Here is a 56,613-nt window from a genome sequence, read left to right as displayed (position 1 = left end):
GTCCTTGATCAGCTTTGCATTGCTGATGCGCAGCGACAGCGTTTCGAAATCGGCGCGCCGGGTGTTGTCCGCAATGTGAAGCAGGAAGCCATAGGCGGGCAGAAAACCGAAAGACATCATCATGAAGACCGGCTCTTCCGATGCGGCGCCGGCGATGAGAGCTGCCATCATGGCGGGCGCGGATGCGCCGAACAGCGTCTTGCGTGTGGCGTTGCCGGTAAAGACGGACAGGATCACCACGATCAGCAGGGCGACGATCAGCGTGATGCACTGAAGCGGCGCTTCGGGAACCCAGAAGAGATATATGCCGGGAAGCCAGGTGACGTCCGTGGCCATCAGGCAGAGCAGCATGGGGGTGGACCAGTCGCGGGAATAAAGTCCCTGCCTGAACATGCGGTCCGTCAGCAGCGCATAGGCGAGCGACGCCGCGGCAATGCCCAGCCACCAGATCATGAGGGTGCCGAAGCTGAAACGGCTTTCCAGCGCGAGAATGAACCCTGCGCTGACCGTGGGAAACAGGAAGGGAAAGTGCCGATAGGCACGGATCATCGATGCAATCTGCTCTCGCCGGATTGCATTTCTTTCTCCGTCGCCGATATCGGCATTTTCCGCCCTGGCGCCGGGCAGCATGACAGGGAAACGCGGCAATGCGTTTTCCTTCTGCCTTTTTCGCGCCTTTTCCTCCATCGGGACGGGCCCTTCCGATCCAGATTGCCCAGCCCTCAAGTGGTAATTACAAGACGTAAAGTTTCCCTGAACGGGGCCCGCCCGTGTGGTCTTGCCTTAATACGGATTGGGGACGGTTCTGAGCTCGTCCAGATCCGGGCGCGCCCGGGGCCGGCTTTCGACCTGACAGGATGCGCGGACCCTTTGATCCGGCAGGCTGGTGGCCGTCCAGTACTCCGGATACCAGGCGTTAAGGCGGTCCAGAACGGTGGTGGCCTGGGCGGTGGTCAGTTTTCCCCGATATTTGTCCGTGACATCGGGGTCCGGCGTGACGCCGAGGGAAAGAAGGGATGCGTTGCGGCTGTACAGGCGTGCCCAGAACGCGCCTTTTACCATGGCGGACGGGGCGTCGGCGCCGTCGCTTGCGTAGTGCAGGGCAAGGGTCTTTTGCGCGTCCGCCCAGCCGGCATTGGCGGCGCGTTGGATCCACTGGATGCCGGAGGCCTCGTCGCCCTTGCGGATCAGGCACTGGCCGAGCGCGGTCTGGGCGCCTTCATAGCCATGGCCGCGATAGGCGAAGCAGGTCAGCACATCCATGGTTTCCTGGTTGCAATCGCCTCTTTCGGCTTTCTGGACCGAGCTGGCATAGAGCGTGCCCAACGGGTCCTGGCCGGCGAGCGTGGGGACGAGTTTGCCGTCCTTGGTCCGGCGCATGGAGCCGGGAGAGTCGCTGCAGGCGGTCACGCCCAGCGACGCGGCCACAAGCACGATCAGGGTCAAGGCCAGCCGATTGCCCTTATTAAGCATTCCGATTTCTCCCACCTTTCAATTCGAGCGAGACCATACAGGCTGTGGGGCGGTTTTCGAAGGGTGATATGGTGACGATATTTTCAGGAATATCCTCAGGCTGCGATGCGCTGACGCTGCGGCGCGTTGCTTTTGAGGGCGGGGTAAGGCGGCGGTTTGACCGGCTGGGCCCGATTGTCGATACTCCGCGCCAAATTTCAGGATGATACCTGTGGCTCCACCGGCCGCAGCGGCGTTCGCACGGGACAGTAACCATGGCCGATAAAAAGACGTTGAAAGACTGGGAAGAGGCGGTTGGCAAGCAGACCAAGGGAGCCGGTTCGGAAAGCCTTGTCTGGCATACGCCCGAAGGGATCGACGTCAAGGCGCTCTACACGGCCGAGGATCTGGAAAAGCTCGCCGCCCAGGGTTTCGATGCCGATACGCTGCCCGGCTTTGCGCCCTACACGCGAGGGCCGCAGGCGACCATGTATGCGGGGCGCCCCTGGACCATCCGTCAGTATGCGGGTTTTTCCACGGCCGAAGAATCCAATGCCTTTTATCGCCGCAATCTCGCCGCCGGGCAGAAGGGCCTGTCGGTCGCTTTCGACCTTGCGACCCACCGCGGCTATGACAGCGACCATCCGCGCGTGGTCGGCGATGTCGGCAAGGCGGGCGTGGCGATCGACAGCGTGGAGGACATGAAGATCCTCTTCGACGGTATCCCGCTCGACGAGATGTCGGTGTCGATGACGATGAACGGCGCTGTGATCCCGGTCATGGCGAACTATATCGTCGCCGCGGAAGAGCAGGGCGTTTCCCAGGACAAGCTGTCGGGCACCATTCAGAACGACATTCTGAAGGAGTTCATGGTCCGCAACACCTATATCTATCCGCCGGAACCTTCCATGCGGATCATCGCGGACATTATCGGCTATTGCTCGAAGAACATGCCGCGTTTCAACACCATCTCGATTTCCGGCTATCACATGCAGGAAGCCGGTGCGACGCAGGTGCAGGAGCTGGCCTTTACCATTGCCGACGGCCGGGAATATGTGCGCGCCGCGCTTTCCGCCGGGCTGGGCGTGGACGATTTTGCGCCGCGCCTGTCCTTCTTCTTCGCCATCGGCATGAATTTCTTCATGGAAGTGGCCAAGCTGCGCGCCGCGCGTCTTCTCTGGGCGCGGGTGATGTCGGAGTTCAAGCCGCAGAACCCGAAATCCTCCATGCTGCGCACGCATTGTCAGACTTCCGGCGTGTCGCTGACCGAGCAGGATCCCTACAACAACGTCATCCGCACAACCATCGAGGCCATGGCCGCGGTGCTGGGCGGTACGCAGAGCCTCCATACCAATGCGCTCGATGAGGCGATTGCGCTGCCGACGGATTTCTCGGCCCGTATTGCGCGCAACACGCAGCTCGTCATCCAGCACGAAACCGGCATCACCAATGTCATCGATCCGCTGGGCGGCTCCTACTACATCGAGACGCTGACCCATTCGCTGGCCGAGGAAGCCTGGAAGCTCATTGGCGAGGTCGAGGAACTGGGCGGTATGACCAAGGCGGTCGAGAGCGGTATGCCCAAGCTCAAGATCGAAGAGGCGGCTGCCCGCCGGCAGGCGCGTATCGACCGTGGCGAAGAAGTGATCGTCGGTGTGAACAAGTATCGCCCCGCCGAGCCGGATCCGATCGACATTCTCGACATCGACAATACGAAGGTGCTGACCTCGCAGGTGGCACGTCTCAAAAAGCTGCGCGAGGAACGTGACGAAGCGAAATGCAAGGCGGCGCTCGAGGCGCTGACGGCGGGCGCGAAATCGGGCGGCAATCTGCTCGAGCTTGCCATCGAGGCGGCGCGCGCCCGCGCCACGGTCGGCGAAATCTCCGATGCGATGGAGGCCGTGTTCGGCCGTCACCGCGCCGAGATCAAATCCATCTCGGGCGTCTACGGTTCCGCCTATGAAGGAGACGATCGCTTCATGAACATTCAGAACGATATCGAAGCCTTTGCCGAGGCCGAGGGCCGGCGTCCCCGCATGCTGGTGGTGAAGATGGGGCAGGACGGCCATGACCGGGGCGCCAAGGTGATCGCGACGGCCTTTGCCGATCTCGGTTTCGACGTCGATGTGGGGCCGCTCTTCCAGACGCCGGAAGAGGCGGCCCGCGAGGCCATCGAGAACGACGTGCATGTCATCGGCATTTCGAGCCTTGCCGCGGGGCACAAGGTGCTTGTGCCCGCCCTTTCCAAGGCGTTGAAGGAACAGGGCGCGGACGACATCGTCATCATTTGCGGCGGTGTCATTCCGCAGCAGGATTACGAATTCCTGCGCAAGGCGGGCGCATCGGCCATTTTCGGGCCCGGCACGAATATTCCCGAATGCGCGGCGGAAGTCCTGTCGATCATCCGCGAGAAGCGCTCGCAGGCAGCCTGAGTATCCGGATTTCATCCGGGAGACTGTGAAATGTGAAAAGCCGGGGAACACACCCCGGCTTTTTTGTTGAGGATTATTCGGCGCCGTCTGTTGCCTTGTCCGCCTGGCTGAACTTCTTCGGTACGGGCGGCAGGCGATCCCAGCCATGGGGCTCAAGGCTTACCAGCTCCAATACCGCACCGCCGATGGGCGTGCGCATCTTCAGCTTGATCGGCAGGTAGAGGCGGCCCTTCTCGAGCGGGGCGAGCCAGACTTCCGTCGCCCGGTCGCGGCGGAGCATCTGGGTGAACTTCTTTCGCTCCGTCCCCGTCTTGGGCGTGAAGGCGGCCTTGCAGACGATGGCATGCCCCGAATAGCCGCGGTCGCGGGTCGTGATCTCGGTTTCGCGGTCCTTGCTCAGCTTGATGTCGTAGCGCCGCTTGCCGTCGAAAATCCGGATCGTGCGGTCGCAGGGGTTCCGGGTTCCGGCGACGGGTACGAGAAGCGCGCTCACCGGATCGCGGGTATTGCGCCGTTCGCCCGGCAGGACGGAGATCTTGCCCTCGGGGGGATCGTTGCGGGTTTCCGGCATGCCGGATGCGTCCCACGACATGAGGCGGGTCTTGGTCTTGTCGTTTTCGCGGGAGACGAAGACATAGCGCTGCGGCTTGACCTGCAAGCCGTCGACCGCGCCTTCCGCACCGATGTCCCAATGCCCGTCCCAGAAGGCGGCGGGCAGCCCCGCCGCGCCAAGCTGCGCGCGCATCTTGTAGTTGTCGCCGCCGATCCAGGTGTCGAGCGTGCCCCTGGCGACGAGGAAGCCGCCGACATAGACCGTATATCCGGCCCGGAGCGAACGACCGCTCTTTCGATCCGGTTGGGTTTGCGGACGCGAAAGAGGGGTGGCCGTCATGTCCACCGAGGCCATTTTCGTTTCGGCCGTATTCGGCTCGGCATGGGCAAGCCCGGCGCTTCCCAGAAGGAGCCCCGTGAGTGCCAGCGCCGATACGCTGTTTCCGGTCAAAACTCGCCACATGACGTTGCGGCCCTTTCGTATTTTCCGGCCCGAAGGTCCGGCAATCATCCTATTTCAGCTTTCAAGAATGGCGAAATGAAGCTGAACCGCCGCTGAACGGCGCGATTTCCCCGTTTCCGGCCGCTTCCGGGGACTGGACGGCGGCGCGGGGCACGGTTATGCAACGAGGATGACGAGAGATTCCGGCGCCATGAAGGCCGACACGCAGCCTTTCGACCGACGCAGCACCGATCCGGGCGAGATCGCCGAGGCGATCAGGGCGGGCAGCCGCTCCGCGCTGGCGCGCGGCATCACGCTGGTGGAATCGGCAAGGGCCGATCATCAGGAAAAGGCGCAGGCGCTTCTGGCCCTGCTTTTGCCGGATACGGGCAAAGCCATACGCATGGGGCTTTCAGGCGCGCCGGGCGTCGGCAAATCCACCTTCACCGAAGCCTTCGGGACCATGCTGACGGCCAAGGGGCATCGCGTGGCGGTGCTTGCCATCGATCCGTCCTCGTCGCGCACAGGCGGGTCCATCTTGGGCGACAAGACGCGGATGGAGCTTCTGGCGCGCGATCCTAATGCCTTTATCCGGCCCTCGCCTTCGGGCGGTACGCTGGGCGGCGTGGCGCGGCGGACGCGAGAGGCCATGCTGCTGGCGGAAGCAGCGGGCTTCGACGTCATCCTGATCGAGACGGTGGGCGTGGGGCAGTCGGAGACGGCGGTTTCCGACATGGTGGACATGTTCCTGCTGCTCTTGTCGCCGGGCGGCGGGGACGAGCTTCAGGGCATTAAGCGCGGCATCATGGAGCTTGCCGATCTTATCGTGGTCAACAAGGCCGACGGCGACATGCTGCCCGCCGCCAAGCGTGCCAGCATGGAATACAAGACCGCGCTTCACCTGATGCGGCCCAAATACGCTGCCTGGACGCCCGAGGTGCAGCTTTGCTCCGCCCTCAGGAATGAGGGGCTGGAAGGCGTCTGGGACGCGATCAAGCGCCACCGGGAGGCGCTTCAGGCGGAAGGCGAGCTCGATGCGCTGCGGGCCGCCCAGGCGAGGGCCTGGATGTGGACGGAGGTCCGGGAAGGCCTGTTCTCGGCGCTGAAAGCCCATCCGGAAGCCTCCCGGCTGGTGCCGGAGCTGGAAGCGGCCGTTTCGGAGGGCCGGGAGACCCCGACCGCCGCCGCGCGGCGGCTTTTGTCCATTGTCCTGGGCGTTGAGGTGCCGTTGGCGGATTGATGACGCGGATTCCGGGGATTGGCCGGTTTTCGGCGTTCTCCGGCCTTGACGGGGCCTGAAGCGCCTTTTATACGTCCCCGCTCAGGTGGCGCGCGGATATCCGCGGCGCCCCGACATATTTGACCGAAACCCAGTATCAACCAGGGGCGTTAAAGCAGGTCGCCGGTTTCAAAGGTGATCGCCGTCCCGATGTTCGAGGAATAACCCTATGTCCCGCCGCTGCGAACTGACCGGCAAAGGTGTGATGTCCGGCAACAATGTGAGCCACGCGAACAACCGGACGCGTCGTCGCTTTCTGCCGAATCTGTGTCAGGTGTCGTTGTTGAGCGATGCGCTGGGCCAGCAGGTGTCCCTGCGCGTCTCCGCGCATGCGCTGCGCTCGGTGGAGCATAAGGGCGGTCTGGACCTGTTCCTGCTCAACGCCTCGGACGACCAGCTTTCGCAGCGTGCGCTGAAGCTGAAGCGTGCCATCGCCAAGAAGCAGGCGACCGCCGCCGCCTGACGGGCCGCCGAAACGACATTCGGTAAAAAGGCCGCCCTTTCGGGGCGGCCTTTTTCGTTCGGGCGGTCAGTCCGGAACGGGCTGCGCCTGTGCGTCCGGTGTCGGCGCGGGCGTGTCGGCCGATTGAGCCCCTCTGAGGGGCGGCTCCGCGGCCTCTCCCGATTGCGGAGCGCCACTGAGCCGGTTCATCCTGTCCGCCGGCAGGTGGAACATGAGCAGCAGGGTGCGCTGGATCGGATTGAAATTGTCGTCCGAGATCAGATAGATCCAGGCGCCGCCCTTGCCGTCGCCGCGCGCGGAAATGCCTTCCATATTGTCGATGGAATAGCTCTGGCCGACATCGATGAGGACCGGGCCGTCGACGAGAGCGCCCGGCGTGAGACGGTCGTTCTTCAGATAGCGTATCTCCATGCCGACGCCGCCGATGATGGAGAAGCGCCGCTCCAGCAACAGGTAGTCGCCATTGGGCAACCGGGTGAGGTCCGTGGGCTTGTAGGGTGCGCGCGGTTTCACCTCGAAACGCTGGAAATCGCGGCCCTCGGCCAGAAAGGCGCGGATATTGCCGCGCGGGTCCAGCGTGTCCTCGGTGATGGCGACGAGACCGGCATCGTCCTTTCCCGGCCGCGCCGGATGCCAGGCGAGCGCCTCGATGCCGCCATTGAAGGAGAGGCGGCCGAGACGGCGCTGGGTAAGGAGCTGCAGGGGTTTTGCCGCCAGCGCGTGATTGGCAATGTCGTATTTCCAGATGCGGTGGGCGCGCTCGAAGCTCACATAGGCCTGCGAGGCGAGCGGGTCGTCGCCATCCACGGTGAGGCCTTCCGCGTCGCCGAGCTGCTTTATGTCGGAAACAGGCTTGCCGTCGAGGCCCAGCATGGGCGCCAGACGCGCATCGGCGATGCCGTAGATCCGGCCTCTTTCGTCATAAAGAATCCGGCCGCTCAGCCAGCGGCCCGTGTCGGAAATGGCGAGAAGGCGGCTTCCGTCCGCGCTGACCGAGAGCCCCGACCATCCGCCGAAATCCCCGTCGGACGAGGTCAGCTCCACGCCGCCGGCCCATTCGAGGTCGCCGGTTCTGGTCTCCTGTCGGTTGTCCGGGTTCCAGGCGAGGGGATGGGCTTCCACATCGATTTCACCATCCGCAAATGCGGAGCCGCTGACGCCGCTTGCCATGCAAAGGACAATCGCGACGCAGCGAGTGACCCTCCAGCAGAGTTCACGCAATTTTTCTCACCATCATGTTGAGGCTGTCCGCTTTGCGCGCGGACGATTGGACTGTGTCGGTCATCATATCGGCGAGCGCGTATGCTGCAATGTCCGTCACGCCGGATTTCGTGCCCAGGGCGGCAAGGTGAGGCGCAGGCGGTCGCGTCTTATCCAGCGCGCGATCAGCAGGGCCGACACGATGGCCAGTCCGCTGGCCAGACCGATCCAGACACCGAGACCGGCCATGCCGAGGGGAAAGGCGAGGAGCGCGCCCACGCCGAGGCCGCCGATCCAGTAGCCGAGCGCGGCATAGATCATCGGGACGCGCGTATCCTGAAGGCCGCGCAGCATGCCGGCGCCGATGACCTGCGCTCCGTCGAAGACCTGAAAGAGCGCGGCGATGAAGAGGAAGCTGACGGCGAGAGGGATCACGCGCGCGTTTGCGGGATCGGCAAAATCCAGAAAGGCGCCGATCAGCAGGTGCGGCGCCGAAATCATGAAGACCGCCGTCACGCCCATAAAGGCAATGCCCATGATGAAGGGGGTCCAGCCCGCGCGCGACATGGCGGCCTCGTCGTTCGCGCCATAGGCCCGCCCCACGCGCACGGTCGCGGCCTGGGCAAAGCCGAGCGGCACCATGAAGCTCACCGCGCAGAGTTGCAGGGCGATGGTATGGGCGGCCAGCGACACGGTGTCTATCAACCCCATCAGGAACGCGGCGGCGCTGAATACGGTCACCTCGAACGTCACGGTGAGAGCGATCGGCAGGCCGACCGTCCAGATCGCGCGAAAGCGTACCCAGTCGGCGCGCCAGAACCGTCCGAACAGGTGGTAGCGGCGGAACTGCCGGTCGCTCAGCACCACGAGCGTCAGCGCGCCGAGGGTGAAGAGCGAGGTGATGAAGCTGGCGATGCCCGCGCCGACAAGGCCGAGAGCTGGCGCCCCGAAATTGCCGAACATCAGGCACCAGTTGGCAAAGGCGTTGACCGCAATGGCGCTCGTGCCGACTGCGAGCGCCCAGCGCGGCCGCTGCAGCACGGACAGGAAGGAGCGCAGCGTCAGATAGGCCAGCGAGGGCAGATAGGCCCATTGCAGCGCGTGCATATAGGCGGTCGCCTGGGCGGCGACCTTCGGGTTTTGACCCAGGGCGAGCAGGATCGCTTCCGTGTTCCAGAGCGCGACCCAGACCGGCAGCGTTATGGCGATGCAGGTCCACAAGGTCTGGCGCACCGTCCGGCGGACTTCGCGGACCGCGTGATTGCGTCTGCCGAGTTCGGAAGCCATCAGCGGCGCGCTCGCATTGACGAGGCCGATGCCGAACATGAGGAAGGCGAAATAGACGTTGAAGGCCAGCGCACCGGCGGCCAGCTCCTCCGGTCCCAGCCATCCCATCATCAGCACATCCGTCGAGTTGACGAGAATCTGGGCAAGATTGGTGAGGATCAGCGGCCAGGCCAGGACGATCGTCGCCTTCGCCTCGACCCGCCAGGGACGAAGTGCCGGATTCGATATGGCAGAAGCGAAAGACATGGACCCGTCCGTTGCGCGGAAAAAAGCCGGGCAGATTACTCGGTTGAAAGCCGCTGGCAAGGCGCAATCGGACGGGTCACGTTTTTTTGAGCGGTCTTCGCGCTGACCCCCTCAGCCATGCGACGAGCGGGAAGGGCAGGTAGATCAGATAGATAAGGCATACGGCCAGCACCAGCCCGTGCGGATCCCAGAGCTGCATCAGCCAGCCGGAAAAGGGGGCGCCGCAGAGAGCGCCCGTGCCCCACATGGCAGTGGTGAAGGCCGAAGCGCCGGCCAGCTCCCGGCCGGAGAAAGTCTGTCCCACCACCACCATGCCGAGGGTGAAAAGGCCGTTGGCAAAGCCGACCACCACGAAGACGGCGATGGCGGTGGCGATGAAACCCGGCAGGAAGAAGGGTAACGCCGCGTAGCCGGCGATGGAGAGAATGACGAGAAGCGTCATGAAGGCATAGGCGTTCACCTTGTCTGCGATCATGCCGACCAGCGGCTGCACGAAGATGGCGCCGATGGCCGAGATGGTGAGGAGCGAGACGGCCGCATCCTCGCCCATGCCCAGTTTCATCGAATAGAGCGGGAAGAAGGTGACGAGCGCTTCTTCGGAGGCGGCGAAGAAGAAGTTCACGAGGAGCGCGGCGGGCGCGATGAGGAGGAGGCGCCACATGGCGCTGCCCGTCGCCTCGCCTGCGAAAAGATTGGTCTTGCGGTCGGCGGTCGCAGTCAGGAAAGCCGCCAGCACCAGCATGGCGCTGGCGAAGAAAAGCGGCGTTACGTCGGTTCCCATCACGGCGAGCGTTGCCGGCCCCAATGCGAAGCCGGTCGCGGCGGCGGCGCCATAGATGCCCACGATTCGTCCGCGCCTCTCGTCGGGGGCGAGTGCGTTGATCCAGGCCTCGCTCGAGCCCCAGAGGATCGTGCCGCCCACGCCCAGCAGGAAGCGCAGGGGAAACCAGGCGTGGAGGTTGGGATAGAGCGCCATCAGCAGCAGGGCGAGAGCGGCCGTCAGAATGGCGACGATCATGAGGTTCGCCGGGCCGAGCCGGGCGATGGCCCGGGGCACGAGCGGGGTGACGAAGAAGACCGGCAGCGCCTGGGCGGCGGTATTGAGGCCGATCATGGCCGGCGAGACGCCTTGCCGGGCGAGGATGATGGCGGTGAGCGGAAAGGTGATCCCCATGGTGAGGTTGACGAAGCCCATGGAGGCAATGGCGGCCACGAGGCTCCGCCGGTGGGCGGGAGGCATGGAGGAGGGCGGGTGCAGGGGTGTGGCTGTCATCGGGGGATACTCGCGAAATGGGAATTGATAAATAAACTAAATAGTTTATAAAATAAAGCGCGTTTCCGAGATGCCGCGTAAGGGAGCCTTGCCGAACCATGAGTCCTTCAGCCGACCGTATTCTTAACCTGCTCAAGCGCGACGGGCCGCTCACCGCGGACATGTTGGGGGAGGAACTCGGCATGACGGGCATGGGCGCCCGCCGCCATCTGGACAATCTCGCCGCGGAGGAGCTGGTCGAAACCTTCGACCGGGTTGAAGGTGTCGGGCGGCCGAAGAAGTTCTGGTTGCTGACGCAGAAGGGGCATGACCGCTTCCCCGATACGCATGACGAACTCGTGGCGCAGATGATCGGCGATGTGCGCCGGGTCTTCGGCGAAGCGGGACTGGAGAGGCTTATCGCCGAACGCGAAGTGCAGATGCGGAAGAGTTACGGCGATGCGACGAAGGACGCCGCCTCGCTTTGCGACAAGCTGGAGGTGCTGGCCGATCTCAGAACGCGCGAGGGATATATGGCCCGGGTGAAGGCGCTCGATGAGCCCGGCGAGTATCTGCTGATCGAGGATCACTGCCCGATCTGCGCGGCGGCGCGTAGCTGCCAGAACTTCTGCCGGTCGGAATTCGATATCTTCCGCGCGGTGCTGGGTCCCTCGGCGGAGATCGAGCGGATGGAATATCTGTTCGAGGGCGGCAGGCGGTGCGCCTACCGGATCAGCGAAAAGCCTTGAGCGCCTTGGCGCTTGCGCGCCCCTTGGCCTTTTTCGGCGACTGGCCGCGCGCCTTCAACTGACCGGCGCGCATCTGGCTTTCATCCTCGAAGAGTTCGGCGAGCTTTTCGGTGAGCGCGCCGCCAAGCTGCTCGGCATCCACGATGGTGACCGCGCGGCGATAGTAGCGCGTCACGTCATGGCCGATGCCGATGGCGATGAGTTCCACCGGGGACAGCGTTTCGATCTGTTCGATCACGCTGCGCAGATGCTTTTCCAGATAATTGCCCGCATTCACCGACAGCGTGCTGTCGTCGACCGGCGCACCGTCGGAAATCACCATCAGGATACGGCGCTGCTCGGGACGGCCGAGCAGGCGGTTATGCGCCCAGATCAGCGCTTCGCCGTCGATGTTTTCCTTCAGCAGGCCTTCGCGCATCATCAGGCCGAGATTGCGGCGCGCGCGGCGCCACGGGCTGTCGGCGGATTTGTAGACGATGTGGCGGATATCGTTGAGGCGGCCGGGCTGGGCGGGCTTGCCTTCCGCAAGCCAGCGCTCGCGCGACTGGCCGCCCTTCCAGGCGCGGGTCGTGAAGCCCAGGATTTCCACCTTCACGCCGCAGCGTTCCAGCGTGCGGGCGAGAATGTCGGCGCACATGGCGGCGACCGTGATGGGGCGGCCGCGCATGGAGCCAGAATTGTCCAGCAGCAGCGTCACCACCGTGTCGCGGAAATCGGTATCGCGTTCGGTCTTGAAGGAGAGCGGCTGCATGGGGTCGGTGACGACGCGGGTAAGGCGGGCCGTGTCCAGCATGCCTTCCTCTAGATCGAACTCCCATGAACGGTTCTGCTGTGCCTGAAGACGGCGCTGCAGCTTGTTGGCCAGGCGCGAGACGACGCCCTGCATCTGCTGCAATTGCTGGTCGAGATACTGGCGAAGCCGCGTCAGTTCTTCGATGTCGCAGAGTTCCTCGGCCTCGATCGTTTCGTCATAGGCCTGGGTGAAGATCTTGTAGGCGGCCTGGTTCTTGTCCTCGCCGAAATTGTTCGGGCGCCAGGGCTGTTGTCCCTCGCTCTCGTCGTCTTCCGCCTCGCCTTCCATCGGCATGTCGTCGGCGTCGACTTCGACGGTCTGCTCGTCGCCTTCTTCGCCTTCGCCTTCGGAATATTCGACCTGATCGGCGGAGGCGCCCTCGGGCTGCTCGGCTTCGCCGGACTGGCTGTCGTCGGAGGTTTCCTCGCTCTGGCCTTCCTGATCGTCGTTGTCGCCGGAATCCTCGCCGCTGTCTTCGCCGAGTTCCTCGCCCATATCGAGATCGCGCAGGAGGTCGCGCGTCGCGCGCGCAAAGCCGGTCTGATCGTCCAGCAGGTCGTGCAGGTTGTCGAGCGAGCCGCCGGCCTTGTCCTCGACGAGCTGGCGCCATTGCGCCACCAGCTTTTCGGCGGCGGGCGGCGGGGCCTCGCCGGTCAGCTTTTCGCGCACGATCATGGCCAGCGCTTCGGAAAGCGGCGCCTCGTCGCGCGAGGTGATCTTTTCGTAGCCGCGCTCGTGGAACTTCTGCTGAAGCGCGGCGGCGAGGTTATGCGCCGTGCCTTCCATCTGCGTGGCGCCGATGGCTTCGCAGCGGGCCTGTTCGAGCGCGTCGAAGATCTGCAACGCCTCGCCGCCCTTGGGCTGCAGCTTGATGGACGTCTTGTCGTCGTGATGGGCGAGGCGCAGCGCATAGGAGTCCGACACGCCGCGCACGCGGGCCACTTCTTCGGGCGGAAGATGACGGCTCGGCATGGGCAGGCGCGCGCGCAGACCCCGAAGACCTGGGGCCTCCGTGCCATAGGTCACGTTCAGCTCGGGCTCTTCCGACATGGTTTTCATGGCGGTGGTGAGCGCGCGCTTGAACGGTTCTGTCGGTCCTTCCTTGGCCATGGCTCGTGCGATGCCTAACGACGCAGTGTCAGTGAGTGGAAGCTCAGGCGACCTTCACATTGGCCGCCGACTCCGGCAGATCCTCGCCGAAGCAGCGCTGGTAGAACTCGGCCACCGTGGCGCGTTCCAGCTCGTCGCACTTGTTGAGGAAGGTGACGCGGAAAGCAAAGCCCACATCGCCGCCGAAGATTTCCGCGTTTTCCGCCCAGGTGAGGACGGTGCGCGGGCTCATCACGGTGGAGATGTCGCCATTGATGAAGGCGGAGCGGGTAAGATCGGCCACGCGCACCATGGCGGAGACCGTCTTGCGGCCTTCTTCGGTGTTGTAGCTCTTCACCTTGGCCAGCACGATATCGGTTTCGGCATCGTGCTCCAGATAGTTGAGCGTGGTGACGATGTTCCAGCGGTCCATCTGGGCCTGGTTGATCTGCTGTGTGCCGTGATAGAGGCCCGAGGTGTCGCCGAGGCCGACGGTATTCGCCGTCGCGAAGAGCCGGAAGGCCGGATGCTGGCGGATGACGCGGTTCTGGTCGAGCAGCGTCAGCTTGCCCGAGGCTTCCAGCACACGCTGGATCACGAACATCACGTCGGGGCGGCCCGCATCGTATTCGTCGAAGACGAGCGCCACGGGATGCTGGCAGGCCCAGGGCAGGATGCCTTCGCGGAATTCGGTGATCTGCTTGCCTTCCTTCAGGACGATGGCGTCCTTGCCGACAAGGTCGATACGGCTGATATGGCTGTCCAGATTGATGCGGACGCAGGGCCAGTTGAGGCGGGCGGCCACCTGTTCGATATGGGTGGACTTGCCGGTGCCGTGATAGCCCTGAACGATCACGCGGCGGTTGAAGGCAAAGCCTGCAAGGATCGCCAGCGTGGTGTCGTGGTCGAACAGATAGTCCGGGTCGAAATCCGGCACATATTCGTTCGGCTCGGAAAAAGCCGGGACCTGCATGTCGACATCGATTTTGAAGACTTCACGGACATCGGCTTTCTTGTCCGGCAGCATTTCAGTGATGCCATTTTCCTGTTCGACGCTCATACTAACCTGCTTCCCTGCCTCAAATTTCTCAATCCGCGGCTTTTTCGCCGTCTATGATCCAATCGATCCGGTTCCGGCCTCGTCGCGAAACGATCCCTCGCTCGCGCAAGGCCGCACAAATGCGCCGGCGCCGGCTTTCGACCAGCCTCCGCCGCTCATTATCTGCCGCAGACTAGCAGAAACCGCTCTTTCGGAGATAGTCGTAGGCCTGAATCACGCTTCGCAAACGCTCTTCGGCCGACCGGTCGCCACCATTCGCGTCCGGGTGATGCCTTTTCACCAGTTCCTTATACCTTGACTTGATGTCGTTCAAGGACGCGGTCTCGTCCAGCCCCAGCGTGTCCAGCGCCTTGCGCTCCAGCGTGCGCGGTTTACGTCGGGGACGGCTGTCCTCCTGCGAGGCCTGCCGGATCTTTTCCCAGGCGAAAAGCTCGTGCGGATCGGTATAGGTCTCGGCCTTGTAGTAGCGGGGATTGACGCGGGTGCCGAAGCCCGTGGCCGCGGCGTTGACGCCCAGGCCCCAGGTCGGCCGGTGGCCGGTTGCCGCATCGCGCTGGAAACGGGCGATTTCAGCGTCGTTCATGCCCTTGAAATAGTCGTAGGAGGCGTTGAACTCGCGGATGTGATCCTCGCAGAACCAGGCATATTGTTCGTTAGCCGCGGTTTCCTCGCCCGGTTTCTGGTCGCGCGCCGTCACCCGGGGGGCCCTGTGCGTGCCCGGCCGCTGGCATCCGGCCCATTCGCACCGGCGGCGCTGCTGCTGCTGGCGCGCGGCGCGCAGTTTCGAGGCCGGCTGTTCCATGCCTCTCTGCTTGCGCGGTGCGATACGAATGGAATCGAAATATTTCGAACTCAGCTTCACGTTGTATCCGTCTTGGGGAATCCGGGTTTGTCCCTTAAGGGAATTATGGGTTGGCGATCCCGCCTAAACAAGGAAGGATCGCGCGCAATGTCCTCTCATCATTGCCAAATGCCCGGGATCGTCGGCCATGTTGGAGGAGCGAAGATTTCAAGAGGTCCGGATATGTCGGTTGCCGAAACCATTCGTCGTAAGCTCGAAGAGGGGTTGAGCCCCTCGACCCTCGTGATCGAGGACCAGTCGCATCTGCATGAGGGGCATGCCGGGCACCGGCCCGGCGGAGAAAGCCATTTTCATGTGACTATCGTCTCCGAGGCGTTCAACGACGTTCCGCGCGTAAAGCGGCATCGCATGGTGACGTCGCTTCTGGCCGACGACATGGGACATCCCATCCATGCGCTTGCGTTGAAGACGCTGACGCCTGCGGAAGCCGAAAGGGACGATGCGCGCTAGGACGCGGCCTAGACCGTAACGGGCGTGACGCGCAGCTGCGTAATCTGGTTGCGCTGACGCCGCAGGACTTCGAAGCGGAAGCCGTAAAAGGTGAAGGCCTGGCCGACCTCGGGAATGGTTTGCGCTTCGTGGATGACCAGGCCCGCTATCGTGGTGGCTTCCTCGTCGGGCAGGTGCCAGTCCAGCGCGCGGTTGATATCGCGGATGGGGACGCTGCCGGAGGCGAGGATGGAGCCGTCGGCCTGAATGCGCAGGCCCGTTACCTCGATATCGTGTTCGTCGGAAATCTCGCCGACGATTTCCTCCAGAATGTCTTCCAGTGTGATGAGGCCCATCAGCGCGCCGTATTCGTCGACGACAAGGGCGAAATGGGCCTTTCGGCGCAGGAAGGCGTTGAGCTGGTCCTGAAGCGCGGTGCTGTCGGGCACGAACCATGGTTCGGCGGCAATGTCGAGAATCTGCACCGCTTCCGGATCCCAGCCGGCCCCTGCCAGCGCGCGCAACAGGTCTTTGGCGTGCAGCACGCCGACGATGTTTTCCGGTTCGTCGCGCCATAGCGGGATGCGCGTATGCGGGCTTGCCAGCACATGGGAGATGATTTCGGTGTTGGGGGTCGATGCGTCGATCATGGTCATGTTCTTGCGGTGAACCATGATGTCGCTCACTTCCAGATCGCGCAGATCCAGAATGCCGCCCAGCATGTCGCGATCGCCCTTTACCACGCCGCCTTCCCGGTGGTGCAGGTTGATGGCGCCGCGGATTTCCTCATGCGGCGAGAGCACATGGTCGGTGCCGCTGACATCGACGCCCATGATGCGCAGCGTCTGGCGCACGATGAACTGTACCGCGCCCGTCACCGGCGCAAAGAGCGCGGTTACGACCCGCACGACAGGCGCCACCGCCAGCGCGAACCGGTCGGTGTTGGTGATGGCGTAGGTCTTGGGCAGCACTTCGGCGAAGATCAGCACGATCGCCGTCATGACCAGCGTCGCGTAGACGACGCCCGCATCGCCGAACAGCGCGAGGAAGACGCTCGTCGCCAGCGCGGAGGCGAGGATGTTCACCAGATTGTTGCCGAGCAGCAGCGCGCCCAGCAGGCGCTCGCGGTCTTCCGTCAGCGACAGCACGATCTTGGCGCGTTTGACCTTCTCCTCGTCGAGATGGTGCATGCGCGCGCGCGAGGCGGCGGTCAGCGCGGTTTCGGACCCGGAAAAGAAGGCGGAGAAGACGATCAGCACGAAGATGGCGAAAACCATCATCCCCAGCCCGAAAGACAAGATCATCAGGCGGCCTCTCGCTCTCCCAGCAACGCTTTCAGGGTGCCCCGATCTGCGTCGCGCGTGATGAAGGCTTCGCCGATGCCGCGCACAAGAATGAAAGTCAGCTTGCCGTCCACGACTTTCTTGTCCTGTCCCATCAGCGCGATGAGGCCGTCGGCATCGGGGAGCGGGCCTGGTATGTCGGCGAGCGAACAGGGCAGGCCCGCGCGCTCCAGATGACGGTGAACCCGCACGGCGTCCTGCGACGGGCAGAGACCCAGCCGCGTCGAATAGTCGAAAGCGAGCGCCATGCCGACGGCCACGCCTTCGCCATGGACGAGCTTGCTGGAGAACCCGGTCGCCGCTTCCAGCGCATGGCCGAATGTATGGCCGAGATTGAGCAGGGCGCGGACATTGCTCTCGCGTTCGTCCGCCGCGACGATGGCGGCCTTGGCCTCGCAGCTCTTGACGATGGCATAGCTGCGCGCGGCATCGTCGCCCGCCTTGATCGCGTCGAGATTGGCTTCCAGCCAGTCGAAGAAGTCGCGGTCGCTGATGAGGCCGTATTTCAGCACTTCCGCGTAGCCGGCGAGGAAGTCGCGCATGGGCAGCGTCTTCAGCGCGTCGGTATCGGCGAGAACGAGGCGCGGCTGATGGAAAGCGCCGGCGAGGTTCTTGCCCTGTTTCGTGTTGATGCCCGTCTTGCCGCCGACGGAACTGTCCACCTGCGAGAGGAGCGTGGTCGGGATCTGGGCGAAATCGACGCCGCGCCGCACGATGGAGGCGGCGAAGCCCGTGAGGTCGCCGATCACGCCGCCGCCCAGCGCGACCACCAGATCGCCGCGCTCGACGCCCGTTTCGAGCAGCCATTCGGTCAGCTTTTCGAGCTGGGCGAAGGATTTGGTGCTTTCGCCCGCGGGCAGCACGATTTCGTCATGCGCGATGCCGTGTTCGTCCAGCGAGGCGGCGAGGGCGGGCAGATGGTGTTTTGCCACGGTTTCGTCGGTGACGATGGCGACGCGCGCGCGGCGCAGCAGCGGTTCGAGATATTTGCCCGCCTGCGCGATCAGCCCCGGCCCGACATGGATGTCATAGCCGCGCTCGCCGAGCTCGACCCTTACCGTTCTCACGTCTCTTGCTTCGCCGGTCATGCCTTCGCCTCGCGATACTCGTCGAGCGCCGCGACGATGGCATCGACGACAGCCTCATGCGGGCCCTCGCGGCTTTCCACCGTGATGTCCGCGCCCGCATAGACGGGGTAACGCTCGCCCATCAGTTTTTCCATGGTGGCGCGCGGGTCCGCCGTCTTGAGCAGGGGGCGGTTGCCCCGTTTGGAGACCCGCTTCATCAGCACGTCGATATCGGCCTTGAGCCAGACCGAAACGCCCTTGTTCGTGATTTCGGCCCGGGTTTCGGGGTCCATAAAGGCCCCGCCGCCGGTGGCCAGAACCTGGGGGCCGTCGTCCAGCAGGCGCGAAATGACCCGCCTTTCGCCCTCGCGGAAGACCTTTTCGCCCCGGAGTTTGAAGATTTCGGGAATGGATTCGCCCGCGGCCTTCTCGATTTCGGCGTCGGCGTCCACGAAATCCAGGCCGAGGCGATGCGCCAGGCGCCGGCCCACCGTGGTCTTGCCCGCGCCCATGAGGCCCACAAGGACGATGGCGCGGCGGTCAAGCGGCAGCGGGGCGTCGCCGTTTTCGGCGGCCCCGTCGCGTGATCTTACCTGACTGTCGCTCTCGGCCATTTCCCTGCCATTAACCCTGAATTGCTTTAGCGGCGCTGCCGATCCGGCTCCTAAAATGCCGGATCGGGCCTTAACGATCCGATATTAGCCGATTGATAGCATGGATGCAGGCCCGCCAACGGGTAGATAGGCATTCAAGGGTCACGCGTCACGCCTAAATTTCGCCGCAAGGGACGTCTAGGCACGTATTCTGGAGAGACCGGTCAAAAAGAAACAAGCCAAAAGCCGGGTTGCTGATGTTAAAGGCATGAGGCAGGCGGGGCCGGTCGTATTAGACGAGGTTAGTCACAATGGGTCGCAGCGCCTTTCCGCTGATCGGAATCATTGTCGTGGTCGCGGCGCTCGGCGCCGGGATCGTATATCTCGGACAGGCAGTCCATCCGCAGGCCCAGACCGTGGAAAAGGTCATCCCCGATGACAGCATGCCGCGATAACCCGACGGAGGCGTCACGCCGATCGAAGACCCGCCGCAGCACCGCGCTGGGAGGGGCTTTCGTGTGCCTGGCCGTTTTCGGGACGTCGCAGGCTCTGGCCGCGGCCGACGCCTATTCGGGGCCGCGCAGCATCGTGCCGCCCGGCTTCGGTGCGTCCGGCGGGACGGCGGCGCCCACCGATGCGGGCAGGACGGGGCTCGGGGACGGCGGAAATGCCGGTGGCGGCGCCGATCGCGGCGCGGCCCGGTCGGCCCCTGCGCAGCTATTCCCCTCCGGCAGCGCCGCGCCGGATGAGCCCGCCGTGCGGGTGATCCGCTCCACACCCGGCGCATCGGGGACGAGTATCCAGGTCGGGCGCCTGTCGCGCGTGGATGCTTCCACCGCCTCGCTCATCGGGCCCGACAGCGGCAATCTCGGCAGCGATATGTGGGAGAATTCCCGCCGGGGCGACATCGAACAATTGCTGGCCGATCTGCCGCCCGCGCAGGGCTCGCCCGTGCTGATCAATCTCAGGCAGCGGCTTTTGCTGACGGGCGCGACGCCGCCTCCGGGCATGACGGCGAGTTTGAGCGCGGGCAGCGGCGGCGGCCGCGATTTTCTGGCACTGAGGCTCGATGCGCTTTTGGCCGCCGGGCGGGCGAGCGACGCGCTGGAGCTTGCCGCCGCGGCCCCGAAAGACCGTCCGGCCTCGATCGCCATGCTGCAGGCGCGGGCTGCGCTGGCGTTGGGCAAGGGCAAGGAAGCCTGCGATGCGCTTTCCGCGCTGCCGGCCAGCGGCGATCTCAGGACGGAGCCGCAGGCCGCCTTTGCGCTGAAACTATCGGCTTATTGTCAGATTCTCGGCGGTAATCCGGAGCTGTCCGGCATCACGGCGGATCTTGCGCGGGAAGAAGGGCTGGACGACCCGCTCTTCTATTCGCTTCAGGGCGCGGCCGCCGACGGGATCAGGCTGAAGGCACCGGCCCCGGACAGGCTGAGCGAAATCGATTTCGCCTTTTACGGCCTCGCGAAGAGGGATTTTCCGTCCAATGCCGCGGCGATTGCCGTGCCTTCGGTGCTGCCCGCGCTGGCGCAGAACGCCGAGGCGGCACCGGAGATACGGATCGAGGCGGCCGAGCGCGCGGCGAGGCTCGGTCTTGCGGGCGGCGATGTGCTGGGGACGGCCTACAAGGCGGCGACTTTCACGCAGAAAGATTTCGACGGGCTGAAATCGGGCACCTATCCGGACAGTTCGGCCATGCGGCGCGCGCTCCTCTACCAGGCCATTGCCCGCGAGGTCATGCCGCGCAAACAGTTGCAGATGATCGCGCTGGCGCTTTCGACGGCGGAACCAGCCGGACTTGCCTATCCGACGGCCGAGGCCCTGAAGCCGTTGCTGGACCGGATCCGGACCGGGGCCGAACTGGCCGGCGTTGCGCCCATCGCGGTGCGCGCCTATATCGTTCTCGGCGATGCCGCGCGCGCGAGCGCCTGGCGCGAGGCGATGGCCTCCGCGGGAGGCGGGTTCGGCCGCGGAACGCGCGAACTCGACGCCATGCTGCGCCTGATGAAGGGCGACAGGATCGACCTGCCGGACGATATCGGCGCGACGCTGCTGGGCGATCTGCGCTCCGGCGTCACCTCCACGCAGCGTTTTGCCGCCGCCGAGGCGGTGATGCTCGACGCGCTGGGCGCCGATCTGCCGAAGGAAGTCTGGGATACGATTCTGGATCGCCGGGATTTGTTCACCGGCGCCGCGCCGCGCGAAGCGCTGTTCAGCCGGATGCAGGCGGCGAGCACACGCGGGGCGCGCGGCGAAACCGTTTTGCTGGCGCTGACCGCGCTGGCCGAACACGGGCCCTCCGGCACGCATGCGAACGCAGTGGCGGAAGCGGTGAAGAGTCTTGGAAATATCAAGCTTGAAGGTGAGGCGCGGCGCCTTGCCATAGAGGCGCTGTTAGCGCGGAGTAGCATAGGACGTGGGTAAGTAAAAATATGTCTAATCAACCATCGGTGACCAAGGTAACGAAAACCGGGGAGGCCGTTGGGGGGACGATCGAAGGTCAGAGTTACATCGAGGCCTTTCTCGAAATGCTGAGTGCGGAACGGGGTGCCGCGCGCAACACACTCGAGGCCTATCATCGCGATCTGAAGGACTTCGCCGGTTTTCTGGCGGGGCGACGTCGCGGTGTGCATGAAGCTGCCACGGAAGACATTCGTGCCTATCTGGAAGCGCTGAACAATCAGGGGCTTTCCGCCGCGACAGCGGCGCGGCGCCTGTCGGCCGTGCGGCAGTTCCACAGTTTTCTGTATGCGGACAGCGTGCGGACGGACGATCCGTGCAGCACGGTCGAGGGTCCGAGGCGGGCGAGGCCCCTGCCGAAGACGCTGGCTGTCGCGGAAGTCGACGGCCTGCTTGCCGCCGCGCGGCAGACCGTGGACGGGCGCAGCCATGAGGAAGAAGTACTCGCCTACAAGCGGGCGCGGCTGGTGTGCCTGATGGAGGTGCTTTACGCCACGGGGCTTCGCGTGTCGGAGCTTGTCGGCCTGCCGCTTTCGGCGGTTCGGGGCGATCAGCGGTTCCTCACCGTGACGGGCAAGGGCGGCCGGGAACGGCTGGTGCCGCTGTCCGATACGGCGCGGGCGGCGATCAACGACTATGTGCCGCTCCGGGCGCGCCGTCTGGGCGACAGGGTGTCGCCCTGGCTCTTCCCGTCGCGCGGGCGGCAGGGCCATCTCACGCGGCATCGCTTTGCGCAGCTTCTGAAAGATCTCGCCGTTTCCGCCGGGATCGATCCCAAGCGCGTGTCGCCGCATACGCTGCGCCACGCCTTTGCGAGCCACCTTCTGGCCAACGGGGCGGATCTGCGCGCGGTACAGCAGATGCTGGGCCATGCGGATATTTCGACCACGCAGATCTATACGCATGTGCTGGACGAGCGGTTGAAGGAACTTGTGGAAACCAAGCACCCGCTTGCCAAGAAGGATAGCGCCTGAGAGAGGCTCAGACCGGCGGCGGTCTGAGCCCCATCCGGCGCATGATGCCGGCGAGCTTGTCGGGATTGCGCTGCACATAGATGGCGGCAATGCGGCCGTCCTCGATGCGCAGGCTGACGGTCGAGTGAAGCGTGTCGCCTTCGGTGAGGAGGTAGCCGGGCAGGCCGTTCAGTGCGACCGGGCGGAAAACAATGGGCTCTTCCGCCTTTCGCATGATGCCCAGCCAGAACCGCATGATCTTGTCGGCGCCGAAGAGCGGGTTCAGCGCGGCCAGCACCTTGCCGCCGCCATCGCTGTAGAAGATCGCGTCGTCCTTCATGCAGGCGAGGATTTTTTCCGGATCGCCTTTTGCAAGTGCCTGCCGGAAAAGCTCCGCCAGGCGGGCATGTTCGCGCGCCTCGGTGTTGAAACGGGGATGCTCGGCCTTCACGCGCTTGCGCGCACGCGACAGCATCTGGCGGCAGGCGGCTTCCGACTTTCCGATCAGCCCCGCGATTTCCGAATGGCTGTAATCGAAGGCCTCGTGAAGCAGGAACACGGCGCGCTCTTCCGGCGCGAGCCTTTCCAGCAAATGCAGCAGCGCGATGGAGATGTCGTCGGCGAGTTCCAGGCGTTCTTCCGGCGTGGCGGGTGCCGGGGCGTCGTCGGTGACCATCGGCTCGGGCAGCCAGGGGCCGACATAGGTTTCGCGTCGCGTACTCGCCTTGCGCAGATGGTCGATGGCAAGCCGTGACGCGGTGGTGACGATGAAGGCTTCGGGCGAAGCGATATGCGAGCGGTCCGCGCCCTGCCAGCGCAGCCAGGCCTCCTGCACGACGTCTTCCGCCTCCGCGATACTGCCCAGCATGCGGTAGGCCACCGCGAAAGCGCGTGCGCGATGGGACAGAAAGACGTCTTCCGCGTCGGAGGCGTTCATGCGGGAAGATGGGCGAGTGGGGACATGGGGCATTCGTGTGGTCCTCGGACGGTGGCAGCATAGCCCATGACGGGCCGGGCTGCCGGGCCGTTGCGTCGATGCATATATCGGGAAGACGGACGGGCGGGCCGGTTTGTGACAGGGCATGGTCTTAACCCTTTTAAGTCCCTGAATCGGCACGATGTTTCCCTTGCAGCGAGTTGCAGTTGACAAGGCGACGGGGGCGGGCCAGTGTCCCGGCGCAATCTCCCGCCAAGGGGCCGACGGGCTGGCGGGAATGCGGTTCAAGCGGGTGAATGGACGGGAGTTCCCGGAGCGCAATGCATACTTATCTCGATTTCGAGAAGCCGATTGCCGAACTCGAAGGCAAGGTGCAGGAGCTGAAACGTCTTGCACAGGACGACCCGTCCATGAGCATCGGCGACGAGGTTTCCAAGCTTGAGCAGAAAGCGGCGAACCTGCTGACCGAGACCTATGCCTCGCTCAATCCCTGGCAGAAGGTGCAGGTGGCACGCCATCCGGCCCGTCCGCATTTCAAGGATTATGTGGAACGGCTGGTCGAGGACTTCACGCCGATGGGCGGCGACCGCGTCTATGGCGAGGACTCGGCCATCATGGGCGGCCTCGGCCGGTTCTGCGGCCGTTCCGTCATGATCATCGGTCATGAAAAAGGCTCCGACACGCAGAGCCGCATCAAGCACAATTTCGGCATGGCGCGGCCCGAGGGCTACCGCAAGGTGATCCGGCTGATGTCGCTTGCCGAGCGTTTCGATATTCCGGTCATCACCATGGCCGATACGTCGGGCGCCTATCCCGGCATGGAAAGCGAAGAGCGCAGCGTCGCGGAAGCCATTGCGCGGTCGACGGATCGCTGCCTGTCGCTCGGGACGCCGCTTATCTCCGTTGTGATCGGCGAAGGCATGTCGGGCGGTGCCATCGGTATCGCCTGCGGCAATCGCGTGCTGATGCTCGAACACGCCGTCTATGCCGTGATCTCGCCGGAAGGCGCCTCGTCGATCCTCTGGCGCAGTTCCGACAAGGCGAAAGACGCGGCGACCGCGATGAAGATCACCGCGCAGGATCTGCACAAACTCGGTGTCGTGGATCGCGTGCTGGAAGAACCCGTCGGCGGGGCGCATCGCGAGCGCGCGCAGATGATCCGCGATACGGGCGACGCCATCGAGGAAGAGCTGGCAGGGCTCGAAAAACTCGATGCCGACACGCTGCGCCGCCTGCGCCGCGAGAAGTTCCTCGCCATGGGCCGTCAGGGGATCGCCTGACGCGAGGAGGCGATGGCGTCATTCCGGGCCCGACCCGGAACCCACACCGGTTTCCGGTCCGATGAGAGCGTGAACGGACCCCGGATCGAGATCGGGGTGGCGATTTGTCCGGGTCTTACCCCAGCATCTCCGCAAACGCATCGCGCACATCGTCGGCGAAATAGTCCGGCTCTTCCATGGCGGCGAAATGGCCGCCTTTCTCCATGATCCGCCAGCGGACGATATTGTAGCTTCGTTCCGCCCATGAGCGCGGCGTGTCCGGCAGCGTATCGATCGGATATTCCGAATAGGCCACGGGCACGGTAACGCGCTCGCCCGGTTTCAACTGGTGCGAGCCCTCGGCGGGACCGGCCTTGTAGAGCGTGTTGGCGCTGTTGATCGTGCCGGTGAACCAGTAGATCGAGAACTGGGTCAGGATGTCGTCATAGGGGAAGCGCCGCTCCATGCCGTCTATGGTGTCGGTCTTGTCGGTATCGCCGAGGCGGTAATATTTGTCGGCGAGCCAGCCGGCGAGGCCGGCCGGGCTGTCCGTCAGGCCGAAGGCGAGCGCCATGGGCTTGGTGGACTGGATGGAGCGATAGCCTTCCTCCTGACGCCACCAGGCCTGCATCTCCCGGATCCATTTCGATTCTTCGTCGTTGACCGGCTCTTGGCTCTCGTCCTTGAGGGCGGGGCGCAGCGGCAGCATGGTGAGGTGGATGGCGCGCACCGCTTCCGGGTGCTGGAGCGCGAGGCGCGACGTCACGAAGCTGCCCCAGTCGCCGGCCTGTGCCGCATAGCTGTCATAGCCCAGGCATTCCGTCATCAGCCGATGCCAGAGATCAGCGATGGCGGCGGGGCCGATGGGCTTTCGCGGCAGCGATGAAAAGCCGTAACCGACAAGCGAAGGCACGATCACGTCGAAGGCCGGGTCTTCCCGCCCGAAGCGTTCGGGATGGGCGAGCGGCTCCACCACGTCGAGAAACTCGCGAAAGGTGGACGGCCAGCCATGTGTCATGACGAGCGGGATCGGGTCGGGGTTGCCATCCGTCTTCGTGCCGCGCTCATAGATGAAGTGGATGGTGTGATCTTCGCCGTCATCGTCGGTGAAGGTCGCGCGGAACTGGGGGAAGCGGTTGAGCTTTTCTTCGGCTGCCCGCCAGTCGAAATCGTCGCGCCAGTAAGACACCAGCTTTTCCATATAGGGAAGGCTGGTGCCGTATTCCCAGTGACGGTTGCCCACCGGTTCGTTCGGAAAGCGCGTGCGCTGAAGGCGGCGGCGCAGATCCTCGACCTCCTCTTCGGAGATGTGAACGGTGAACGGGTCGGCGGGAACGATGCGATGGGTCATGGACACCTCAGCCTTTGATCTTCTTCACGAAGCTCATCACTTCATCGGCGAAAAGGCGGCCGGTTTCCCAGGCGGCGAAGTGTCCGCCGCGTTCCGGCTCCGACCAGTGCACGATGTTGAAGCCCTTTTCCATATAGCTGCGCGGGCCGATGCAATAGGCGGTCGCTTCCTGCGGGAACTTCGCCATGCCGGTGGGGATTTCCACCTTCGTGCCGGGGTCCATGTTGACGCCGCCTTCTTCCATCATGCCGCGATAGAACCAGATGGCCGAACCGAAGCTGCGGGTCACGAGATAGAGCATGATGTCGGTCAGCATCGCGTCCCTGGAGAAGGCGTTCTCCAGATGGCCCGGCACGTCGCCGTTCCGGCGGTCCGACCAGGAATGGAATTTTTCGACGATCCAGGCGGCGGCGCCGACGGGGCTGTCCATCATGGCGTAGGAAAGCGTCAGCGGCTTCGTCATCTGGATCTGCATATAGGCGCCGTCCATGCCGAAGGCCGCGCCGGCGGCTGCCGCCCAGGCGTTTTCTTCATCCGTTTCGGGAAGCACGGTGGGGCGCAGCCCGTTCATGTTCACATGAATGGCCTTGCAGCCGCCCTTTTTGTCGACGCCGTGCTCATAGCCGAGCCAGCCGGTGACGATCGAGCCCCAGTCGCCGCCTTGCGCGATATAGGTCTCGTAGCCCAGCACCTCGCGCATGAGCTTGTCCCACAGCGCCGCCGTGGCGCGCGGGCCCATGGGCTTTGCGGGCTTGCCGGAAAAGGCATAGCCGGGCAGCGACGGGATCACGAGATTCACGCCGTCTTCCGCATTGCCGCCGAATTTTTCCGGATGGGCGAGCGGTTCGATCACCTCGTAGAATTCGAGGACGGAGCCGGGCCAGCCATGGGTGAGAAGAAGCGTTTCCGGCGAGCTGCCGGATCCTTTCACATGGATGAAGTGGACATCGAGGCCGTCGACATCGGCGATGAACTGGGGAAAGGCGTTGAGACGCTTTTCCGCTGCGCGCCAGTCATAGTCGTTCAGCCAATAGGTGCATAGTTCACGCATATAGGCCATGTCGGTGCCATAGGCCCAACGGTCGCCGCCTTCGTCGATGGCCGGCATTTCGTGCCACTCATAGGCGCGAACGCGATCCATGATGGCGTCTATTCCGGCTTGCGGAATGTCGATGGCGAAGGGTTGCGGCGCGCCCATGGTGTCTCCCTTATGGCTTTGTCGTTTGCTTGTGCTTCTTTCGGCGCGCCGATTATGGCAGCGCTGTCCGATGCCGCAAGCGAGGAAGGACACGCATCGCGATTGCGGCCTTGACGCAGCGCAAGTAACCTGTGCGCAACAAATAACACCGGGGAGGATACCGAATGGCCGTTGAGCCAAGCACGGCGGGGGGCGCTGCCACGGCAGCACAGCCGGCTATCGTCATCACGCCAGCCTATCGCCGCTATGCGCTGGCGATCCTGCTTCTGGCCTATACATCGAGTTTCGTCGACCGCAGCATCGTCGGCATTCTCATCGAGCCGATCAAGAACGACCTGCATCTCAGCGACACGCAGCTCGGCTTCATGTCGGGCATCGCCTTCGCGATCTTCTATGCCACGCTCGGCATGCCGATCGCGATGCTGGCCGACAGGGCGAACCGGCGGAACATCATCTCCATTGCGGTGTTCGTCTGGAGCATCATGACCGCGCTTTGCGGGCTGGCGCAGAACTTCTGGCAACTGGCCGCGGCGCGCGTCGGCGTTGGCATCGGCGAGGCGGGGTCGAGCCCGCCGTCGCATTCCATGATCGCGGACCTTTATCCGCGCGACAAGCGGTCCGGCGCCATGGCGATCTATTCGCTCGGCGTATATCTGGGCACGATGATCGGCTTCGTGGTCGGGGGCTGGGTCGCGCAGCACTGGGGCTGGCGCGAAGCGTTTTTCGTGGTCGGGCTGCCCGGCGTGATCATCGCGCTCCTGGTGCGTTTCACCATGAAGGAGCCTCCGCGCGGTCATGCCGACGGCGTGGCGATGGAAATTCAGGAGAAGGGGCAGTTCAAAAGGGCGGCCGCCTATCTGTGGAAAACGCGCGCCGCGCGGCATGTGATCCTGGGCGTGACGCTGACCTCCTTCGTCGGATATGGCGGGCTTGTCTGGGGCGCGGCCTTTCTCATTCGCAGTCACGGCATGACGCCGGAGCAGGTCGGTCTTTTCCTCGGTCCGGCATCCGGCGTCGTCGGCGGCATAGGGGCGCTGTCGGGCGGCTATCTCGCCGACCGGCTGGCACGGAAGGATATACGCTGGAATGCGTGGATCCTGACGATTGCCAAGATTCTCGCGATCCCCTTCATCATTGGCTTCTATCTCGTCGACGATACGACGACGGCGATCCTGCTCTATCTGCCGGGGCTTGCGCTGGGCGCCTTCTATCTCGGCCCGAGCTTTTCCATGATCCAGGGGCTGGCGCCGCTTCACATGCGGGCGCTGGCGGCGGCCATCATGCTCTTCGTGCTCAACATTATCGGGCTTGGTTTCGGTCCGCAGCTCGTGGGGCTTTTGAGCGATGCGCTGACAGGTCCCTTCGGGTCGGACAGCCTGCGCTACGCGCTTCTGTTCACCTCGCTCATCAACATCCTCGCCGCATTCCATTATTTCCATGCGGGCAAGGTGCTGAAAGAGGATATGGACGCGGCCATCGCGGCGGAGACGAGCTGACCGAACTGCGGACGACATGAAAAACCCGCCTTCTTGCGAAGGCGGGTTTTTTTTGTTCGTTGGCGGCCTCGGCTCCGTCAGCCGAGCGCGCCGTGGCAGTGCTTGTACTTCTTGCCCGAGCCGCAGGGGCAGGGGGCGTTGCGGGACACCTTGCCCCATGTCGTCGGGTCGTTCGGGTCCGCCGTGACGCCCGGGTCGTTGCGGACGGTGCGCTGAAGCGTTGCGACGTCGCCGCCTTCCAGTTCGTCCTGGCCGGTGGTCAGGTCCTGATGATGCGCATGCATTTCGGGGAGCTGTTCGTCCTCGATACGCGGAGCCTGCTCCTCGGTCACGAACTGGGCGGTGCTGATCTGGCGCGTGACGTCCACCCGAAGATTCGTAAGGAGGTTGTCGAACAGTTCGAAGGCCTCGGCCTTGTATTCGTTCAGCGGATCGCGTTGCGCATAGCCGCGCAGGCCAACGGCCTGACGCAGATGGTCGAGCATCAGCAGGTGGTCGCGCCAGTGATGGTCCAGGGTCTGCAGGACGACGGCCTTTTCGACCTGGCGCATGAGTTCGGGGCCGACCTGCGCGGCCTTGCCGGCCATGGCTTCGTCGGCGGCGCGATAGAGGCGGTCGCGGATTTCCTCGTTCGCGATGCCTTCTTCCTCCGCCCATTCGTCCATAGGAAGGTCGAGGCCGAGCGTTTCCGAGACTTCCTGCTTGAGCGTCGCGATGTCCCATTCCTCGGCATAGGCCTTTTCGGGAATGCAGCGCGCCACAAGGTCGTCGATCACCTGACGACGCATGTCGGAGACGGTTTCGTTGAGGTCCTTCTCCCGCATGAGTTCGATGCGCTGGTCGAAGATGACCTTGCGCTGGTCGTTCATGACATTGTCGAACTTCAAGAGGTTCTTGCGGATGTCGAAGTTGCGGGCTTCCACCTTGGACTGGGCTTTCTCGAGCGCCTTGTTGATCCATGGGTGGATGATGGCCTCGCCCTCTTCCAGACCCAGCTTCTGCAGCATGCCGTCCATCCGGTCGGTGCCGAAGATGCGCATCAGGTCGTCTTCGAGGGAAAGATAGAATTTGGAACGGCCGGGATCGCCCTGACGGCCGGAGCGTCCGCGAAGCTGGTTGTCGATGCGGCGGCTTTCATGGCGTTCTGTGCCGACGACATAGAGGCCGCCCGCGGCAAGCGCGGTTTCCTTCTTCTTGTCGATATCCGCCTTGATCTCTTCGACCTTGGCGTTGTAGGCGGCTTCGTCTTCGATGCCCGCGGTCTCGTCCTCGATACGCATATCGAGATTGCCGCCGAGCTGGATGTCGGTACCGCGGCCGGCCATGTTGGTGGCGATGGTCACGGCGCCGGGCACACCGGCCTGCGCGATGATATGGGCTTCCTGTTCGTGATAGCGCGCATTCAGCACATTGTGCTTGATCTTGCGGCGCTTCATTTCGGCGGAAAGCGTTTCGGATTTCTCGATGGAAACCGTGCCGACCAGAACGGGCTGGCCGTTCTTCTGGCATTCGACGATTTCGTCGACGATGGCGTCGTATTTTTCCTTCGCCGTCCGATAAACCTCGTCGTCCTCGTCGATACGCGCGATCGGCTTGTTGGTCGGGACTTCCAGCACTTCGAGGCCGTAAATGTCGAGGAATTCGTCGGCTTCGGTCAGCGCCGTACCCGTCATACCGCCCAGCTTTTCGTACATGCGGAAGTAGTTCTGGAAGGTGATCGAGGCGAGCGTCTGGTTTTCCGGCTGGATCGGCTGGCGCTCCTTGGCTTCCAGCGCCTGGTGCAGGCCGTCGGAATAGCGCCGGCCTTCCATCATGCGGCCGGTGAACTCGTCGATGATGACGACCTTGCCGCCTTTGACGATGTAGTCGCGGTCGCGCAGGAAGAGCTTGTGGGCGCGCAGCGCATTGTTGACGTGATGGACGATCGAGATGTTTTCGATGTCGTAGAGCGAGCCTTCCTCGAGGATGCCGTGCTCGCGCAGAATGCCTTCGGCGTGTTCGTTACCCTCTTCGGTGAGGGTGACGGTGCGCTGCTTCTCGTCGAGTTCGTAATCTTCCTCGACGAGTTCGGGAATGATGTCGTCGATCTTGATGTAGAGATCGGACTTGTCGTCCAGCGGACCGGAAATGATGAGCGGGGTCCGCGCCTCGTCGATGAGGATCGAGTCCACTTCGTCGATGATGGCGAAGGGGTGGGCGCGCTGCACCATGGCCTCGAGCTGATACTTCATATTGTCGCGAAGATAGTCGAAGCCGAGTTCGTTGTTGGTGGCATAGGTGATGTCGGCGGCATAGGCCTCGCGGCGCTCGTCGTCGTTCATGCCATGCAGGATGACGCCGGTTTCCATGCCGAGAAAACTGTAGATCTGCCCCATCCAGGCCGCGTCGCGCTTGGCCAGATAGTCGTTCACGGTCACGACGTGAACGCCCTTGCCGGGCAGCGCATTGAGATAGACGGCGAGCGTGGAGACGAGCGTCTTGCCTTCGCCGGTCTTCATTTCGGCGATCTTGCCTTCATGAAGCACCATGCCGCCGATGAGCTGCACGTCGTAATGGCGCTGGCCGAGGACGCGCTTGGCGGCCTCGCGGACAACGGCGAAGGCTTCGTCGCGAATGTCGTCCGTTGTGGCACCGTCGGCGAGGCGCGCGCGGAATTCCGCCGTCTTGCCCTGGAGCTCTTCGTCGCTCAGGGCTTCCATTTCCGGCTCGAAGGCGTTGATTGCCTCGACGCTGGTCCGGTAACGCTTGATCTTGCGGTCGTTCTGCGAGCCGAAAAATCGCTTGGCGAGAGCGCCAAAGCTAGCCATCAGGTCAAATCCTCTTGCGCTGTGCCATCGATTGCGGCCGGGCATGCGGGATAGGCTTTCCGGCGGCCGGGCCCTCAAGGTCCTTAACCTTGCCCCGGAGCCCAGATCCCCTTCCAAGGCAGAAAGCCAAGGGAGATGTAAGGGGGCCTCAATTTCTTGTCAATGTAACGGCGGCGGCCCGGCAAGGGGCATCCGTCCCACAAAGCGCCTTGTGTGCGCATGGGCCCCGGTCCATGATCGCGCCCCACGCCCGGCAGGCGGGCGAATTGTCACAATTCAGGCCCTTTTCGGCCGCAGATTCCCGTTTTTGCGCGGGGTGGCCGCCATCCGGGCGCGGGGCCCGCGCCGCACATCCCGAAATATGAAAGTCCTGTCATGTTTGCCTTCCGCACCGTTCCCCTTGCTCTCGCCGCTTCCGTGCTGAGTGCGTCGCTCCTCCTGTCGGGGGGCCATGCCATGGCGGCCGAGTCCGCCGCCGGTCCGGCACCCGAACCCAATGACGTCATTGCAAAGGTGAACGGCAGCCCGATCACCTATGCGGATGTGGCGCTGGCCGACGAGAATATGGGGGGCTCGCTGCAGGGCGTTTCGGAACAGATGCGTTTTCAGTATCTGCTCAGCGCGCTGATCGACCGCAAGGTCGTCGCCGAGACGGCCCGCGAGAAGCATGTGGACGACGATCCGGGCGCCAAGCGGCGGATTGCCTATGCGCAGGAAAAGGCGCTGCGCGATTTCTACTGGCTGCAGCTCATGCAGAGCCGGATCAACGACAAGGCGATCGAGGCCTATTACCGGAAGAATATCGCCGAAGCCCCCGCGAAGAAGGAGGCGCATGCCGAGCATATTCTGGTGTCCAGCAAGGAGGATGCGCAGAAGGCGGAAGCCGAGTTGAAGGGCGGCAAGAGCTTCAACGACGTCGCCAAGGAATTTTCCACCGGCCCCAGCGCGGAAAACGGCGGCGATCTCGGCTGGTTCAAGAAGGGCGATGTCGTACCGGCCTTTGGCGATGCGGTCTTCGCGATGAAGCCCGGCGAGGTCTCCGACCCGGTTCAGACCCAGTTCGGCTGGCATGTGATCAAGCTGCTGGAGATGCGCGACGTGAAGAAGCCCACGCTCGAAGAAGCCCGGCAGGACGTCATTCGCGGCCTGGCGCAGGAAGAAGGGCAGAAGCTCATGAAGGAGATGCGGGCCGAAGCCGATATCGAAATCGTCGGCGCGGATGGCGGCGAGGCCTCGGCCAATCCCGACAGGCCCCGGATTGTTCCGGATGCGCCCTGATTGCTGTAGATAGAGACATCGGGCTTTGAATCGAAGCGCGCCCGGGAACGGGGCGCGCGGCAGCGGCGGCCCGGCACGGAAAGCGGCGCGACGAGGGCAGACGGCACATGACGGTGAAGACGAGCAGCCGAAGCGGCACGAAAACTTCTGTCAAACCCCGCAAGAAGGTGAGCGGCAAGGCAAAGGCCAAGCCGCGCGTGAAAGCGAAACCTCATAGCCGGGCCAAGCAGACGCGGGCGACGCGCAAAACCGTCAAGGCGAGCGCGACCGCGCCGGCGGCGAAGAAGAAACCCGTCAAGAAAAAGCCCGCGCCCAAGACGGGGAGCAAGACCGGCGCCGCGAAGAAGAAAGCGGCGCCTGCCGTTTCCCCGCTTGCGCCCAAAAGCTATCCGGCGCTTCCGCCGATCGAGGGCGTGGAGCTGGGGACAGCGGCGGCGGGCATCAAATACAGGAACCGGACCGACCTTCTGGTCGTGCGCATGGCGGATACCACGCAGGCCGCGGGCGTCTTCACGACCTCCAAGACGGCCTCCGCGCCGGTGGACTGGTGCCGGGGCAATCTGGAAGATGGCGGCCTCGGGCGGATGCTTGTCGTCAATTCGGGCAATTCCAACGCCTTTACCGGCCGGGCCGGCGTCCAGACGGTGAAGGCCACGGCGGCGGCCGCCGCCAATGCGGGCAATTGCCGCCAGAAGGATGTCTTCATCGCTTCCACCGGCGTTATCGGCGTGCCGATGGACCCCGCGCCCGTGGTCGCGGGGATCGAGATGGCGCTCAAGGATGCGCGTCCCGACAATTGGGATGCCGCCGCGCAGGCGATCATGACCACCGACACCTATCCCAAACTTGCCACGCGGCGCTGCAAGGTGGGCGATGCGGAGGTGACGATCAACGGCATTGCCAAGGGCTCGGGCATGATCGCGCCGGATCTGGCGACCATGCTCGTCTTCATCTTTACCGACGCGGCGCTGACCCGCGAGACGGCGCAGACGCTGCTGATGCTCGGCACGCGCGACAGTTTCAACGCCATTACGGTGGACAGCGACACCTCGACCAGCGACAGCGTGATGCTGTTTGCCACCGGCGCCGCGATGAAGGATGCCACGCCGGTCCGCCGGGCGGGCGATCCCAAATTGAGGGAATTCCGCCGGGCGCTGGACGAGCTGATGCTGGATCTCGCGCATCAGGTGGTGCGGGACGGCGAGGGCGCCACGAAATTCGTTCAGGTAACGGTGGGCGGCGCGGAGAGCCATCAGGCGGCGCGGCGCATTGCCATGGCGATCGCCAATTCGCCGCTGGTGAAAACGGCGGTGGCGGGCGAGGACGCCAATTGGGGCCGCATCGTGATGGCGGTCGGCAAATCGGGCGAGGCGGCCGACCGGGACAGGCTCGTGATCCGGATCGGCGGCATCGACGTGGCCAAGAACGGTCAGGCCGTGCCCGATTTCGACGAGGCGCCCGTTGCCCGGCACATGAAGGGGCAGGAGATCGATATTGCCGTCGATGTCGGCGTCGGCAAGGCCTCGGCCACGGTGTGGACCTGCGATCTGACGCATCAATATATCAGCATCAATGCGGATTATCGCAGCTAGGGCCCCGGCGACGGGACGGTGCGGGGTTAACCCCGCATTCACCCTGATACCGGTTTTGCCGGGCGTCGGGCGGCCCGTGTGTCTGAAATTAACCCCGTTTCCCGATGATATGAGGAGCGCGTGAACGCATGAGCGGTGCCGAGGGGGCTGCCCCGAAGATTGTACTCGTGTCGGCTTGCGCGCTGGTCGATGCGGATGGGCGCGTGCTGATGGCCAAACGGCCGGAAGGCAAGCCCATGGCAGGCCTCTGGGAGTTCCCGGGCGGCAAGGTGGAGACGGGCGAGACGCCCGAAGCCTCGCTCATCCGGGAATTGCAGGAGGAGCTGGGCATCGACGTGACGGCGGCCTGTCTCGCACCGCTTTCCTTTGCGAGCCATGCCTATGAGACGTTTCACCTTCTGATGCCGCTTTACGTATGCCGGCGCTGGGAGGGCAAGGTTCGGCCGCTCGAGGGGCAGGAGCTCAGCTGGGTGAGGCCGAACCGGATGCGGGATTATCCAATGCCGCCGGCGGACGAACCGCTGGTGGCGGCGCTGCGCGACCTGCTCATGTGAGCCTTGTCGCGCATTGAAGAGGTGGGGTGCGCGATGGGCAGGCTGACGGAATTTCTGGGGCGTTTCGGGTGCGACGACAACGGGGCGACGGCGATCGAATATGCGCTGATCGCCAGCCTGATCGCGGTGGCGATTTCGGCGACGGTCTGGTCGCTCGGCAATACGGCGCTGACGCATCTGTTCCAGCGCGTCGCCGACGCCATGACCGGCTGACGGTTCACTTCTTTCCGTAAGGCTTACCGAGCGGGGCCTTCTCGCCCGCCGTCTGCTCTTCGCTTCCCAGGGCGTCGGCCAGGCTATGCGCGGCGCTGCCGGGTCGCAGCGGCTGCTGCTGGCTTTCATGCGGCGCCCAGCCCGTCGCCATCACGATTTCGAAGGTGGCAGGGATGCGCCCGTCGGGAAGGCCGAATTTCTCCGCATAGATTTCGACGGCGCGAAAAAGTGTGCGCCGTTTCATCGGCTGTCGGCGCCGTTCCGCCAGCGCGTTGGTTTCGCCCATGCCGCGCAGATCCGCCATCAGCTTCAGCGCATTGTCGTAGCGCACGGTGACGCGGTCGGAATCGACGACCGGCAGGGCGAAGCCCGCCCGCTGAAGCAGGCCGCCCACATCGCGCAAATCGGCGAAAGGCGAGACGCGCGGCGACAGGCCGCCCTCGGTTTCGATTTCGGCTTCGGCAAGCGACTGGCGCAGTTCGGTCAGCGTCTCGCCCCCGAAAAAGGCGCCGATGAACAATCCGTCGGGCTTCAGCGCACGGCGAAGCTGGATGAGCGCGCCGGGCAGGTCGTTCACCCAGTGCAGCGAGAGAATGCTGGCGGCCAGATCGAAGGTTTCACCCGCAAAGGGCAGAAACTCCTCATCGGCCACGAGGCGCGGGCCCGGTGCGCCCTTCACCATGGCAAGAGACAGGTCGGCGGAGACGATGCGACCGATCTTTTCCGGCGGCAGAGCCGCCTTTCCCAGCGTGCCGTCATGGCTGCCGAGATCGAGTGCCAGCGGAAAGGTCCGGTTGGTGTGGAGGAGGCGTTCGGTCACCTCTTCCATCGTCCGGGTGAGGAGAAAGTCGTAATCGCCGAAATTCGCGGCGGCGCGCTCGCGGTGGCGCCTCAGGGCGGCGCGGTCGAAGATGAGGTGCTCGGAGGGGGCGTTCGTCATGGGCGGCATATTGTGTCGGGCCGGGCGCCGCCGCAAGGCATGTTCGCGCTTCGCAGGGTCCCGGGCCTCGGCTAGTCTTGCCCCATGCCGATCGCCACCCCGACCGCGACGGGGCTCTCGCGTCTTGCCGATTTTCTGCTGCCGCCGGTCTGCCTGGCCTGCGGGCAGGGCGTGGCCGAGCACGGCACATTGTGCGGCGCATGCTGGAGCGAGGCGGCATTTATCGAGGAGCCGCGCTGCCGGGTCACCGGTCTTCCCTTCGCCTATCGGCCCGGCGGGGCGCAGCCGCCGGAAGAGGAAATGGTGAGCGCGGTGGCGCTGGCGCATCCGCCGGCTTACTGCGCGGCGCGGGCGGCGATGCAATATAACGATCTGAGTCGGCTGCTGATTTCCCGTTTCAAATATGGCGACCGCCTGGAAGGGGCCCCCGCCTTTGCCAAATGGATGATGCGGGCAGGCGCCGATCTGGTGGAAGGCGCCGATCTCATCGTGCCCGTGCCGCTTCACAGGGCCCGGCTCTTTTCACGCCGGTTCAACCAGTCGGCGGAGCTGGCCCGATGGATCGGCCGGCTGTCCGGCGTGCCTTTCGACGGGCGGACGCTGCTGCGTGTGCGCGCCACCAGACCGCAGGTCGGCCTTTCCGGCGCGGCGCGGCGGCGCAACCTCAGAGGGGCCTTCAAAATCGCCGAGGCGCGGCGCGCGGGCCTTCAGGGGCGCTGTGTGGTAGTTGTAGACGATGTGATTACCTCGGGATCGACGGTCGAGGCCTGCGCCAGGGCGCTTGTCGGTGCCGGCGCGGCCGAGGTGCGCGTGCTCGCACTGGCGCGGGTTGTGACGGGCGAGGGCGCGATTATATGAATAAGAGTTTGTTTTTAAGGAGTTCCGCAGATGGCGGATGTGACGATCTACACGACCATGCTCTGCCCCTATTGCCATCGGGCGAAGGCGCTGCTCGGCAAAAAGGGCATTTCCTTCACCGAGATCGATGTCGGCATGGATTCCGACAAGCGCCGGGAAATGATGCAGCGCGCGCATGGCCGCCATACGGTTCCCCAGATTTTCATCGATGAGCGGCATGTGGGCGGCTGCGACGAGCTTTATGCGCTTGAGCAGGCAGGCAAGCTCGATCCGCTGCTGTCGGCCTGATCCGAACAGGGCGAAACGCAATGGCCGAGACAAGTTTCACCGCGGGCCTGGTGCAGATGCGCAGCGGGCGCGACCCGGAAGCCAATCTGAGCGATGCTTGCCGCCTCATCGAAGAGGCGGCGGATGCCGGCGCTACGCTCATCGCAACGCCCGAAATGACCTCGCTGCTCGAAACCAAGTCGCAGGATCTCTTTGCGAAGGTGAAAGACGAAGTCGATAGCGAGGCCTTGCCGATGTTCCGCTCGCTGGCGGCCCGGCGGGGGCTCTGGCTTGTCATCGGGTCGCTGCCGATCAAGGTGAGCGACGACAAGATCGCCAACCGTTCCTATCTCATCGGACCGGACGGCGAGGTCGCGGCGCATTACGACAAGATCCATATGTTCGATGTCGATCTGGCGGGCGGCGAAAGCTATCGCGAGAGCCGGAATTACGAACCGGGCAAGCGGGCCGTCTGCGCGGACACGCCATTGGGGCGGATCGGTCTCAGCGTCTGCTACGATCTGCGTTTCCCGCATCTCTATCGCGCGCTGGCCGGGGCGGGTGCGGATATTCTGACGGTTCCTTCCGCGTTCACCCGCAAGACCGGCGCGGCGCACTGGCATGTGCTGTTGCGCGCCCGCGCCATCGAGACGGGCTGCTATGTGCTCGCGCCCGCGCAAGGGGGCGTGCATGAATGCGGACGCGAAACCTATGGCCACAGCCTGGCGGTGTCGCCCTGGGGCGAAATCGTCGCCGAGATCGACGGCGAGGAACCGGGCGTGACGACATTCGGGATCGACCTCAAATCCGTCGAAGATGCCCGCCGCGCCGTTCCGAGCCTGAAGCATGACCGCGAATGGCATCTGGCGGAGCCGGGCGCATGATCCACTACGCACTGGTTTGCGCGAAGGGCCATGAATTCGATGGCTGGTTCTCGTCGTCCGCCGGGTTCGAGGAACAGGCGGCCGCAGGCGATGTGCGCTGTCCGGTCTGCGACAGCCGGAAAGTTCGCCGCGCGCTGATGGCGCCTGCCATCGCAAAAGGCGGCACACCGAAGGTAACAAGCGATGCGCAGGCGGAAGCGGTCGAGCGCGTCTCGCAATTGATGACGGCGCTGCGCCGCCATGTGGAACAGAATTTCGATTATGTCGGCGATGAGTTCGCCGAGGAAGCCCGCCGCATCCATTACGGCGAAACCGGGCATCGCGACATTTACGGCGAGACGACGCTCGAAGAGGCCGAAGAGTTGATCGAGGAGGGCGTCGAACTGGCGCCCCTGCCGACCCTGCCGCGCGACAAGGCCAATTAGGCATTTACTGCCGGATTGAATTTGCGTCGTCATTGCGAGGAGCAGAGCGACGAAGCAATCCAGCTCTGAGTGCGCGGCTCTGGATTGCTTCGCTTTGCTCGCAATGACGGAGCGGCCGGACCTGAAACGGTCTAGGCGAAAAGCCCCCTCAGATAATCGTTCAGCAGGCGGCCCTTCGGGTCGAGTTCGTTGCGGATGCGCTTGAAGTCTTCCCAGCGGGGATAGAGCCTTGCGAAATCCGCGCCCGTCAGTGTGCTGAGCTTGCCCCAGTGCGGGCGTCCGCCGGCGGCGCGGTGGATGGGCTCGATCGCCGCGAAATAGGGTTTGTAGTCTTCCTTGTAGTAGCGATGCACCGCGATGGAGGCGCTTTCGCGCTGGTGGAAGGGCGAAAGCCATATGTCGTCCGCGGCGACGGTGCGGAACTCGATCGGGAAGAAGACTTCCAGATTGTTGTTCTCGATTTCGCGGATGATCTTGCGCAGCGTCTCCGGCCCCTTTTCGCGGGGCAGGTGATATTCCATCTCGTTGAAGCGCACGCCGCGCTCGGTGGAGAGCGTCTTGTGGGAATAGTCCACGCGCTCTTCGGGCTCGATGTCGCCCATGATCTTCTGCAGGATCCAGCGCCGGGCCGAGGGCGCCCAGCCCAGCCATTCTTCCAGCATCTTCAACTCTTCAAGCGAGTCGTCGTCGGTTTGCGGCGGGACCGGCGTTTCCGGATCGTCGGTGATGTTGTTGGAGATGCCGAGCGCCATGCCGGAGAAGGGGATGTAGTAGAACTCGAAGATGTGGTTCTCGCGCCAGAACTTCGGCGCTTCCTCCAGCATGTCGTTGATGGGCATGACCCAGGTGCGGCGCTTGAGCTTGTAGAGCGGACGGGCCTTCAGCTTCACCTGGGTGATGACGCCGAGCGCGCCGATGGAAACGCGCGCAGCCTGAAAGAGATCGGCATTGTTGTCGGCGTCGCAGTCGATGGTCTCGCCCTCGGTCGTCATCAGGCGCAGGCCCGACACGAAGGTCGAGAGCGAGCCGATCCCGGCGCCGGACCCATGCGTCGCGGTGGAAATCGCGCCGGCGATGGTCTGCTTGTTGATGTCGGGCATGTTGTCGAGGGCGAGGCCGCGTTCGGCAAGCCCGGCCCCCAGCGCGCCGAGGCGCGTACCGCCCATGACGGCGGCTTCGCCGGTGGCCGGATCGCTGCCGATGACGCCGCTCATCCGGTCGAGCGAGAAGATCGTCCCCTGCGTGGGCACGATGGGCGAGAAGGAGTGTCCGGCGCCCACGGCCCGCAAGGGGGCGGGGCCGGTCTTCAGCAATTCGGCCAGGTCTTCCTTGTTGGCGGGCGCGGCGCGTCGCTCGGGCGTGCAGCTTTGTCCGCCCGACCAGTTGTGCCAGGGAAGCGCTTCCTGTTTCGCCTCGGCAAAAGCGCGGGTGACGGTGCCCGGGATCGTGCCCGTCGCGGCCAGCGCGGAAATCCCCGCGGCCTGAAGCATGAAATGGCGGCGCGAGAATTTCATTGGTTCGTCTCCTCTTTCCCTGCCTCTTTTCCGGCCTTTTTCCCGGTTGGGGCGGGCGCGGCCATGAAGCGCGTCAGCGCGATGAAATCCTCGCGCGAGCATTCGATGCACTGGCCGAGCGGCGGCATGCCGTTAAAGCCGTTCAGAATGTGGTCGAGCAGCGTGTCTTCGCCCTGCGCCATGCGCGGTTTCCAGGCGGCGAGGTCATGCGTTTGCGGGGCGCCCGTTTCCGGCACGGTGTGACAGGTGTGGCAGGACGCCTGATAGAGAGAGGCCTGCCGCGCGGTGAGGTTCACCGGCTCGGGCGTCTTGTCCTCGCCGCAGCCTGCCAGAAGCAGGAAAGCGCCCAGCAGGAGTGTTGCCTGCGCACTGATTTTCATCGAGATGTCCCCTCAAAAGCCGTGAGGGGATCATGCCGAGACGAAAAGATGCGTCAAGAAAATAGTGAAAACTATTTTTTTGTGGCGAGCGCCATATAATTGACGTCCGTATCGCCGGAAAGCGACCAGCGGTCGAGCAGCGGGTTGTAGCTGACGCCCTGCCATTCGAGGATGTCGAGCCCGGCCCCGGCGAGGCCCTGCTCCATCTCCGCGGGGGTGATGAATTTCTGCCAGTCATGCGTGCCGCGCGGCAGCCAGCCCAGCACATATTCGGCGCCGATAATGGCCAGGGCGTGGGCTTTCAACGTGCGGTTGAGTGTGGCGACGAACATCAACCCGCCGGGCTTCAGCATTTCCGCGCAATGGACGAGGAATCGGTCGCGGTCGGCGACATGCTCGATCACTTCCATATTGAGGATGACGTCGAAGCGCTCGCCCGCCGCCGCCAGCTCTTCCGCCGTGGTGCAGCGATAATCGATGGCGAGATCCTGCTCCATGGCGTGGACCGAGGCAGTCTTGATGTTCTTTTCCGCCGCGTCGGCCCCCGTGACCGTCGCGCCGAGCCGGGCCATGGGTTCCGACAGCAGGCCGCCGCCGCAGCCGATGTCCAGAAAACGCAGTCCCTTGAAGGGCTTGGGGCTTTTGGCATTGAGCCCGAAATGGGCGATGACGCGCTCGCGGATGAAGGAGAGCCGCACCGGATTGAACTTGTGGAGCGGCTTGAACTTGCCTTCCGGCGCCCACCATTCGGCGGCGATGGCGGAAAAGCGGGCGATTTCCCCCTCGTCGATACTGGTATAGGCGTCCGAAGCCGCCATGCCTGCCTTGTTCGTTCCTGTCATGTCGATCCGCCTTCAGCCTGGTGTCTGCCCCTGCGTCCGCCGTCGCGTCGGGCCGGCCTGAAACTTATGTATGGCCTTCATTTTGCGCCGGTTGCGGGCTATTGCCCATGCGAGTATGTATGTGCCGCGTTCAGCGGGTCGAGAGCTGTCGTCCGGAAACCTGAGGAGGCCGGTCACGCCAGTCTCGCCGGAGGTCCACCCACAAGCGACTGATATAGGGCGTTCCGGGCGGCGGGGTCCAGTGAAGACGGGACCGGACCCGGCGGACGCATGAGGACAAGTTTCAAACAGGGCGGCGGGCCGGGGGTCGGCCGCAATTCGGTGAGCGAATGGCCCGGCTGGTCATGAAATTCGGCGGCACCTCGGTTGCCGACCTGGAGCGGATTGCCAATGTCGCCGCGCATGTGAAGCGCGAGGTCGAGCATGGCCATGAGGTGGCCGTGGTCGTATCGGCGATGGCGGGCACGACGAACCAGCTCGTCGAGTGGACGCGCGAGGCCGACCGGCTGCACGATGCGCGCGAATACGACACGGTGGTGGCCACCGGCGAACAGGTGACGGTCGGCCTGTTGTCGATCACGCTGCAGAAGATGGGCGTTCATGCGCGCTCCTGGCTCGGTTGGCAGATCCCGATCCGCACCGACGGGGCGCATGGCGCCGCCCGCATCGCGGATATCGACGGCACGCAGCTCATGGAGCGGCTGGGGCAGGGTCAGGTGGCGGTGATCGCCGGGTTCCAGGGGCTCGGGCCCGACAACCGGATCACGACGCTGGGGCGCGGCGGCTCGGATACGAGCGCGGTCGCCATCGCGGCGGCGATCAAGGCGGATCGCTGCGACATTTATACGGATGTGGACGGTGTCTATACCACCGACCCGCGGATCGTTGCGAAGGCACGGAAGCTTGATAGAATCAGCTACGAAGAGATGCTCGAAATGGCATCCTTGGGCGCCAAGGTTCTACAGACACGTTCCGTCGAGCTCGCCATGGTTCACCGGGTGCGATTGCAGGTGCGTTCGAGCTTCGATGCGCCCGATGCGCCGCAATTCGCGAGGGAAGACTTCGTTCCCGGCACTCTAGTTTGCGACGAGGAAGAAATCGTGGAGCAGCAGGTCGTCAGCGGCATCGCCTATTCCAAGGACGAAGCCAAGATCACTCTCGTCAAGGTCGAGGACAAGCCCGGGATTGCCGCGAGCATTTTCGGGCCGCTGGCCGATGCCTCGATCAATGTCGACATGATCATCCAGAACGTGTCGGACGACGGTCGCAGCACCGACATGACCTTTACCGTGCCGCAGGCGGAACTGCCGCGCGCGGAAGAGGTCATCAATAAAGTGATTTCCGGTATCCGCTGCGAACAGGTGCGGACCGATCCCGGCGTCGTGAAAGTGTCTGTCATCGGTATCGGCATGCGAAGCCATGCCGGCGTCGCCCAGGCCATGTTCCGCACGCTTTCGGAAAAGGGGATCAACATTCAGGCGATCACGACCTCCGAGATCAAGATCAGCGTCTTGATCGATGCCGAATATACCGAGCTTGCGGTACGGGCCCTTCACTCCGCCTACGGGCTGGATTCCGAGTAAGGGGGCGCGCCCTTGACCACGTTCCGCCATAGCAGGAGCCCCAGCCGGCCGGGAGGCCTGAGCTGATGCCGGCCACGGTGGGCGGGCCGCGCGTACTCTTGCGCCGTCTGCGCGAGGTTATGGCGAAACCGGAGACCGCCCAGAAGCGCCTGGACGAGATCGTGGTGCTGATCGCCTCCAACATGGTGGCGGAGGTGTGCTCGGTCTATCTCAAGCGCAGCGCAACCGATCTGGAACTTTTTGCCACCGAAGGTCTGAAGCCGACCGCCGTGCACCATACCAGGCTGCGCGTGGGCGAAGGCCTGGTGGGCGATATCGCCGCGCATGCAAGGCCGCTCAATCTTGCCGACGCCCAGTCGCATCCGGCCTTTGCCTACCGGCCGGAAACCGGCGAAGAAATATACAAATCGCTGATGGGCGTGCCGATCCTGCGCGCGGGCCGGGTGATGGGCGTTCTGGTGGTGCAGAACCGCACCAAGCGCCATTACACCGAAGAAGAGGTCGAGGCGCTGCAGACGGTGGCCATGGTGCTCGCCGAGGTCGTGGCCGCGGCGGGCCTTCTGGACGCGCCGAGCGAACTGGAAGAAGAAGAGGCCAAGCCCTATTACCTTCAGGGCTCCTCCTTTGCCGAAGGCATCGCGCTCGGTCACGCGGTACTGCATGAGCCGCGCGTGCGCGTGACGAAGCTCATCGCCGAGGATACGGATGCGGAGCGCGAACGGCTCGAACAGGCCGTCTATGCCCTGCGCGGCTCCATCGACGACATGCTGCAGACCGAAGACCTCAGCCATGCGGGCGAGCATCGCGAGGTGCTGCAGACCTACCGCATGTTCGCGAACGACCGCGGATGGCTGCAGCGCATGTCGGAGGCGGTGAATACCGGCCTCACCGCGGAAGCCGCGGTCGAGCGAGTGCAGAACGATACGCGCGCGCGCCTCCAGCGGGCCGCCGACCCCTATTTGCGCGACCGGCTGCACGATTTCGACGATCTGGCAAACCGGCTGCTGCGCCAGCTGACCGGCGTCACCCTGTCTTCGGTGTCGGAGGATCTGCCGGTCGACGCCATCGTGATCGCGCGCAATATGGGCCCCGCCGAGCTGCTCGATTACGACAAGGACCGGCTGCGCGGCCTGGTGCTCGAAGAGGGCGCGCCCAATGCGCATGTCTCCATCGTGGCGCGCGCGCTGGGCATTCCCACGGTGGGGCGGGCCGACGACGCGCTGGATCATGTGGAATCCGGCGAGGCTATCATCGTCGACGGCGATACCGGCGAAATCTATATCCGGCCGACGCAGGAAGTCATTTCTTCCTATTCCGAGAAGGCGCGTTTCCGCGCCAAGAAGCAGGAGCAGTATCAGGCGATCCGGCACGAGCCGGCCATTTCGCTGGACGAGCAGCACATCTCCCTGTTCGTGAATGCCGGGCTGCAGGTGGACCTGCCGCATGTGGCGGAGTCGGGCGCGGAGGGGATCGGCCTCTTCCGGACCGAATTGCAGTTCATGATCGCGGCGGCGCTGCCCAGTCTCGGCGATCAGGTCGAGCTCTACAGCGCGGTGCTGGATCATGTGGGCGACATGCCGGTGGTGTTCCGCACGCTCGATATCGGCGGCGACAAGATGCTGCCCTATATGAACCTCGCCCAGCTCAAGGAAGAAAACCCGGCGCTGGGCTGGCGGGCGATCCGGATCAGCCTCGACCGTCCGGCGCTGCTGCGCCATCAGCTTCGTGCGCTCCTCACGGCGGCGGCGGGGCGCGAGCTCCGGCTCATGTTCCCCATGGTGGCCGAGGTCGCGGAATATCAGCGGGCGCGCGCGCTGGTGGACAAGGAACTGGCCCGTCTCGACAAGTTCGGCAAGGAGCGGCCCTCGAAGATCGAGGTCGGCACCATGCTGGAGGTCCCGGCGCTGATCTGGCAGCTCGACGCGCTGCTGCCGCTGGTCGATTTCGTTTCGATCGGCTCCAACGATCTCCTGCAGTTCCTGTTTGCGAGCGACCGGGGCAATCCGCGCGTCGCGACCCGCTACGACCTGCTGAGCCCGGCGGTGCTGAGCTTCTTCAGGCATGTCATCGACAAATGCGCCGAACACGGCACGCCCGTGACGCTTTGCGGCGAGATGTCGGGCCGTCCGCTGGAGGCGATGGCGCTGGTCGGGCTGGGCTTCAGGCGGATTTCCATGTCCCCGGCCGCCATCGGCCCGGTCAAGCTGATGGTGCGCTCGCTCGATGTGGGCAAGCTGGAACGCTTCATGGAAGGACTGATGAAGCTGCCCGACGGATCGGTCCGGCCGCAGCTCAAGGCCTATGCCGAGGCCGAGGGCATATCCGTCTGAGTGCGGAGTTTTTGTCTCTTCCGGGATTTTGTTAAGAAAGCGTAGGCTTTTCTCAGTCAAATTACCCAAGTTGGGGACGATTTTTCGTTTCGAGTGTTGCGAAATATCAATAGTTTTGATTTATTCTCGATACTCAGATGCAGTTGGGGGCAAGTTGTATCGGGCGGCAGGGGCAGTCGTTCGGGCACATGCATGACATCCGGAATGACGGTCGCGCGAAGCGCGCCTGGTTGATCAGAGTCGAGCATTTCGGATGGCTCATTTCGATGAAGAGCCGAAACGTATGACCAAAGTTACGATGCTTCCGGCCGAGGGACGATCCGAGGGGGGACGCCGCAGGCTGCATTTGCGTGACATCACGCATGAAGAGCCGCTCGAGGCGCATTCGGTCGGCGCCGAGCTGAGAGCCGTCCGGCTTCGCCGGGGCGAAGAGATCCGAAGCATCGCTCATATTCTTCATATTCGCCGGGATTATCTCGAAGCGCTGGAAGAAAGCCGCTATGAGGGCCTGCCCGGCCGCGCCTATGCGCTGGGGTTCGTGCGCTCCTATGCCGAATATCTGGGGCTCGACAGCCAGCATGTCGTGGAGCGCTACAAGAGCGAACTCGATGGCGACACGCTGGAAGAGGAGACGGAAACCTCCTCCAGGTTCATGCCCGCCGCCGCCGGCGAGCGTCGCATGCCGCGCGGCATGGGGCTTGTCGTGGTGCTCATCGTCGCCGCCGGGCTTTACGGCGTATGGCTGATGGGCAAATCGGCCGATCAGATGGTGGCCGAGCGGCAGGGCGAGCCCGCCGCCGAAGAAGCCGATCCCTCCATCCAGGCCGCCGAAGCCAATAATTCCGCCGCCGCGCATCACCCGCTGGAGAGCATGCCGCGCGGCGATACGGCCTCTGCGGCGACGCCGCGCGAGGGAGCCATTTCGCCCATGCGGCTCGGTGTGGGCATGCACGGCTCGCAGCTTGTGCCGGGCAGCGACGCGGCCATGCTCGACGCGGCTGAGACCGCCGACGGTGCGATCGCGGCCCGTCCCGCGGTCGAACCGCTTCCCGCCATTCCGGAAGGCGCCGTCTATGGCGTGGAGAATGCCGGCAGCCGCGTCTCGCTCAGGGCGCGCAAGGACGACACCTGGATCCGGGTGGAAGACGCCAATGGCCGGGTGCTGATCGAACAGACCTTCAAGCGCGGCGATCTCTATCGCGTGCCCGCCGACCGGGGGGCCGTGCTGGTCGCGCGGGATGCCAGCGCCATCGAAATCGTGGCGGATGGCCGTTCGCTGGGTCTTGCCGGCCCGCCCACACTGGTGCTGACGGGCAAGCCGCTTGCCGCCGATACGCTTCTGGCAGCCGCGCCTCAGGCCGAGGTCGAGGCCGTCGCGGCGGATGACCGGGCCGCGCCCGTTCAATAGGGCGGCGGGGCTGCGATGGCGGCCTGGAACCATGCCCCGGATGGCGCGGCGGCGGTCGACGCATTATATGTGAAGCGAACGGGCGGTGGATGAGACGGCTTGAATTTGTCTCACACGGCCCCGGCCCTTTTCCAGCGAGAGTTTGGAACCGCTATGAGTATTCGACCCTGGCGCGACATCATCCGCAGGCCGAGCCGCCAGATTCATGTCGGGAATGTCGCGATTGGCGGGGATGCGCCGATTTCCGTGCAATCCATGACGAATACGTCGACCGCCGACGCCGCCGGGACGATCGAGCAGATCCGGCGTATCGAGGAAGCGGGCGCCGATCTCGTCCGCGTGTCCTGCCCCGACGAGGCGTCGACCGCTGCGCTGAGGGAGATCGTGCGCGCGGTGAGCGTTCCGGTGGTGGCCGACATCCATTTCCATCACAAGCGCGCCATCGAGGCGGCGGAAGCGGGCGCGGCCTGCCTGCGCATCAATCCCGGCAATATCGGCTCGGAAGCGCGGGTGAAGGACGTCATCAAGGCGGCCAAGGATCATGGCTGCGCCATCCGCATCGGCGTCAATGCCGGATCGCTGGAAAAGGACCTTCTCGAAAAATACGGCGAGCCCTGCCCGGAAGCGATGGTGGAAAGCGCGCTCGATCATGCGCGCATCCTGCAGGATCACGATTTCCACGAATTCAAGATCAGCGTGAAGGCGTCCGACGTCTTCCTCTCGGTCGCGGCCTATCAGCAGCTTGCCGAGGCCATCGACTGTCCGCTGCATCTGGGCATTACCGAGGCGGGTGGTCTTCGCTCGGGCACGATCAAATCCTCGATCGGGCTCGGCTCGCTTCTCTGGGCCGGGATCGGCGACACGATCCGCGTTTCGCTCTCCGCCGACCCGGTGGAGGAGATCAAGGTCGGCTTCGACATCCTGAAGTCGCTCGGGCTTCGCCATCGCGGCGTCAACATCATCTCCTGCCCGTCCTGTGCGCGGCAGGGCTTCGATGTCATCGGCACGGTGCAAATCCTTGAGGAGCGCCTCGCGCATATCTCCACGCCCATGTCGCTTTCCATCATCGGCTGCGTGGTGAACGGACCGGGCGAGGCGATGCAGACCGATATCGGGTTTACCGGCGGCGGGGCCGGGGCGGGCATGGTCTATATCGCGGGCATCACCGACCACAAGATCGGCAATGACGAGATGGTCGACCATCTGGTCGAGCTGGTGGAGCAGAAGGCGCGTGAGATCGAGGACGCGCGGGCGGCGGACAATGCCGACGCCACGCCCCGCGCGCTTGCCGGCGATTAGCGACCTCATTCGAAAAGGCTCCGTGCCGGGTATGCCCGGTTTTCCTGACGAATGAGCGGCCGCGACTGGCCGGAAGACTGCAATGATCCCAGAAGAAAAACTGCGCAAGGTGCTTGATCGTTTCGAGGCCGTGCAATCCGAACTCGGCTCAGACCTTGCCACCGACCGTTTCGTCGCCCTGTCGAAGGAACTGGCGGAGCTGACCCCTGTCGTCGACACGGTGAACCGGCTCAAGGCCGCGCGCGAGGCGCGCGACGAGGCGGACACGATGCTCTCCGACAAGGAGATGGCGGAGATGGCGCGCGAAGAGGTCGACCGTCTCGACGAGGAAATCCCAGAGCTCGAGCATGAATTGCAGCTTTTGCTGCTGCCCAGGGATGCGGCCGACGAGCGCAATGCCATTCTGGAAGTGCGCGCGGGCACGGGCGGCGACGAGGCGGCGCTTTTCGCAGGCGACCTGTTCCGTATGTATGAGCGCTATGCCTCGCTTCAGGGCTGGAAGGTCGAGATCATCTCCGCCTCGGAAGGCGAGGTGGGCGGCTACAAGGAAATCATCGCGCAGATTTCCGGCAAGGGCGTGTTCGCGCGGCTGAAGTTCGAGTCCGGCGTGCATCGCGTGCAGCGCGTCCCGGCGACGGAAGGCGGTGGGCGGATCCACACCTCGGCGGCCACCGTCGCGGTGTTGCCCGAGGCCGAAGACGTGGATGTCGATCTCAATGAAGGCGATCTCCGCATCGACACCTACCGGGCGAGCGGCGCGGGCGGTCAGCACGTGAACAAGACCGAAAGCGCGGTACGCATCACCCATTTGCCGACCGGCATCGTGGTGGCCCAGCAGGACGAGAAGTCGCAGCACAAGAACAAGGCGCGCGCCATGCAGATCCTGCGCGCCAAGCTTTTCGAGGCGGAGCGCGACCGGGCCGACAGCGAAAGGGCAAGCGCACGCAAGCTGCAGGTGGGATCCGGCGACCGGTCGGAGCGCATCCGCACCTACAACTTCCCGCAAGGCCGCGTCACCGATCACCGGATCAACCTGACCTTGCACAAGCTCGACCAGATCGTCGCGGGCGACGGTCTCGACGAAGTCATTTCCGCGCTTCTCGCCGAGGACCAGGCGGAGCGGCTGGCTTCGCTGGGAGAAGATGCGTGATCAATCGCGATCATGCCTATCGGATGCTGGCCTGGCGGCTGAAAGAGGCCGGCATCGAGGGCGCGGCGCTCGATGCGCGCGTATTGGTGCAGGCGGCGTGCAAGGCGAGCGACATCGAGATGATCCGCGAGCCGGGCGTGATGCTGACGGCGGACGAGGAAAAGCGTCTCGCGGATTATGAAGCGCGGCGGCTCGCGCATGAGCCGGTGTCGCGCATTCTGGGACGGCGCGAATTCTGGGGTCTCGATTTCGAGGTGACGGCGGCGACGCTCGACCCGCGTCCCGACAGCGAAACGCTGATCGAGGCGGCGCTCGACCTCCTGCGCGATGTCGAGACGCCGCGCCTTCTCGATATCGGTACGGGCACGGGGTGCCTGCTCATCGCGCTGTTGCATGAGCGCGAAGACGCGCAAGGCGTGGGCGTCGATCTGTCGGCGGACGCGCTGAAAGTGGCCGGGCGCAATGCGGCGCAGCTCGGCGTCGCCTCGCGCGCGCGTTTCGTGGAAGGCGCATGGACCGCCGGCTTGCGGGAGCGGTTCGATCTCGCGATCTCGAACCCGCCCTATATCGAGCGGGATGTGATCGAAACGCTCGATCCGGAAGTGAGACTGCACGATCCGGCGATGGCGCTGGATGGCGGCCCGGACGGGCTCGACGCCTATCGTGCGCTGGCGGAGGAATTGCCCTCCGTGCTGGTTCCCGGCGGCGCGGTTGTGCTGGAACTGGGGATCGGGCAGGCGGCATCCGTCGCCGCGCTTTTCGAGCGCGCCGGTTTTGCGTCCGTTGCCACGAAAAAGGACCTTTCCGGCGTGGAGCGCGCCCTTTCGGCCCGGATGCCCGGCGGTTGAGCTTCGGGGACCGACACATAAAAATCGTTTGGAATCTGCGGCTATAGAGGCTAGTTTGTAGTCAGGAAACAGAGCTTGAAAGACCGTTTGGTCTTTCGCCGCCTCCTCTCCCGGCAATGTACCGTTAACGGCTAGCGAAGACAGAATTGTCGGTGGACGCGAAGATGAAGCGCCTGGGCGCGAACCGGTTCCGATCCGGGTTTTGCGCAGGAGCGGAGAAGCGGGCCGGTTTGGCAATTTTGGCAATGGGTCTTACCGGTCGGGGATATGGGCTTTTGGGGCGCTAACCGCCGAATGACGTTGAGTGGGTGATGCTGTGCCGCAGGATAGCGATGGCGCGTGACGAACGCGCCGCGGCACGGGCAGAGCGATAACGGGCTTCGGCTAGGCAGGCAGCCAAACTTTCCGGTTTCGGACCTATTCGCAGGCGTCGGCGTCTGCGACAGCCGGGAACCGCTGAAACGCCCGTCTGCTCGGGCGAGAATCACCCGTCTTCGCAAAAGGAACGGACAGGCGGACCTATTTTGAAAACGATGCGGCGGCGGCATGTCCGCCCCGCGGACCGACCCGGTAACCGGGCGGCCACACAAACTCTCCGGTGTCGAAAAAAGTGAGAAATCAAGTCATATGAGGCAGGGTCAGAACTCGAAGCGTTCCCGCGGTCGTGGACGCAAACCCCAAAACTCGGCCAACCGGTCTTACGAGAGCAACGGGCCGGATGTGAAGATCCGCGGCACCGCCGCGCATGTCTGCGAGAAATATCAGCAGCTTGCCCGCGATGCGATTTCGGCCGGAGACCGGGTGACCGCCGAAAACTATTTTCAGCATGCCGAGCATTATTACAGGCTGCTGATGGCCGCCCAGACAGGTCAGGAAGGCAATCGCCAGACCACGGCCAATCTCGGCTACCGTCCGAACGACGAGGAAGAGGAGGAATTCGAATCCTCCAATGAAAGCGCCGAGTCGAATGGCGGCTCCGGCGATGCGTCGGCCGCCAAGGGCGACGGCCAGGACGAGGATGCGGGACGGGACAAGAAATCCGCTGCTTCCGGCAGCGACGATGAGTCCCAGCCGCGCCGGCGTCAGAACCGCCGCCGCCGTCCCCGCACCGAAGCCCGCGATGGCGCAGGCGAGGGGGCGGAGAAATCCGGCGGCGAAAGCCGCGCGGATGGCGCCTCGGGGAAATCCCGAAGCAAGTCCTCCGAGAGCAAATCCGATGGCGATTCAGGCTCCGATGCCGGCGTCGGCGCGGATGGCGCCGCCGCGTAAGCTGCGCCCGGCCTAGGTCAGAACGACGGAATCGCCCGGTGCCAGCGCGCCGGGCGTTTTCACATGGGCATAGATCCCCAGATCGCTATGGCCATAGCGGCGCAGCAGCGTTGCCGGGATCTGCATGTCCCGCGCGGCCGTGCGCGGATCGACATTGGTGGCCGCGCATCGCTCCGTTCGGGCGACGACCGTGAGGCCCACGCCGCCCAGCGTGATGTCGCGCTCCACCCAGTCATGGTCTTCCCAGGGCTCCAGCCCTTCCAGATAGACATTGCCGCGAAAGCGCAAGGGATCGACCGGACGGCCGATCTCTTCTTCCAGCGCGCGCACGCTTGCCAGATTGATGATGGAAATAAGGGGCGCGGGCGCGTCGGAATGGGTGAAGCCCGGCGCATGGACGATGCGCGGCGCGCCTCTCAATTCATCCTGCATGTAACCGGCGAAAAAGCGTTCGGCCTCGGCCCGGCCTTCCTCGGTGAGAAGGGGCGCCCGCAGGACTTCCCCGCCGTCCCGCTCGATATGAAGGATCGCCCCGTCATCCTCGAAGCGGGTCTTGAGCGCGGCCAGCCTTTCATGGCGCATCAGCATCAGGAATTTGATCTTGGGGAAATGCTGCGGGTTGGCCGGGTCGAAATCGGCGCTGCCGTTCTCGATCGCAAAGGCCCGGTCCCAGGGCATGGTGCCGCCGGGTTCGAGCGCGGCGCGTTCCAGCCTTTCCGGCGAGAGGCCCTTTACCGGATAGCGGTAGAGTGCCGAAATCCTGCCCTTGTCGCTCATGAAACGCCTCCATCTTTCCCGAAAAAGCCCGGCTTTCCGCGGCAGATTGCCCCTTGTGTGGCACGGGTGCAACGCCAATATGAATTAAAAGCCGGTGCCATTCGGGCCGGCGGCGGGTTTGTGCGGGTCGCACAAAATCGCAGGATTTGCGAAGGCGCAATGACGGTGCCGGGCGTTTGGACGCCAAATCGGGCTGTCGGACAGCGTGCTTGAGAGGAAAAGATGGATCTAGAGAAATATACCGACAGGAGCCGGGGCTTCATTCAGTCGGCGCAGGGGCTTGCCGTGCGCTCCGGCCATCAGAGATTTACGCCGGAACATCTGCTGAAAGTGCTTCTGGACGATGAGGAAGGGCTGGCGGCCGGTCTTATCCGCGCGGCGGGCGGCCGGCCCGACCAGGCGCTGACCGGCGTCGAAACCGTTCTCGACAAAATGCCCAAGGTGGAAGGCACCGGCGCGGGGCAGCTTTATCTCGCGCCCGAGACGGCCCGTGTGTTCGAACAGGCCGAGACGCTCGCCAAGAAGGCGGGCGACAGCTATGTGACCGCCGAGCGGCTTTTGCTGGCGCTGCTGATGCAGCCGAACACGGAATCGGAAAAGATTCTGAAGACGGCGGGCGTCACCGCCCAGTCGCTCAACGAGGCCATCAACAATGTGCGCAAGGGCCGCACCGCGGATACCGCCTCCGCGGAGGAAGGCTATGACGCGCTGAAGAAATATGCCCGCGACCTCACCGAGGATGCGCGCGAGGGCAAGCTCGACCCTGTGATCGGGCGCGACGAGGAAATTCGCCGCACCATTCAGGTGCTGTCGCGGCGGACCAAGAACAATCCGGTGCTGATCGGCGAACCGGGTGTCGGCAAGACGGCCATCGCGGAAGGTCTTGCCTTGCGAATCGTCAATGGCGATGTGCCCGAAAGCCTCAAGAACAAGAAGCTGATGGCGCTCGATCTCGGCGCGCTCATCGCGGGCGCGAAATATCGCGGCGAGTTCGAGGAGCGTCTGAAGGCGATCCTGCAGGAGATCGATGCGGCGGAAGGGGAGATCATCCTCTTCATCGACGAGATGCACCAGCTTGTCGGCGCGGGCAAGACGGATGGCGCGATGGACGCCTCCAACCTGCTGAAACCGGCGCTGGCGCGCGGCGATCTCCACTGCGTGGGCGCGACGACGCTCGACGAATATCGCAAGCATGTCGAAAAGGACGCGGCGCTGGCGCGGCGTTTCCAGCCGATCTTCGTCAATGAGCCGACGGTGGAGGATTCGATTTCGATTCTGCGCGGCCTGAAGGAGAAATACGAACTCCATCACGGGGTGCGCATTTCCGATTCGTCGCTGGTCGCGGCGGCCACGCTGTCGGATCGCTATATTTCCGACCGTTTCCTGCCGGACAAGGCGATCGACCTCGTCGACGAGGCGGCGAGCCGCCTGCGGATGCAGGTCGATTCCAAGCCGGAGGAACTCGACGAGATCGACCGGCGAATCATTCAGCTCAAGATCGAGCGCGAGGCGCTGAAGAAGGAAACCGATTCCGCCTCGCAGGAACGTCTGGCCAGGACGGAAGAGGAGCTTGCCGAACTCGAAAAGACGTCGGCCGATCTTTCCTCCTCCTGGCAGGCCGAGAAGAGCAAGCTGAAAAGCGCGCAGAAGCTGAAGGAAGAGCTCGACGCCAAGCGCAACGAACTCGTGCAGGCGCAGCGCGCGGGCGAGCTGGAAAAGGCGTCGGAGCTTGCCTATGGCATCATTCCGGACCTGGAAAAACGCCTGGCGGAAACCGAAGAGGCCGAAGGCAAGGACGCCATGCTGGAAGAGGCGGTGACGGAGGCGCATGTGGCGCAGGTCGTCTCGCGCTGGACCGGCATTCCAGTGGACAAGATGCTGGAAGGCGAACGCGAAAAGCTCCTCGGCATGGAAAAGGAGCTGGGCGCCCGGGTGATCGGGCAGGGCGAGGCGGTGTCCGCCGTGTCGCGGGCGGTCCGCCGTGCGCGCGCCGGGCTTCAGGACCCGAACCGGCCCATCGGTTCGTTCCTCTTCCTCGGTCCCACCGGCGTCGGCAAGACGGAGCTCACCAAGGCGCTGGCCGATTTCCTGTTCGACGACGATCAGGCGATCTGCCGTCTCGACATGTCGGAATATATGGAGAAGCACTCCGTCGCGCGGCTCATCGGTGCGCCGCCCGGCTATGTCGGTTATGAGGAAGGCGGTGCGCTTACCGAAGCCGTTCGCCGCAGGCCCTATCAGGTCGTGCTTTTCGACGAGATCGAAAAGGCGCATCCGGATGTCTTCAACGTGCTGTTGCAGGTGCTGGACGACGGCCGCCTGACGGACGGCCAGGGCCGCACGGTCGATTTCCGCAACGTGCTCATCGTCATGACTTCCAATCTCGGCGCGGAGTTCCTTGCCGAACAGAAGGAAGGCGAGGAGGTCGAAGCGGTCCGCGATCAGGTGATGGATGTAGTGCGCTCGCGCTTCCGTCCGGAATTCCTGAACCGGCTGGACGAGATCCTGCTCTTCCACAGGCTCACCCGCGAGCAGATGGACGGTATCGTCGACATCCAGATGGAGCGGTTGCAGGCGCTTCTGAAGGACCGCCAGATCGCGGTCCGGCTCGACGAGGCGGCGCGGAGCTGGCTTGCCGATGCGGGCTACGATCCGGTCTATGGCGCCCGTCCGCTGAAGCGCGTCATCCAGCGCAATGTGCAGGACCCGCTGGCGGAGCTGCTGCTGGAAGGCAAGATCGGCGACGGCGAGGAGGTGACGGTGTCGGCCGGCGTGGACGGCATCATCATCAATGGCCACGAAACCTCGGCAAACGAGGCCGCCTGACGGGCGCTTGCCGATGCGACAACGAGAAAGGGCCGGTCCAATGAATGGACCGGCCCTTTTTTCATACGTCCCTGTTGGGGGATCAGTTCGCCTTGGTGTCGTCGCTCGCGGAGGAGGCCTGGGCGACGGTGGTCAGTACCGGCGCGGCGGCCATCTGCGTCACGACCTGGCTGCGCTTGGCCTGGTAGCGTTTCAGTTCCGCGCCGGCAAGCTGCGTGCCGGTGGGCAGCTTCAGGCCCAGCGGGTTCACCGCCTTGCCGCGGATATGGACTTCATAGTGCAGATGCGGGCCGGTGGAGCGACCCGTCGTGCCCACATAGCCGATCACCTGGCCCTGATGGACGCGGACGCCGCGCTTGATGCCCTTGGCGAAGCCGTTCATATGCGCATAGGCCGTCTGGTAGGAATTGGCGTGCTTGATGCGGACATATTTGCCGAAGCCGCGCACCCAGCCCGCAATCTCGATGACGCCGTTACCGGCGGCATAGATCGGCGTGCCGCGAGGGGCGGCGAAGTCCGTGCCCTTATGCATCTTGGAATAGCCGAGCACGGGATGCCGGCGCAGGCCGAAGCCGGAGCTGATCCGGGCGCCGTCGATGGGCGTGCGCATCAGGAACTTCTTCATGCTGCGGCCCTTGCCGTCGAAATAGTCCCAGACGCCGTCCTTGGTCTTGAAGCGCCAGAGCTGGTGCTCCTTGCCGCCGACCGTGAGCGAGGCATAGGCGATATTGCCTTCCATCACGGGCACGCCGTTCTCGTCGAACTTGCGGTCGAAATAGACGTCGAACTTGTCGCCGACGCGGATTTCGCGCTGGAAGTCCACCGAATAGGAGAACATGCGGATCATCTCGACGATGATCCGGGGCGGGACGCCTGCGCGGTCCGCGTCGAGGAAGAGGCTCGAGCTGATCGTGCCCTTGGCGCGCACATAGCTTTCGGTGAAGGTCTTCTTGATCTCGTTGCCGGTATAGCTGCCGTCGCCGTCGCGCATCACCCTGACGGTGCGCTCGATGTCGGGATCGAGCGAGATGGCGGTCAGCAGACGGCTCGACGCGGTTTCCTCCGCATCGTTCTCGGTCGCATCGTCGGCGGTTTCGATGCCGTCGAGGAAGGCCAGCTTTATCTCCTGGCCGGCGCGCAGCTTGCGCGGATTGTAATAGCTGCGAAGCGCGGCGACGGCATGATAGGCGTCCACGCGGCCGGCGCCTTCATTCATCAGAAGTTCCATCAGCGTCTCGCCGCTTTTCAGCGCGACGGTGGTTTCGATCTTCTGCGGCGCGGCGGGCTGCAGTTCCGCGATGGTCGTTTCGTTGTCGGCGGAAATGGCAGGAGTGCCCGTCTCGTCGGCATCTCTTGCCGGCATGAGCGAGGCATTCGTCGTTTCCGCCCCGTCGTCGTTCGCGGCAAGCTCTCCGCGATCGTCCGTGTCCGTCATATCCGTTGCGGCGATGTCCGCGATCGGATCGAGCGTCTCCGTGCCGGTGGAGGCGACGACCTGCGGCGCCTTCTCCGCGGTCAGCGACGCGGTCTCGACGCTATATGAGCCCGTCGCCGCGACGATGCCCGCGGTGAGCAGGCCGAGCGACAGGGCGCCCATGAGCGATGCGGCGGCCACCCAGCGTCCCTGTCCAAGGGTCAGGCGGCTCGCGGACATATAGAGTTTGATTTTGCGTTGGGCGGTTTCGCGGAAGGCTTCCCATTTTGCCGCTGCGGTCTGCGGCTGCCTGTCCGAAACAGTGCCATCGGTGGCGCTGGCGGCGTCGTTGTCGCCAGATGCGTGGTCGTCGGTTTTCAACTGGGTCCCCGTGTCGAACGATGAGTCGAACAAAGCGTTGCCCCCCGGCAATATTGCGCACGATCATGGTTTCAGGGACTTCTTCCGGACGGTTTCCATACCGTTGGAGAAAGTAGCCGTAACACACTGTAATGCGCCGTGAATTTACGATGCCTCCCAGCCTGGCAGATGTCAACGCGCCCGACGGGTTCCGGCTCCATAACTCCGAATTGAGCCCCCTTTTAACGGAACAATCTTTCAGCTTTGCGAAGCGTGTTCCATAACGGGCCGTCCGGGCCCCTTATAGGGCGGTCTTTTCGAAACGCGGGGAGCAGGGTGCAGAAAGCGGGCCGGCGCGCCCCCGGGAACCGCCTTTTCATGCCCATGCGGGCGCTTCCGCCGCCACGCCGGGCCCGGTTCGGGCAGTATTAGCGGCCCGATATGGGCGATACCCCCATATATGGACGGAAAAAGGCCCGCTTCCTCTTGGGGAATCGGCCGGCAAACCCTATATTTCGCACAGGCGAAAGAGCCCCGAAGAGTCAAGCTCAAAA

General features: G+C 64.2%; 48 protein-coding genes (1 of these 48 running past the window's edge). 26 read left to right on the top strand and 22 right to left on the bottom strand.

The features are described from left to right. Together FHS78_RS13050 and FHS78_RS13045 are read right to left on the bottom strand one after the other, a co-directional pair. A protein-coding gene (locus FHS78_RS13050) for a PAS domain-containing sensor histidine kinase (RefSeq protein WP_167094813.1) crosses the window boundary here: on the bottom strand, positions 1 to 549 show its 5' end (the start). The gene continues 1,716 nt to the left of window position 1, outside the view; 549 of the gene's 2,265 nt are visible here — the first part of the coding sequence; the start codon lies at positions 547 to 549; its stop codon lies off the left edge, out of view. Positions 550 to 783: 234 nt separating this feature from the next. After that, entirely contained in the window at positions 784 to 1,473 is a 690-nt protein-coding gene (locus FHS78_RS13045; protein ID WP_167094812.1) for an SEL1-like repeat protein, read from the bottom strand. 254 nt (positions 1,474 to 1,727) lie between these two features. On the opposite strand from FHS78_RS13045, the gene scpA reads away from it, so the two are divergent. Next, positions 1,728 to 3,884, top strand: coding sequence for a methylmalonyl-CoA mutase (gene scpA, locus FHS78_RS13040; RefSeq protein WP_167094811.1), 2,157 nt, complete (start codon positions 1,728 to 1,730; stop codon positions 3,882 to 3,884). A 73-nt stretch (positions 3,885 to 3,957) separates the two neighbouring features. On the opposite strand, the gene FHS78_RS13035 is transcribed toward scpA, so the two are convergent. Continuing rightward, the gene (locus tag FHS78_RS13035; RefSeq protein WP_167094810.1) at positions 3,958 to 4,887 is read right to left on the bottom strand and encodes a DUF3108 domain-containing protein; all 930 of its coding nucleotides are present in this window, start codon (positions 4,885 to 4,887) and stop codon (positions 3,958 to 3,960) included. Positions 4,888 to 5,068: 181 nt separating this feature from the next. Between FHS78_RS13035 and meaB the strand changes: the two genes are divergently transcribed. Beyond that, positions 5,069 to 6,118 carry a methylmalonyl Co-A mutase-associated GTPase MeaB gene (gene meaB, locus FHS78_RS13030; protein WP_246220492.1) on the top strand — a complete coding sequence of 350 codons (1,050 nt, stop codon included), beginning with the start codon at positions 5,069 to 5,071 and terminating at the stop codon, positions 6,116 to 6,118. A 208-nt stretch (positions 6,119 to 6,326) separates the two neighbouring features. After that, positions 6,327 to 6,620 (top strand): 50S ribosomal protein L28, encoded by a 294-nt coding sequence (rpmB, locus tag FHS78_RS13025; RefSeq protein WP_167094809.1) that lies wholly within the window; start codon positions 6,327 to 6,329, stop codon positions 6,618 to 6,620. Between the two features lie 66 nt (positions 6,621 to 6,686). Here rpmB and FHS78_RS13020 read toward each other — a convergent pair whose 3' ends face one another. The 3 genes from FHS78_RS13020 to FHS78_RS13010 form a co-directional block, all read right to left on the bottom strand. Next, entirely contained in the window at positions 6,687 to 7,790 is a 1,104-nt protein-coding gene (locus tag FHS78_RS13020; protein ID WP_167094808.1) for an esterase-like activity of phytase family protein, read from the bottom strand. A gap of 147 nt (positions 7,791 to 7,937) precedes the next feature. Further along, positions 7,938 to 9,353: an MATE family efflux transporter gene (locus FHS78_RS13015; RefSeq protein ID WP_167094807.1), complete on the bottom strand. Its 1,416-nt coding sequence runs from the start codon at positions 9,351 to 9,353 to the stop codon at positions 7,938 to 7,940. Between the two features lie 76 nt (positions 9,354 to 9,429). After that, a complete protein-coding gene (locus FHS78_RS13010) occupies positions 9,430 to 10,626 on the bottom strand; it encodes an MFS transporter (RefSeq protein WP_167094806.1) in 1,197 nt (398 codons plus the stop codon). Between the two features lie 98 nt (positions 10,627 to 10,724). Between FHS78_RS13010 and FHS78_RS13005 the strand changes: the two genes are divergently transcribed. Then, positions 10,725 to 11,354, top strand: a complete 630-nt coding sequence (locus FHS78_RS13005) for a helix-turn-helix transcriptional regulator (RefSeq protein ID WP_167094805.1) — start codon at positions 10,725 to 10,727, stop codon at positions 11,352 to 11,354. Here FHS78_RS13005 and cobT read toward each other — a convergent pair. From cobT to FHS78_RS12990, 3 genes are all read right to left on the bottom strand, one after another. Next, positions 11,338 to 13,257, bottom strand: a complete 1,920-nt coding sequence (gene cobT, locus FHS78_RS13000) for a cobaltochelatase subunit CobT (RefSeq protein WP_167094804.1) — start codon at positions 13,255 to 13,257, stop codon at positions 11,338 to 11,340. The two genes, FHS78_RS13005 and cobT, sit on opposite strands and share 17 nt — an antisense overlap. Positions 13,258 to 13,300: 43 nt before the next feature. Next, on the bottom strand, positions 13,301 to 14,296 hold the full coding sequence (gene cobS, locus FHS78_RS12995; protein ID WP_167094803.1) for a cobaltochelatase subunit CobS: 996 nt from the start codon (positions 14,294 to 14,296) through the stop codon (positions 13,301 to 13,303). 172 nt (positions 14,297 to 14,468) lie between these two features. After that, entirely contained in the window at positions 14,469 to 15,158 is a 690-nt protein-coding gene (locus FHS78_RS12990) for a DnaJ domain-containing protein (protein ID WP_167094802.1), read from the bottom strand. 162 nt (positions 15,159 to 15,320) lie between these two features. Here FHS78_RS12990 and FHS78_RS12985 point away from each other — a divergent pair, with 162 nt between their 5' ends. Then, positions 15,321 to 15,608: a BolA family protein gene (locus FHS78_RS12985; RefSeq protein ID WP_167094801.1), complete on the top strand. Its 288-nt coding sequence runs from the start codon at positions 15,321 to 15,323 to the stop codon at positions 15,606 to 15,608. Between the two features lie 8 nt (positions 15,609 to 15,616). Here the strand turns inward: FHS78_RS12985 and FHS78_RS12980 are convergent, their stop codons facing one another. From FHS78_RS12980 to FHS78_RS12970, 3 genes are read right to left on the bottom strand one after another with little or no spacing between them, the layout of a single operon-like run. Next, complete coding sequence (locus FHS78_RS12980) at positions 15,617 to 16,891, bottom strand: HlyC/CorC family transporter (RefSeq protein ID WP_167094800.1); 1,275 nt, start codon at positions 16,889 to 16,891, stop codon at positions 15,617 to 15,619. Further along, a complete protein-coding gene (gene aroB, locus FHS78_RS12975; RefSeq protein WP_167094799.1) occupies positions 16,891 to 18,018 on the bottom strand; it encodes a 3-dehydroquinate synthase in 1,128 nt (375 codons plus the stop codon). The genes FHS78_RS12980 and aroB overlap by 1 nt, the downstream gene beginning before the upstream one ends. Then, positions 18,015 to 18,611 (bottom strand): shikimate kinase, encoded by a 597-nt coding sequence (locus tag FHS78_RS12970; RefSeq protein ID WP_167094798.1) that lies wholly within the window; start codon positions 18,609 to 18,611, stop codon positions 18,015 to 18,017. Before FHS78_RS12970 ends, aroB begins: the two co-directional genes overlap by 4 nt. Positions 18,612 to 18,901: 290 nt before the next feature. Here FHS78_RS12970 and FHS78_RS12965 point away from each other — a divergent pair, with 290 nt between their 5' ends. The 3 genes from FHS78_RS12965 to xerD all read left to right on the top strand — a co-directional run bounded on the left by FHS78_RS12965 (position 18,902) and on the right by xerD (position 22,021). After that, positions 18,902 to 19,045, top strand: coding sequence for a hypothetical protein (locus FHS78_RS12965; RefSeq protein ID WP_167094797.1), 144 nt, complete (start codon positions 18,902 to 18,904; stop codon positions 19,043 to 19,045). A gap of 61 nt (positions 19,046 to 19,106) precedes the next feature. Further along, positions 19,107 to 21,011: a hypothetical protein gene (locus tag FHS78_RS12960; RefSeq protein ID WP_167094796.1), complete on the top strand. Its 1,905-nt coding sequence runs from the start codon at positions 19,107 to 19,109 to the stop codon at positions 21,009 to 21,011. A gap of 8 nt (positions 21,012 to 21,019) precedes the next feature. Beyond that, a complete protein-coding gene (gene xerD, locus FHS78_RS12955; protein ID WP_167094795.1) occupies positions 21,020 to 22,021 on the top strand; it encodes a site-specific tyrosine recombinase XerD in 1,002 nt (333 codons plus the stop codon). Positions 22,022 to 22,028: 7 nt separating this feature from the next. On the opposite strand, the gene FHS78_RS12950 is transcribed toward xerD, so the two are convergent. Continuing rightward, complete coding sequence (locus FHS78_RS12950) at positions 22,029 to 22,937, bottom strand: sigma-70 family RNA polymerase sigma factor (protein ID WP_167094794.1); 909 nt, start codon at positions 22,935 to 22,937, stop codon at positions 22,029 to 22,031. 320 nt (positions 22,938 to 23,257) lie between these two features. Between FHS78_RS12950 and FHS78_RS12945 the strand changes: the two genes are divergently transcribed. Next, entirely contained in the window at positions 23,258 to 24,217 is a 960-nt protein-coding gene (locus tag FHS78_RS12945) for an acetyl-CoA carboxylase carboxyltransferase subunit alpha (protein ID WP_167094793.1), read from the top strand. A 115-nt stretch (positions 24,218 to 24,332) separates the two neighbouring features. Here the strand turns inward: FHS78_RS12945 and FHS78_RS12940 are convergent, their stop codons facing one another. Further along, positions 24,333 to 25,547 carry an epoxide hydrolase family protein gene (locus FHS78_RS12940; protein WP_167094792.1) on the bottom strand — a complete coding sequence of 405 codons (1,215 nt, stop codon included), beginning with the start codon at positions 25,545 to 25,547 and terminating at the stop codon, positions 24,333 to 24,335. A 7-nt stretch (positions 25,548 to 25,554) separates the two neighbouring features. After that, positions 25,555 to 26,745: an epoxide hydrolase family protein gene (locus FHS78_RS12935; protein WP_167094791.1), complete on the bottom strand. Its 1,191-nt coding sequence runs from the start codon at positions 26,743 to 26,745 to the stop codon at positions 25,555 to 25,557. A gap of 164 nt (positions 26,746 to 26,909) precedes the next feature. Here FHS78_RS12935 and FHS78_RS12930 point away from each other — a divergent pair, with 164 nt between their 5' ends. Next, positions 26,910 to 28,241: a spinster family MFS transporter gene (locus FHS78_RS12930; RefSeq protein WP_167094790.1), complete on the top strand. Its 1,332-nt coding sequence runs from the start codon at positions 26,910 to 26,912 to the stop codon at positions 28,239 to 28,241. A gap of 77 nt (positions 28,242 to 28,318) precedes the next feature. Here FHS78_RS12930 and secA read toward each other — a convergent pair whose 3' ends face one another. Beyond that, entirely contained in the window at positions 28,319 to 31,048 is a 2,730-nt protein-coding gene (gene secA / locus FHS78_RS12925; protein ID WP_167094789.1) for a preprotein translocase subunit SecA, read from the bottom strand. A gap of 456 nt (positions 31,049 to 31,504) precedes the next feature. Here secA and FHS78_RS12920 point away from each other — a divergent pair, with 456 nt between their 5' ends. The 4 genes from FHS78_RS12920 (at position 31,505) to FHS78_RS12905 (ending at position 34,685) form a co-directional block, all read left to right on the top strand. After that, positions 31,505 to 32,326: a peptidylprolyl isomerase gene (locus tag FHS78_RS12920; protein WP_167094788.1), complete on the top strand. Its 822-nt coding sequence runs from the start codon at positions 31,505 to 31,507 to the stop codon at positions 32,324 to 32,326. A gap of 107 nt (positions 32,327 to 32,433) precedes the next feature. Further along, positions 32,434 to 33,918: a bifunctional glutamate N-acetyltransferase/amino-acid acetyltransferase ArgJ gene (argJ, locus tag FHS78_RS12915; protein ID WP_167094787.1), complete on the top strand. Its 1,485-nt coding sequence runs from the start codon at positions 32,434 to 32,436 to the stop codon at positions 33,916 to 33,918. A gap of 128 nt (positions 33,919 to 34,046) precedes the next feature. Next, positions 34,047 to 34,472, top strand: coding sequence for a (deoxy)nucleoside triphosphate pyrophosphohydrolase (locus FHS78_RS12910; RefSeq protein WP_167094786.1), 426 nt, complete (start codon positions 34,047 to 34,049; stop codon positions 34,470 to 34,472). A gap of 33 nt (positions 34,473 to 34,505) precedes the next feature. Beyond that, positions 34,506 to 34,685, top strand: a complete 180-nt coding sequence (locus tag FHS78_RS12905; protein ID WP_205305311.1) for a Flp family type IVb pilin — start codon at positions 34,506 to 34,508, stop codon at positions 34,683 to 34,685. A 4-nt stretch (positions 34,686 to 34,689) separates the two neighbouring features. Here the strand turns inward: FHS78_RS12905 and FHS78_RS12900 are convergent, their stop codons facing one another. Then, on the bottom strand, positions 34,690 to 35,625 hold the full coding sequence (locus FHS78_RS12900; protein WP_167094785.1) for a methyltransferase domain-containing protein: 936 nt from the start codon (positions 35,623 to 35,625) through the stop codon (positions 34,690 to 34,692). Between the two features lie 84 nt (positions 35,626 to 35,709). Between FHS78_RS12900 and FHS78_RS12895 the strand changes: the two genes are divergently transcribed. The 4 genes from FHS78_RS12895 to FHS78_RS12880 are packed head-to-tail and all read left to right on the top strand — an operon-like array spanning position 35,710 to position 38,059. After that, positions 35,710 to 36,483 (top strand): ComF family protein, encoded by a 774-nt coding sequence (locus FHS78_RS12895; protein ID WP_167094784.1) that lies wholly within the window; start codon positions 35,710 to 35,712, stop codon positions 36,481 to 36,483. A 30-nt stretch (positions 36,484 to 36,513) separates the two neighbouring features. Continuing rightward, on the top strand, positions 36,514 to 36,771 hold the full coding sequence (gene grxC / locus FHS78_RS12890; RefSeq protein ID WP_167094783.1) for a glutaredoxin 3: 258 nt from the start codon (positions 36,514 to 36,516) through the stop codon (positions 36,769 to 36,771). Between the two features lie 20 nt (positions 36,772 to 36,791). Further along, positions 36,792 to 37,634, top strand: coding sequence for a carbon-nitrogen hydrolase family protein (locus FHS78_RS12885; RefSeq protein ID WP_167094782.1), 843 nt, complete (start codon positions 36,792 to 36,794; stop codon positions 37,632 to 37,634). Then, a complete protein-coding gene (locus FHS78_RS12880; protein WP_167094781.1) occupies positions 37,631 to 38,059 on the top strand; it encodes a DUF1178 family protein in 429 nt (142 codons plus the stop codon). The genes FHS78_RS12885 and FHS78_RS12880 overlap by 4 nt, the downstream gene beginning before the upstream one ends. A 131-nt stretch (positions 38,060 to 38,190) precedes the next feature. Here the strand turns inward: FHS78_RS12880 and FHS78_RS12875 are convergent, their stop codons facing one another. The 3 genes from FHS78_RS12875 to ubiG all read right to left on the bottom strand — a co-directional run bounded on the left by FHS78_RS12875 (position 38,191) and on the right by ubiG (position 40,795). Continuing rightward, the gene (locus FHS78_RS12875; protein WP_167094780.1) at positions 38,191 to 39,573 is read right to left on the bottom strand and encodes a D-arabinono-1,4-lactone oxidase; all 1,383 of its coding nucleotides are present in this window, start codon (positions 39,571 to 39,573) and stop codon (positions 38,191 to 38,193) included. Beyond that, the gene (locus FHS78_RS12870) at positions 39,570 to 39,953 is read right to left on the bottom strand and encodes a c-type cytochrome (RefSeq protein WP_167094779.1); all 384 of its coding nucleotides are present in this window, start codon (positions 39,951 to 39,953) and stop codon (positions 39,570 to 39,572) included. The genes FHS78_RS12875 and FHS78_RS12870 overlap by 4 nt, the downstream gene beginning before the upstream one ends. Before the next feature lie 71 nt (positions 39,954 to 40,024). Further along, positions 40,025 to 40,795: a bifunctional 2-polyprenyl-6-hydroxyphenol methylase/3-demethylubiquinol 3-O-methyltransferase UbiG gene (gene ubiG, locus FHS78_RS12865; RefSeq protein WP_246220491.1), complete on the bottom strand. Its 771-nt coding sequence runs from the start codon at positions 40,793 to 40,795 to the stop codon at positions 40,025 to 40,027. Between the two features lie 329 nt (positions 40,796 to 41,124). On the opposite strand from ubiG, the gene FHS78_RS12860 reads away from it, so the two are divergent. The 7 genes from FHS78_RS12860 (at position 41,125) to FHS78_RS19780 (ending at position 50,682) form a co-directional block, all read left to right on the top strand. Next, positions 41,125 to 42,378: an aspartate kinase gene (locus FHS78_RS12860; RefSeq protein WP_167094778.1), complete on the top strand. Its 1,254-nt coding sequence runs from the start codon at positions 41,125 to 41,127 to the stop codon at positions 42,376 to 42,378. Between the two features lie 65 nt (positions 42,379 to 42,443). Next, positions 42,444 to 44,708 (top strand): phosphoenolpyruvate--protein phosphotransferase, encoded by a 2,265-nt coding sequence (gene ptsP, locus FHS78_RS12855; protein ID WP_167094777.1) that lies wholly within the window; start codon positions 42,444 to 42,446, stop codon positions 44,706 to 44,708. Positions 44,709 to 44,991: 283 nt separating this feature from the next. After that, positions 44,992 to 46,116, top strand: a complete 1,125-nt coding sequence (locus tag FHS78_RS12850; RefSeq protein ID WP_167094776.1) for a helix-turn-helix domain-containing protein — start codon at positions 44,992 to 44,994, stop codon at positions 46,114 to 46,116. A gap of 153 nt (positions 46,117 to 46,269) precedes the next feature. Then, complete coding sequence (gene ispG / locus FHS78_RS12845) at positions 46,270 to 47,415, top strand: flavodoxin-dependent (E)-4-hydroxy-3-methylbut-2-enyl-diphosphate synthase (RefSeq protein ID WP_167094775.1); 1,146 nt, start codon at positions 46,270 to 46,272, stop codon at positions 47,413 to 47,415. Positions 47,416 to 47,497: 82 nt separating this feature from the next. Continuing rightward, positions 47,498 to 48,565, top strand: a complete 1,068-nt coding sequence (prfA, locus tag FHS78_RS12840) for a peptide chain release factor 1 (protein ID WP_167094774.1) — start codon at positions 47,498 to 47,500, stop codon at positions 48,563 to 48,565. Further along, positions 48,562 to 49,413: a peptide chain release factor N(5)-glutamine methyltransferase gene (gene prmC / locus FHS78_RS12835; protein WP_343041976.1), complete on the top strand. Its 852-nt coding sequence runs from the start codon at positions 48,562 to 48,564 to the stop codon at positions 49,411 to 49,413. The genes prfA and prmC overlap by 4 nt, the downstream gene beginning before the upstream one ends. 627 nt (positions 49,414 to 50,040) lie before the next feature. Then, complete coding sequence (locus tag FHS78_RS19780; protein ID WP_167094773.1) at positions 50,041 to 50,682, top strand: DUF4167 domain-containing protein; 642 nt, start codon at positions 50,041 to 50,043, stop codon at positions 50,680 to 50,682. Positions 50,683 to 50,694: 12 nt separating this feature from the next. On the opposite strand, the gene FHS78_RS12825 is transcribed toward FHS78_RS19780, so the two are convergent. Further along, on the bottom strand, positions 50,695 to 51,459 hold the full coding sequence (locus FHS78_RS12825; protein ID WP_167094772.1) for an MOSC domain-containing protein: 765 nt from the start codon (positions 51,457 to 51,459) through the stop codon (positions 50,695 to 50,697). A 222-nt stretch (positions 51,460 to 51,681) separates the two neighbouring features. Between FHS78_RS12825 and clpB the strand changes: the two genes are divergently transcribed. Beyond that, positions 51,682 to 54,285 (top strand): ATP-dependent chaperone ClpB, encoded by a 2,604-nt coding sequence (gene clpB, locus FHS78_RS12820; RefSeq protein WP_167094771.1) that lies wholly within the window; start codon positions 51,682 to 51,684, stop codon positions 54,283 to 54,285. Positions 54,286 to 54,367: 82 nt separating this feature from the next. Here clpB and FHS78_RS12815 read toward each other — a convergent pair whose 3' ends face one another. Further along, positions 54,368 to 56,080: a M23 family metallopeptidase gene (locus FHS78_RS12815; RefSeq protein ID WP_167094770.1), complete on the bottom strand. Its 1,713-nt coding sequence runs from the start codon at positions 56,078 to 56,080 to the stop codon at positions 54,368 to 54,370. Between the last annotated feature and the right edge of the window lie 533 nt (positions 56,081 to 56,613).

The organism is Parvibaculum indicum (assembly GCF_011762095.1).
GTDB lineage: Bacteria > Pseudomonadota > Alphaproteobacteria > Parvibaculales > Parvibaculaceae > Parvibaculum > Parvibaculum indicum.
This window is presented reverse-complemented; position numbering and strand designations above follow the sequence as displayed.

Excerpts from the sequence above, each read along its gene's own strand:
- FHS78_RS13045 (WP_167094812.1), bottom strand. The coding sequence starts at position 1,473 with ATGCTTAATAAGGGCAATCGGCTGGCCTTGACCCTGATCGTGCTTGTG.
- scpA (WP_167094811.1), top strand. The coding sequence starts at position 1,728 with ATGGCCGATAAAAAGACGTTGAAAGACTGGGAAGAGGCGGTTGGCAAG.
- meaB (WP_246220492.1), top strand. The coding sequence starts at position 5,069 with ATGACGAGAGATTCCGGCGCCATGAAGGCCGACACGCAGCCTTTCGAC.
- rpmB (WP_167094809.1), top strand. The coding sequence starts at position 6,327 with ATGTCCCGCCGCTGCGAACTGACCGGCAAAGGTGTGATGTCCGGCAAC.
- FHS78_RS13020 (WP_167094808.1), bottom strand. The coding sequence starts at position 7,790 with ATGGCAAGCGGCGTCAGCGGCTCCGCATTTGCGGATGGTGAAATCGAT.
- FHS78_RS13015 (WP_167094807.1), bottom strand. The coding sequence starts at position 9,353 with ATGTCTTTCGCTTCTGCCATATCGAATCCGGCACTTCGTCCCTGGCGG.
- FHS78_RS13010 (WP_167094806.1), bottom strand. The coding sequence starts at position 10,626 with ATGACAGCCACACCCCTGCACCCGCCCTCCTCCATGCCTCCCGCCCAC.
- FHS78_RS13005 (WP_167094805.1), top strand. The coding sequence starts at position 10,725 with ATGAGTCCTTCAGCCGACCGTATTCTTAACCTGCTCAAGCGCGACGGG.
- cobT (WP_167094804.1), bottom strand. The coding sequence starts at position 13,257 with ATGGCCAAGGAAGGACCGACAGAACCGTTCAAGCGCGCGCTCACCACC.
- cobS (WP_167094803.1), bottom strand. The coding sequence starts at position 14,296 with ATGAGCGTCGAACAGGAAAATGGCATCACTGAAATGCTGCCGGACAAG.
- FHS78_RS12985 (WP_167094801.1), top strand. The coding sequence starts at position 15,321 with ATGTCGGTTGCCGAAACCATTCGTCGTAAGCTCGAAGAGGGGTTGAGC.
- FHS78_RS12980 (WP_167094800.1), bottom strand. The coding sequence starts at position 16,891 with ATGATCTTGTCTTTCGGGCTGGGGATGATGGTTTTCGCCATCTTCGTG.
- aroB (WP_167094799.1), bottom strand. The coding sequence starts at position 18,018 with ATGACCGGCGAAGCAAGAGACGTGAGAACGGTAAGGGTCGAGCTCGGC.
- FHS78_RS12970 (WP_167094798.1), bottom strand. The coding sequence starts at position 18,611 with ATGGCCGAGAGCGACAGTCAGGTAAGATCACGCGACGGGGCCGCCGAA.
- FHS78_RS12965 (WP_167094797.1), top strand. The coding sequence starts at position 18,902 with ATGGGTCGCAGCGCCTTTCCGCTGATCGGAATCATTGTCGTGGTCGCG.
- xerD (WP_167094795.1), top strand. The coding sequence starts at position 21,020 with ATGTCTAATCAACCATCGGTGACCAAGGTAACGAAAACCGGGGAGGCC.
- FHS78_RS12950 (WP_167094794.1), bottom strand. The coding sequence starts at position 22,937 with ATGAACGCCTCCGACGCGGAAGACGTCTTTCTGTCCCATCGCGCACGC.
- FHS78_RS12945 (WP_167094793.1), top strand. The coding sequence starts at position 23,258 with ATGCATACTTATCTCGATTTCGAGAAGCCGATTGCCGAACTCGAAGGC.
- FHS78_RS12940 (WP_167094792.1), bottom strand. The coding sequence starts at position 25,547 with ATGACCCATCGCATCGTTCCCGCCGACCCGTTCACCGTTCACATCTCC.
- FHS78_RS12935 (WP_167094791.1), bottom strand. The coding sequence starts at position 26,745 with ATGGGCGCGCCGCAACCCTTCGCCATCGACATTCCGCAAGCCGGAATA.
- FHS78_RS12930 (WP_167094790.1), top strand. The coding sequence starts at position 26,910 with ATGGCCGTTGAGCCAAGCACGGCGGGGGGCGCTGCCACGGCAGCACAG.
- secA (WP_167094789.1), bottom strand. The coding sequence starts at position 31,048 with ATGGCTAGCTTTGGCGCTCTCGCCAAGCGATTTTTCGGCTCGCAGAAC.
- FHS78_RS12920 (WP_167094788.1), top strand. The coding sequence starts at position 31,505 with ATGGCGGCCGAGTCCGCCGCCGGTCCGGCACCCGAACCCAATGACGTC.
- argJ (WP_167094787.1), top strand. The coding sequence starts at position 32,434 with ATGACGGTGAAGACGAGCAGCCGAAGCGGCACGAAAACTTCTGTCAAA.
- FHS78_RS12910 (WP_167094786.1), top strand. The coding sequence starts at position 34,047 with ATGAGCGGTGCCGAGGGGGCTGCCCCGAAGATTGTACTCGTGTCGGCT.
- FHS78_RS12905 (WP_205305311.1), top strand. The coding sequence starts at position 34,506 with ATGGGCAGGCTGACGGAATTTCTGGGGCGTTTCGGGTGCGACGACAAC.
- FHS78_RS12900 (WP_167094785.1), bottom strand. The coding sequence starts at position 35,625 with ATGACGAACGCCCCCTCCGAGCACCTCATCTTCGACCGCGCCGCCCTG.
- FHS78_RS12895 (WP_167094784.1), top strand. The coding sequence starts at position 35,710 with ATGCCGATCGCCACCCCGACCGCGACGGGGCTCTCGCGTCTTGCCGAT.
- grxC (WP_167094783.1), top strand. The coding sequence starts at position 36,514 with ATGGCGGATGTGACGATCTACACGACCATGCTCTGCCCCTATTGCCAT.
- FHS78_RS12885 (WP_167094782.1), top strand. The coding sequence starts at position 36,792 with ATGGCCGAGACAAGTTTCACCGCGGGCCTGGTGCAGATGCGCAGCGGG.
- FHS78_RS12880 (WP_167094781.1), top strand. The coding sequence starts at position 37,631 with ATGATCCACTACGCACTGGTTTGCGCGAAGGGCCATGAATTCGATGGC.
- FHS78_RS12875 (WP_167094780.1), bottom strand. The coding sequence starts at position 39,573 with ATGAAATTCTCGCGCCGCCATTTCATGCTTCAGGCCGCGGGGATTTCC.
- FHS78_RS12870 (WP_167094779.1), bottom strand. The coding sequence starts at position 39,953 with ATGAAAATCAGTGCGCAGGCAACACTCCTGCTGGGCGCTTTCCTGCTT.
- ubiG (WP_246220491.1), bottom strand. The coding sequence starts at position 40,795 with ATGACAGGAACGAACAAGGCAGGCATGGCGGCTTCGGACGCCTATACC.
- FHS78_RS12860 (WP_167094778.1), top strand. The coding sequence starts at position 41,125 with ATGGCCCGGCTGGTCATGAAATTCGGCGGCACCTCGGTTGCCGACCTG.
- ptsP (WP_167094777.1), top strand. The coding sequence starts at position 42,444 with ATGCCGGCCACGGTGGGCGGGCCGCGCGTACTCTTGCGCCGTCTGCGC.
- FHS78_RS12850 (WP_167094776.1), top strand. The coding sequence starts at position 44,992 with ATGACCAAAGTTACGATGCTTCCGGCCGAGGGACGATCCGAGGGGGGA.
- ispG (WP_167094775.1), top strand. The coding sequence starts at position 46,270 with ATGAGTATTCGACCCTGGCGCGACATCATCCGCAGGCCGAGCCGCCAG.
- prfA (WP_167094774.1), top strand. The coding sequence starts at position 47,498 with ATGATCCCAGAAGAAAAACTGCGCAAGGTGCTTGATCGTTTCGAGGCC.
- FHS78_RS19780 (WP_167094773.1), top strand. The coding sequence starts at position 50,041 with ATGAGGCAGGGTCAGAACTCGAAGCGTTCCCGCGGTCGTGGACGCAAA.
- FHS78_RS12825 (WP_167094772.1), bottom strand. The coding sequence starts at position 51,459 with ATGAGCGACAAGGGCAGGATTTCGGCACTCTACCGCTATCCGGTAAAG.
- clpB (WP_167094771.1), top strand. The coding sequence starts at position 51,682 with ATGGATCTAGAGAAATATACCGACAGGAGCCGGGGCTTCATTCAGTCG.